We start from the raw sequence: 57,671 nt of genomic DNA on the forward strand, positions 1-57,671 counted from the left end.
TTTCATTCGCTCCGATTGTTATTTTTCTCATTATAAACAAAAAAGACCCAATAAGATGACCTTTTTCAAGTGTCTATCTTACTGGGTACATTTTAAAGAGAGATGTTGCCTTTTTCCTTTTTAACGATGTGTTACTTATTGTTTGTCGGACGCCTCATCTTTTATTTCTGCTCTGAATCCTTCAATTGCGTTAAGACGTTTTGAATTCTTTTTTTCAATTTGAGCTATTTCTTCGCCTGGAATTTCATCCGCAAATTCGCTTAAATAATCTTGACCTTCACGGAAGTTCTGAATCGTATTCTGAATGCTGTCCTGAAGTTTCTCTACATTGTCTGACCGATCGTCGGGTTTAGCCACGGAAATACCTCCTGAATATGTTGTTTTGATGTACCGTTGAACGCTTGGCTATTTTTCCTCTTGTCCAACTGTTTTATTCGTTGAATAGAACGGTTTAGAATTTCCGATGAAACTTGCTAATATGACGAAATAGATATGGATTTTCAATAGATGTTGTAATTGAGGGATGGGATCGTCTCTAATGTAAGTTCATTAACGTTGAGTTAGCTTGAGGTCGCCCATATCTGAAGTTAGAGTAACCATGGGTCCATCTTCGTTACCTGGACTTTGAGGAATATTAGCCTCTTGACTGCCCATTTCTGTTTTCAACTGGTATTGTAGGTCGTTGGGTACTTCTGTTGTGGTTACCGTAATGTTACCGGTATCTGTCTTGGCCGATATGTCCGAAGTAATATGCTGCAATTGCAGAAGAATATTGCCTGTATCTGAATCCAATTCAAACGTCCCGTCTTCAACATTTGCGTGTATATCTCCCGTATCAGTCTGTAGACGATATTCTTTCGATGAGACTTGATTGACGATAGTGTTACCAGTATCCGTTTCGATGTCGACTTGATCCAGTACAGTGTTGGGAACTTGAATGATCAGCTTGAGGCTATTGAAGCTATTGAAGCTTAAGGAAAATATTTGATTGGATATTTTTTTTAGGAAAATGTTCAACTCTCCGTTGTTATGATCAACCTGAAGTTCATAATTATTCAACCAACTTTCCGTTGCCGTTCCCATAAGTTCTACTTGAATGTCTTGCCCTGAATAAGTTACGAATTCAACATCTTCGGTATCCGACTTCACTTGTATATTCCGGACGCCCTCTGCAGCGACCGTTTTCTTCACACTTACTGGCTCCGTATTACTAAACGACGTCCCGTCTTTCACGTATAAGAGGATACCCCCTGCAACTATAATAATAATGAGAACGAGCACTGATATAAAAGACTTCTTAGCCATCATCACTTCTCTCCTTCCTAAACTTGAATAAGTTAGATGTGGTAGTTATCACCATGTTTATGTTGAAACAATCCTATTAAATACTACCACACATTTCGAATAAAGAGGAAAAATGTTCCATACAATGATCCTCTCAAATGAAAAGGTTACGTGTAATAGCTCCAACTTCATGTATAGCTGGGCTTCTTAAAAGTTCAAGTTCTTCAATCATGACATGATAAGGTTCAGGGTATGGTATACTAATGAGATGAATTTACTCTTCTCTTTTTCAAAGAGTAATAAAGGATATCGTTTGTAGTGGTTAAGTCATTCTTAGCGCATTGATGAAGTGGGTATCTCAACATACAAAGATTATTGGAGTGATGATATGAGTAAAGCTAAGGGTAAGGGCGGTACAGGTAGAGGAACAGGGAGTAAGGGCTGGACGCGGTGGAATAAAGCAGAAATAGGTAAGAATGGTCCCAAGGTTTACCCTGTGAAGTATGTTAAAGGATCAGACAAAGATAAAGCTAAAGGTGATGCCATTAGTAAAGACGGAACTGTTTTGAACAAAGAAATTGTGATCAAGAGCACAAAGAGGCATTAATGGAAAGTCTCCTTGAAGAATTAACTTCTTCAAGGAGCTTTTTCGTATAGAAAAATAGAGATATATCAAAAAATCACGCTAATCATTTGATCAGCGTGATTTTTGATTATTATGCAAAACCTATCTTTCTACAATAGGAATGCTCTTGACCGCCTGATCACGTTGGACCGCCTTTAAATTATTTCTAACAGGTCCAACGATGAACTTGCCGAAAGGTAACTTATTCAAATATTTGGTTGTTAACCAAGCAACGATAAGGCAAGAAATATAGATTAGCGGAACTGTAACGAAGGGGTTCAAGCTTGTGGAAATCGGCAAGTATAGAATAACGAAGATTCTCATGAATACACTGTGCGTTAGATAAATTCCAAAAGAGTGATCCGAGATGGAAACAACGAAGTTAGGTACTTGTGTAATCTTACTTGATATATAAAAAATAAGGAAAATCATTGAGGGAGCAAAGAGCAAGTATCCAATCCCTTTTGAGCTAATAACAGGTGAAATATCAAGGTATTTCAAAGCTAACACGGGAATAACCGTTACAATGGGCAATAGGAAGACAAGCCTTTTTTTACGATGTAAGACTTTAATAAATTGATCATAGTGCTTACCGCAATAATAGCCTAAAGCGAAATAAAAAGCCCATCCGATAAAGGGTAACCAACTTGTATAATACCAAATGTATTCTGAAACCGCTTGACTTCCAAAACCAAATGGTGGAACGAAATTAAAGAACCCAAGATAGATGACATTAATGATGAAAGAAACAGGCAGAACAACTTTGGCGGACCAGATCTTTAATTTATTATGTAATAGGTAATGAATAAGAATGAATTGAATAATTATTAAAATAAAGTAACCGTTATAATCTGCCATAAAGATGTTTCTGAAAATAGCGACGAGTACATTTTGCGCCGTATACGGTTCAATATTTTCGTGAACTTTATAGATTGATCCTATAATCGCCATAGCTATATATGGCGGGATTAGTGTTTTTAGTCGTTTAGAGATGAAATCCGCGGGTAAGTTATTCTTATAATTTTTGGCAATGAGGAATTCTGTGATAAAAATGAATATGGGCGTACCAACATTAAAGACAAGCCTTGCCGCATTCAGTAAAGCATTTTGTTCATATATTCTACCTGTAAATATTAAGGCATGAACCATAACCACAAATAGACAACCTACACAACGTAATAACAGGATCTCAACCGATATTTTCCTCGGCATTTAAAAACCACCTTCCAGTCTTTGTTATTCAATTTGAATAACATTATATAATAAAATATTCGAAATGACGATTATTAATAGAAAATAAATAGGATCGCACTTTATGGGAAATTATAGATTGGTCCTATTTATGAAAATAAAAGCTTGGTTAATCATTTTACTATATGACGTTTGTCATACTCCGTACTTGACGTTTATGACTGTAACGAGAGGTTTCATGCTAATATAATAAGAATATAAAACTACGTGTGACGAACAGGGCATTTTTGGCGCGTCATATCGAGGAGGAAAAACATAATTATGGCTCAACAACCCAACTTAAAAAGTATGAAAAACAGTGTGGCTCCTTTTGAACATGTCGATACGAAGTCAAGTATCAGACAACTAATTAACACCTTAGCGCCTTTAGTATTGCTCTGGTATGCCGCGTATTTGAGTCTATCTGTATCGTATTGGCTTACACTTCCTATTACAATTATTGCTTCCGGGTTTGTGATCCGGACCTTTATTATATTTCATGATTGTTGTCACCAGTCGTTCTTCAAGAGTCGTCTTGCAAATGAAATACTGGGTACGATTACCGGTGTCGTTGCCCTTGTTCCGTATCAACAGTGGAAAAATACGCATTCCATTCATCATGCAACGAGCAGTAACCTCGATAAAAGGGGAACTGGTGATATGTGGGTTTTAACCGTGGAAGAGTATGCTGAGTCTTCCAAATGGCGTCGACTTGCGTATCGAATCTATCGCAATCCCTTGGTCATGTTCGGATTAGGGCCGATCTTTATTTTCTTGTTTTCATATCGCTTCAATCGTAAAGCTGCGAAACGTAAGGAGAGAATCGGTACTTACATTACGAATACTTCCCTTGTAGTTCTCTATGCAGCATTATGCTTGGCCGTGGGTTGGCAGTCATTTTTATTAATCCAGATACCGATCTTTTTAGTTTCAGGTAGTCTGGGAATTTGGTTGTTCTATGTACAACATCAGTTTGAGGAATCTTACTTTGAAAACGATGAAGAATGGAGTTACGTGAATGCTGCGGTTGAGGGGAGTTCTTATTACAAGTTACCGAAGCTTTTCCAATGGTTAACTGGAAATATCGGATTCCATCACGTTCATCACTTGAGTCCCAAAGTGCCTAACTATAACTTGGAGAAAGCGCATAATGCTATACCTCCTCTACAAAAAGCGACGACGATCACCATCAGTACTAGTCTGCAGTCTTTGAACTTCCGTCTGTGGGATGAGAAGAGTAAGACATTTGTTTCTTTTAGAAAAGTGAAGCATCTACTCAAGAAGACTGGTTCAGCTGTAGAGACGGTAAAGATTCCGCGACCTAGCGTTGAAGGTGAATAAAGACTTCATGATGATATCCATATATAATGAATAGTAATACGAGTGGAACAGAGGGGAGAGCGACCATGCAGAAATGGTATCAGATTTTGCATAAGAATACAGGGCTTAGCCCGTATATATGGGTCGTGTTTTATATCCTCCCTTTTTATTTCATATTTCACTCATCTGCTATTTACCAGGTGGTTATCGGCAGTGGGATGATTGTAGTATTCTTTATTTGTTATGTACTGTCTTTTGTATCTAAAGGTTGGCAGGTATACTTTTGGACAAGTGTACAAATGGCAATATCGATTGCAATGAGTATGCTATTCGGTTATGTATACTTCTCACTCTTTTTAGCATTTTTTATAGGTAATATTCAGAACCGGGCTGGGTTTCTTACATTGTATATTATTCATCTCGTAACGACGATCGTGACCATAAATTATGGATTTATTACTCGGAATCCTGTAGTGATTACACAGCTTCCATTTGTTCTTGTCAGTTTAATGGGTGTTATTCTTCTTCCAGTCACTAATTATAATCGGAATAAGAGTGATAAGTTGCAGGAACAACTAGAGGATGCCAATAAGAGAATTTCTGAATTAGTTAAGCTGGAGGAACGGCAAAGAATTGCCCGTGATCTACATGATACTCTCGGTCAGAAACTATCACTCATTGGGTTAAAGAGTGACTTGGCAGGCAAACTAATCATTAAGAATCCGAGCCAAGCACAGATCGAGATCAATGATGTTCGTCAGACTGCGAGGACGGCACTTCAGGAAGTCCGGGAAATGGTGACTCAGATGCGTGGGACAAGACTCCCAGATGAGTTGTTTCGAATAAAGCAGATTCTAAAGGCTGCAGAAATTGACTTGACCTTCGAAGGGGACACGAATTTGACCAACACCTCTTTGTTGAATGAGAACGTGATTAGTATGTGTCTAAAGGAAGCTGTGACCAATATTGTGAAACATAGTAGTGCATCGACTTGTTCCATCGTCATTGAACCTACACGAAGTGAATTAGTTGTGAGATTGCAAGATGATGGTGTAGGCTTAGCTGATGAATCCATGTATTCTAGAGGAAACGGAATGCGTGGCATGAGAGAGCGGCTTGAATTCGTGAATGGAAGTATGGAAATTACTTCAGTTAAGGGAACTATGATTATATTTCGAGTACCTAATGTTCTTAAACCAGTGGAAATGGAGGCTGGGATATGATTAGAATTGTGATTGCAGAGGATCAACGGATGCTTCTTGGCGCACTTGCTTCCCTGCTTGATTTGGAAGAGGATATGATGGTTGTGGGAAGAGCAAGCAATGGCGAGGAAGCCGTTAAGCTGGTTCATTTGCATAAGCCAGATATATGTATTATGGACATTGAGATGCCCATGAAGAGTGGGTTGGATGCGGCTGAGGAATTAAAGGGATTTGGCTGCAGAGTGATGATACTTACGACATTTGCAAGGACAGGTTATTTTGAACGAGCGCTTAAGGCTGGGGCTAACGGCTATTTATTAAAGGATAGCCCAAGTGAGGAACTAGCTACCTCGATTCGTAGTATTATGGCCGGTAGACGCATCTTCGCCTCGGAATTGGTGGATGAGGCGTATGGGGAAGAGAATCCTCTGACAGAACGAGAGACAGAAGTACTTGCACTGGTCGCTGACGGTATGAATACAAAGGAAATTGCTAGTAAATTGTATATAACAACAGGGACGGTTCGCAATTATATTTCCGTTATTCTCGATAAGCTAGGTGTAAGTAATCGGATTGAAGCCATTACTCGTTTTAAAGAGAAGGGCTGGTTCAGGTAAATTAAGCCGAATGGGGTAACACAGCCCGTTTTTCAGCTTCCATATAAAGACTACTGAAGGATCTACGATCTCAGTAGTCTTTTCTTTTGCAATTATTGTAAAAAAATTTGGAGCTGTTGAACGACTACGGATAATAAGTTTCATCAATTGAACTTGCAAAAAATATTAAGAAAGGTGTGAGAAGAAAAACATGAAAAAAAGAAAATTGCTTTATATTACCACCGGAGGGACACTCGCCTTATTAATTTCGCTTTTCGTAACTATTTGGTGCCCTTGGATCAATGAAGACGTTGCCCAGGCGAAAGCAATTTCTCACTTTCATAAAAGCTGGGAAAATTCTGCTGATGGTTGTTATATGGACTGTGAGGATTGCGGAGTGATTTCTGTTAGAAAGATATCCTTTGGTCAGTTAGTCACCTTACAATATCAATGCGGTTGGGAAGGAGATGTTATCAGCTTAAAAACAAATGATGTTTTTATTAATTTTCTTGGAAAGTCTAAATTTGAAGATGAATCGGAACCCGGTTTGTAACATTCAAATCTATACTGGGTTAAGTAACGGGTATGCTCTTGGCGCTACAATAGCTACTGCATTTTGGAGAAGTTATAGCGATAATGCAAGAGGAACAAGCAACGCCGTTCGGTTAAACACAACAGGTTTAGCTATCTGTGCGAATGCTGGCTGTTCTAACTCTACAGGAAAAGTCCGTTCAACTTTTAGTGGAATTACTTTAGATGGAGTATCTAAGACCCCAGTTTTAGGGGCAAGCGATAGCGCCACTATTACGATAAGTGGAAATAGCGCCACTATTATCGTTGATTCTACTCTTCCAGAATGATTCAGAATAAATGAATAGATTCTAATCTCTTCTCCACTATGAGCAGAGATTTTTTTGAATAAGTGCAACTTTTTACTTTTTTTAGTCGTTTTAATCATGAACTAGAAAATTGAGGAGGAAGAATGATGTTACGAAAGAGGTATATTGTTTGCGTTTTATCATTTATTGTGTTGATCTTTGGATTTGCTACAAATGCAGAAGCAAAAGATGCTTTAGTTTCAGTCAAAGCTACTGTTGAATTAGGAGCAGATAAACAGTTGTCTGAACTGACTGATCCGGTCATTATTAGTAACGGAAGAGTACTGTTACCTATTCGAGAGATTGGTGATTATTTAAGTTTGAAGGTTTTTTGGGATCAGAAAACAAAGACGGCATCACTTTATGGGGTAAATAAGAAAATTAGTTTAACCATAGGCAGTAAAGCGGCTTATGTGAATAAGAAAAAGGTATCTTTAGATGTGGCTGCTAAGGTAGTCAATGGGAAGACCTATATTCCATTAAAATTTGTGGCCTCTACAATGGGCGAATCAGTAACGTGGAACAGCTCACAAAAAATGCTGTCTATTCCGAGCAGCTATGCAATGGGAACGGATGATGATCTGACTTATTGGATTCATCTTAAAAGCGGAGGTCTTTTTCAAGCTGTAGGAAAGAATACAGGTTCTAGAATTGGGGGTTTACAAATTGATCTCTCCATATTGAAAAATTTCAAAGTCGTGAAATTAACGGAAAAATCTTCTTATATTAGGATTAATCAGATTTCAGGTCCCTCTGGAACAGTAAACATATCCGGTCAGGCTCTTATCATTAATGGGGAAGTTTATGATCAAGCAAATTTCTCTTTTATGGGGTTTTACCCTGATAGTAATATCGATAAAGCACAAGGTAATGTGTTGCTAACAGATGGGAAAAAAGTGAAGTTTCTTAACAACGAAGGTGTTGTTAAAGCTTCGTATGACTTAACTGAACTCATGCAAAAAGATGAAATCTACATGATTGAACACTACAGTAATGATTTTATGATTTTAAGGGAGTATAATTCTCAGCATCTTATCGTTTATGACTTTAAAGCAAAAAAGAAAATTTATGTTCATCAAGTTATATCCCTTCCGGAATATGAAAAAGAGTATCTTGTCCAAGCGGGACTGGATCGCTCAAATGAAATGGAGTACGATCACATCATCACATTTGATAAAGCAGATCAAGGTACTTTGAAATTTAAGTATAAAAGCAAAAAAATGGGCAAAGTGGACACTTATACTTTAAAGCTCCAGTAGTGAACAAAAAACAATCACCCCATAAAAAACACGAGTTGCATTTAAGCTCCCGTGACAGTACATCCAATAGAAAGCCGTTTCTATGAACGGCTTCTTTGGTACGATCTAGTAACTTACAACAAACTCAGGGGGTTAGCCCTGCGTTTGTTGTTGTTTAAGCAAGTCTCGTATTTCGGTAAGCAATTGCTCTTCTTTGGAAGAGGTTGGCAGCTCAATCAATATAACCTCTTCTTTACGCTTAAATTTGCTCACTACTTTGATGAATAGGAAGATTGAGAAGGCAACGATGAAGAAATCAATGACCGTCTGTAGGAAGGCCCCGTATTTGAGAATGGCATTACCGAATTCAAATTCTCTTCCAGACAAGTTCTTACCCCCTAGTAATATGCCAATCAGCGGCATTAGGAGATCGTTAACTAGAGAGGTTACGATTTTGCCGAAGGCTGCTCCAATGATGACTGCGACTGCAAGATCCATAACATTACCTTTGAGCGCAAATGATTTAAATTCTTTCCACACGTTAGGACAACTCCCTTAGCAAATAATTATACTCCATGCATTATATCTAAATTAAGCTTGGTGGACAAGGAAATATTAGTGGAAATGGAAGGTCGGGGAAAAAATAATTTTGCCGATTATAGACGATATTTGATTTGGCTTAGGTTATAATGGCGACATGAGTTTATTTATGTAAGCGCTATCTAATTATTGTGTTGTATTCTTTAAAAAGTCGATTACAACTTCTTCACGTAGTGTGTTGAAAGTGAATATGAGTGGATGACCCCTTTGTATTCAGGGTTTCTAATGGAGATTTACTTATGCTATGGGCTAGGGGCAAGTTATGTTCTCACATGCAGAACACGAATTGTACCTACTGTATGTAGGAGTAAGGGGATTAAGATAGCGCTAGGTTTTTGGCTATGTTACACTTCAATGTGGATTGTACTCCGTAAAAACAGGTAGCCATCGGCTACCTGTTTTTACGTTATTCTAAGCTATCTAATGCTTTTTTAATTTTTTCTCCATATTTCGTTTCAGTCAGCTTTGGAGTTTGAGTTGTTGAATTCGTATTACTGAAATAAAGAATTAATAAATGGCTTGGCTGATAAACGATTGGTGCATGGGAACTAAGAAACTGTTGTTGTTCTTGGAAATGTATATATCCAAGCTCTCGTTTTTCTTGCGAGCCAAAGTCATAAACCCTTATGATTTCATTGTTATCTAGTTTATAGATAAGGGGTTTGATCTCATTAAGTTCAGCTTCTTTTGGTGAATCAATTTGAATGATATTAATTTCTTCGGAATTCATGGCTTCGATTACGGAAGTATACTTTTGTTGAGATGAACATGAACTCAACAAGAACAAGCTTACAACCGCAGCGAATAAAAATGTTCTCATTACATTACCCCCTTTCTCATAAATTGCACATGAAAGCCCGTCAGTTTAGAAGAAACGGATGTTCGTCGAAGTTTGTTATTTGTCTCGTTTACAGTAAACAGGCAAGAGGCGACCACCATATTTTTCTTATTCGACACCGTAATCTTATATTACTTGCTATCTGTATAACGGTACCAAGCTAAATAATGTTGCGAATATCTGGTTACTACACCATTAAAAAGATAATCTATCATCAATCGCACGATTTGAAGTCGCTAAGTTTTTCGTTAATTTGTAAGAGGAGGAGTGAAACTAGCTCCTCCTTTTGGTGTTTAATATTAGGCAGATAACTTCTTACTCTTCGCTGAAGTTCTCAATAAATTTGGTTGCCAGAGAGGACATATATTTATCCTTGATCCAGATGGCGGAAACTTTGGTTCGTAGTGCCTCGTTATTTATTTCTTTATAGATTAGATTCTCGTTGTTGGCGAGGCCCAAGGCAGATTTAGGAACGATACCAATACCCAATCCTTCATTAGCCCATAGTATCGTAGTCCGCGCGTCGTCATTTTTACAGAAAAAATCAGGTTCAAATCCATTCCTCAAACACGTCTCGTGGATGAGTTGCTCAAATCTACGGTAAATAATTAAGGGTTTATCCTTTAATTCACGGATGTCTATAGTATCTTCAGGTGTTTTCCAGTCATACTCTGGCGTCATGATGGCGATCATAGGCTCTGATTCAGCATATTTATATCCCAAGTTTGCGGTGTTAAATGGGGTCCTAACAATACCAATCTCTACAATTCCCTTGGACAGCAGGTCAATAATGGTAAAAGTATTACCCTCATAGATTTCAAACTTTACCCCAGAATAAATCTTATGGAAATCGGAAAGCCTTTCCTTCATAAGTGTCGCACCAGAAGAAGAGACTGTGCCAATGGATAAGGTCCCTTTTAAACCTTTTACGAAGTCAGTAAGCTCTCTAGCTGTTGAATTCGTTAGTTCTATAATTTGTTGTGCTCTGTTTCTTAATATAATTCCAGCATCGGTTAGTTGGACACTGCGGGCTCCACGCTCTACCAGCTTAACCCCTAGTTCTTCCTCTAGAAGCTTAAGCTGTTGGCTTAAGGGAGGCTGGGCCATCTGTAACTTTTTTGCAGCTGATGTAATCTGACCTTCCTCTGCAATAGCAAGAAAATATTTGAGCTGTCTGATATCCATAGAATCTCACCCTTCGGAACTGACATATGATTAGCATATGGGAATGATACGAAACTAATATTTTTAATATGGAAGATGTTATGTCATAATCATAACCGGAACTACTAAATAGTCAATCAATTTACATAGGACTTAAATATTATTTATGTTGGGGCTGATGAGTGTTGTTCAAAATGGCTGTATTTCTCAAACCTTATAAAAAAGAAGTGGTTATCGGTCCTTTCTTTAAGCTACTTGAAGCCATATTTGAGTTACTATTACCTACGATTGTTGCTCTGATCATCAATAAAGGGATAGGGATGCGGGATACTTCGTATGTATTCAAAATGGGTGGGCTTATGTTGTTCTTATCCATTCTAGGATTTGGTTGCTCCATGATCTGTCAGTACTATGCTGCACGTGCCTCACAAGGCTTCGGTACGACGTTAAGGAATAAGATATTCAGTCATGTCTCCTCACTGTCGTATGCAGAGATGGATAAGTTCGGGACACCTTCGCTTATTAATCGGATTACGAATGACGTTAACCAGCTTCAAGTCGCTGTCGCTATGTTGATTCGTCTAGTTATTCGTGCACCCTTTATCTGTATTGGTGCGATTATTATGTCTATGATATTGGATTTTCAATTGTCACTTATTCTACTGGCGGCAACGCCGATCTTTGGAATCATTCTATATTTCATTATCACACGGACATCTCCATTGTATCGAAGTTATCAGAAGAAACTCGATAGATTAGCACTGGTCTTGAGTGAGAACCTTTCAGGTGTAAGGGTTATTCGTGCCTTCGCAAAGCATAGACAGGAGAAGCAACGTTTCAATGAGTCCTCTGAAGATTTAACGGGGATGGCCATCCATGTAGGCCGAATCTCGGCATTATTGAACCCCATCACCACATTGGTAGTGAATGCGGCTATCATTGCAATCCTCTGGGTTGGGGGGATCCATATTAATGACGGTAGGCTTTCCCAGGGTGAGATCATCGCTTTTATTAACTATATTACTCAAATTCTATTAGCTCTGATTGTTGTCTCTAATCTGGTTATTATTTTTACCAAAGCCTCGTCCTCAGCAGCTCGAATTAACGAAGTGCTAGCGACAACAACGTCTATTCCCGATACGGGGACTGTACTTCCACTTCCAAGCATAGAGAATATGGACACTGTTCCTGTCATTACATTTAAGCATGTTTCATTTGGGTATAGCGTGACTGGAGAGGCAGCACTTACGGATATTTCGGTTGAGATTAAACGTGGTGAAACGATTGGCGTTATCGGTAGTACTGGCTCGGGTAAATCAACCTTCGTGAATCTAATGCCAAGATTCTATGATGCACTCGAAGGTGACATATTGATCGATGGTGTGAATGTCAGAGATTACTCGCTAAAGAAGCTGCGTAAGAAGATTGGGATCGTTCCGCAGAAGGCTTTATTATTTACCGGTACGATTGCAGATAATATCCGCTGGGGTAATGAACAGGCTACAGATGAAGATGTTCTACGGGCAGCTACAATTGCACAAGCTGATGAATTTATTTCACGGCTTCCCGAGGGGATTCACACAGAAGTATCTAGAGGAGGAAGTAACTTATCAGGTGGGCAGAAGCAACGATTGACCATTGCTCGGGCTATCGCAGCTAAGCCAGAAATTCTTATTCTAGATGATTCCTCAAGTGCCTTGGATTTCGCGACGGATGCAGCGTTAAGGCGTGCTCTGAAAGAGAACAGTCGTGAGATGACGGTGATTATGGTATCCCAGCGGGTCAGTACGGTACAACAAGCGGACCAGATCATTGTATTTGAGGAAGGTAGGATTGCGGGTATTGGTACACATGACGAGCTGATAAACAGCTCTGAGGTATATAAGGAAGTTTACCTATCCCAGCTTTCAAGTGAGGAGTCGGGCAAATGAACAACAAAGACACATGGAAGAGGCTATTGAAGTATAGCGGTCAACATGTAAAAATAACCTTTTGGGCAGTTATCTGCGCCATTCTTAGTGTGATTGCAAGCTTAATCGGCCCCCTCCTGATTGGTAGGGCGGTCGATCATATGATTGGCATAGGAGCCGTGAATTTCAGCGCGATTGGCCAACTTATGATAGGGCTTGCGATTGTATATACGTTAGGTAGTTTTTTTGGATGGTTACTGATTTATTTAACGAATCGTATCGCCTATCAGACGGTATATGATATGCGCCGTCAATTGTTTGATCAAATGAACATTTTACCGTTGAAGTATCACGATTCTCATCCCCAAGGTGACAGTATCAGTCGTTTTGTGAATGACATGGATGCTGTCTCAGATGGCATACTTCAAGGGTTCTCTACACTCATTACGGGTGTGGTTACCATCGTTGGAGCGATCGTATTCATGTTATATATCAGTCCAATGATGACTTTGGTTACGCTCATCTCAGCGCCAATATCGTTCTATGTTGCACGGTATATTACTACACGATCACAGTCATTGTTTCGTGAGCAGGCTAAGATTCTCGGCGCACTAAATGGTTATGTGGAAGAAATTATTGATGGGCAGAAGGTCGTGCAAGCTTTTCAATATGAAGAACGTTCCTTTACACAATTTGCTGAACGAAATGAGACGTTGTATCATGCGGGTGTGAAGTCTCAGTTTCTAGGTTCCTTATCCAATCCAGCAACACGTCTAGTCAATAATATGGCATTCTCCGTTATCGCCATGATTGGTAGTGTAGCAGTCATTCTTGGCACTGTAACTGTAGGTGAACTTTCGAGCTTTCTCATATTCTCTACCTTATTCGCTAAGCCATTTAATGAAATTACAGGTGTGTTAACACAGCTTCAAGCGGCAACAGCATCTGCGCAACGTATTTTCTCTGTTCTAGACTTAACACCTGAGCAACCTGATGATGATCATGCGTTACAGTTGAAACAGAGTAAAGGGACGATCATTTTTGATAAGGTGAAGTTCGCATACGATCCTGAACGTCCGCTTATTACTAATTTTAGCTTGGAAGTGAAGCCTGGAACACGGATTGCTCTCGTAGGTCAGACGGGAGCGGGTAAAACAACACTTGTTAACCTACTGATGCGATTCTATGATCTGAATGGAGGCAGCATCTCCATTGATGGGGTTAATATCAAGGATATGACACGGGATAGTTTACGTCAGAATTTCGGGATGGTGTTACAGGAAACTTGGTTATATGGAGCAAGTATTCGAGATAATATTGCATACGGTAAACCAGATGCAACTGATGAAGAGGTGATTGCAGCAGCCAAAGCAGCGAATGCACATAGCTTCATTAAACGGTTGCCAGAAGGCTATAATACACGGATCACTGGCGTGGGAGGCGGAGGAAGCTTATCCCAGGGTCAGGAACAGCTTCTCACGATTGCACGTGTCATGCTGGTAGATCCACCTATGTTAATTCTTGATGAGGCAACAAGTAGCATAGATACCCGGACAGAAATTCGTATTCAGAAAGCCTTCCAGAAAATGATTGAGGGTAGAACGAGCTTTGTGATTGCCCACAGATTGTCTACAATCCGGGAAGCTGACCTCATTCTATATATGAAGAATGGTGATATTGTCGAGAGCGGCAGTCATGAACAGCTGCTACAGAGCGGCGGGCATTATGCAGGGCTATATAATAGCCAGTTTACTAAGGCTTAAGCTTAGATGTTAGGAGTAAATGAAAGTAAGAGCTGCGATCAAGATAGATGTGAAGCAACAGCCGGGTAGAAATCCCGGCTGTTTGGATTATAATGGATTTAAAGTATCGGGTGAGATCGAGCTGGTTTACTTTTCGTCTCGATGGTGATATGTAATAGTAATGTTTTTCAAACACTGATTTGTTGGTGTTGAGCCAGCCACTCATGAAATTATTAATCAAATATAGAGGAGATATACAATATGTCTTTGGAAATTGAACGAAAGTTTCTGCTACCCGAGGTTCCTCATGATTTAATAAAACAGGGGGTATTGAGTGTACGCTCAGAGCAAAGAATTGAACAGACATACCTTGCGATGGATGATAATCAAGAATTAAGAGTACGAAGAATCGTAGATATTCCCTCGGGCGTTGTGGAGCATACGCACACATTTAAAGTAGGGAATGGACTTAGCCGTGAAGAAATCGAGTATGGTATTTCGGAGAGTATCTATAAACAAATTACGCAAGCCTTTCGGGCGATTCCATTGACCAAAACTAGAATTACAGCAATGTGGGGGGATATCGTCATTGAAATTGATTGTTATGATCAGATCAAGCTGACGGTCGTGGAAGTTGAATTTAATTCACTAGAGGATGCAACGGGGTTCGTTGCACCGGTGTGGTTCGGTAAAGATATTAGCGCGGACAAGCAATATAGTAATAAAAAGGTGTGGAAGGAGCTCCAAAGTAACTAGATGGACTCGAGATATGACATCCTTTTTAATCCATGTATGAATAAGCCCCGAAATACTCAAGATATGGTAGTTAGATTACCACACTTAAGTTTATTGAAGGAGGCTGAATAATGCAGAACCAGAACCAGAACCAAGTGAATACTCAACCTCCAGCGATGTTGAATAGGAATCATGGGGGACATGAAATGTTTGATATGCACGAAGTGTTGTCAGGTATGATCAGTGTTCTTGATCAATTCATGATCTACAGACCCTTAGTACAGGATAAAGAGCTTCTATCTATCTTGGATCGTCAATACAATTTCATTCTTTCCCAGTACAACCTGACAGCAGAATGCTTTACAACAGGTCAAAAACCAAGTCAAGAAACATCAACGTATATGATGCAAGGGACGACGCAAGTCAATTATGGTCTTACTCCAACTCAGCCTAAAAAGCCAAATCAATCGTTAAACGATGTCAAGGATGCTGGAATTAGTGGGTATATGCTGGGCTTGATCAAAACTTGTGCTTCACTTCTGACCATGTCGGCGGTTGAAGTGGTCAACCCTGTTGTACGTCGTGTATTAGCTTCTCAGGTACAGAACTACATTGAAATGGCATATGAAATATTTCTATATCAGAATAAGCATGCTTACTATCAAGTACCCCAGTTGGCGACTTCAGATATCCAGTTGATGTTGAACACCTATATTCCATCCCCTGGAAACCCACAACTTCCTAACAATAGTAGTGGCGGTCTTCAATAAAACCTACATTGGCCACATACAGTCGTGGTGATTATTCTCTTGAATATGATCTTGTATTCGTTACCTAACCCAAGCCTTTGGCTTGGGTTTATTAAATTTATTCCAGCGTCAAGCATTACAAATCATAGTAGTCACTGTTAGATACATCATACAAACAATAAGGATAAATCTATATAATCACTAGGGTTGAACATACGTTAATCTATGAATCTTTAGGAGGTAAATGAATAACGATGATGTATAAATCACTTGAGCTTGAGAAACCGACTACATATGAATTGGAAGGGTTAGAGATTGGCCTTACCTCTAATTGCAATTTTCGTTGTGATTACTGTTGTGCTTATCAGAGAAATGACGGACAAAGTATCGACGCGCAAGAGATTATTCGTGTTATACAGGAAATTCCTACGCTGAAGAGAGTAAGATTATCCGGTGGTGAGGTCACCTTGAAATTTCAAGACTGTGTCGAGGTAGTAGCTTACTGCTCAGCTCGCGGTATTCAAACACAGTTGAATTCTAACGGAAGTCTATTGAATGCGGAGCGTATTCAACAGTTAGTTGAAGCCGGCTTAACGACTATTCATATTTCATTTAACTTTACAACAGCAGAGGATTTCTCACGCTATTACAATATCCATCCCAGTATATATGAGAAAATAAGAGAGAATATTGCCATGTTTGCAGCAACCTCGGTGGATACGGTGCTTGAAACGTTATTGTTCAGCGAAACCGAGCATCATATGAAGGAGATTAGTGATCACGTATATCAATTAGGTGTGCGTACACATGAGATTCAGAATAGTATTATTATGGATCATACAGGTTGGAAATCGATAGCTGCTCGGGAAGCCTTGAAGGAGGCTGTAAATGACCTGATTAAACACAAGAAAGAAGATACCATACTCTACTTTACATGTATGGATCGTTTCGCAGAGAGACTTGGATTTCAAGAGCAGCCGGGTGTGTTCTTTCCCCACTGCATTGAAGGAAAGACTCAGCTACATCTTCATAGCAATGGTGACGTGCTCATCTCCGAATTATGTCATCCTGTCATTATCGGGAACATAAATAAAGGGACAGAAATAAACAATATTTTCAGTAATATGCCTGCACCATTGAGTGAGTTTTTGGATCGACAACCTTGCCCTGCACTTCAGGCACTATTTCCATTATCCGAATAGCTAACTTGATATTGAACATTTCGACTAGACTAAATATATATCTAGACTAAATATACATTGCCTAATCCAAGCGAATGCTTGGGTTTCTTTACGTTCAAGGATGACCTCTTAGAAGGTGTTCTGAGCCAGACCAATACAACTAATATCGTCCCTACAATGGAGGATACGTCCAAGAAAGTATCGTGGGCGGTGCAACCTTACTTATGCATGTTCATAGGAATGGAAGCTTATAGACGTCACCATGTGTATGTATCTCCGGAGGGCTAGCTGATCGAGTTTCTCGGAAAAAAAAGTTAAAGCCATTTTGTACCATGATATAGGGTGGATATAGGAATATAGTGAAGGAGTGAACAAAGGAGCGGGCGGGTGCATATCTGAGTAAAAGGGAATTCGCTTTCGCATTAAGAAAAGGGGTACTATAAATATGCTATTTCTAAATAATGAGGAAATCGTCAAACTACATGTCCGCAATTTACACCAAGAAGCCGAACGGTTCAAATTCGGACAGCAAGTGCTAGCTACTAAAAAAGAATTGTCGAAATTAGACAGTAAAGCTAAGAAGGCAACTAACCATGCGAGTTTGAAAAGTTGAGTATTCAGCACCGCAGCGGAGCTAAGCGCGAAGAAGAGTAGTAGCTAGACAAACCTACATAGCAACGAAGTAAGCGGGTTAAAGTCAGATTTGATGCCGAATAAGCTATTATAGTAGTAGACGGTTGGATAGAATAATTCACTTCTCCAGTGAAATAGTGTAATGTTGTAATATTGAGCACTAAAGAAATAGGGATAAAAGATAAGAGGAGAATATCATCGTGACAGAAGAGATGGCTCTAAATGCAGTTGTTGTAGTAACAGGAATTCCTCGCGATTTATTGGTTGAAACACCAGGTGACGAGGGTAGGTTTGTGTTTGTTTCCAACATATCTAAGAAGACCTACTATGTTGAACAGAGCCACAAGGTTAATACGTTTACACCCGAGGAGCTAGAGGATATGGAGATCTTCGGAGAACATGATGGGTTATGTGTGTATGAAGTGCATCCTTGGTGGGATAACTTAGGTTGAAATACATAGTTCCATATCAGGTGTAGATGGTCTGTATTCAGTGGGTATGATATAATCCATACACTATAAAATCGTACGCCGGAGGTCAGGTTATATGTTATCCTTTGAACAAAAACTTCAAGTTCTAGAGTCTTTCCCGCAATTACAACGTAAAAATGTATCTCTCGGTCGAGTGAACTTCCACTATGAAGAGAGCCAGCAGGATAAAAAGACGATTGCTATGCACCTTCATCCGAATGGAAATGGTTTCGTCTATGCGGGTCTCCTTCAGGGATATGACTCTGATGAGAAAGGTTTTGTAAATATCCGTGAATTCAACGCTGATCAATTGAAGACACTCGTAGAGGCTTCTATTCATTCGCTCTCGTCAAGTGGGGAGGAAATCAAGACCGTAAATGACCACGTTCAGGAGCGAAGTAACTTTCATGAAGTTGAAAAGTGGACCAATGATGAAGAACAATTGCTCTCTCTTATACATGACGATGATCTATGGTATATCTACACGGGTCAGAACGTTGAGATGGTATTCGAAACACTGAAAGAGGCAAAGGAATATTTGCGAGAAGAAGGGTTTATACCTTCTAAGATTTGAGGTCTATCAAGATCGAGGCGTTCTAAGTATTGTTGAAATTAAAATGTATAAGATACTCAAAGAAGGTGTCCTAATTGTCATGAAAATGGCTAGGGACATCTTCTTTGGCTTATAACATAGCAATTAAAGGGTAATGTTGGAAAATGTCGAAATATTTAAATTGTACATTAACTTTGTACATTACTACTCCATCTGCTGAGGAGTTTTATACCCAATAGCAGAATGAATGCGATTTCGATTATAACGACCTTCTATATACTGGAATAAATTTGTTCTTATGGACTCCACTTCTTGGAGTCTTAACAGGAGGTCATGGATACCCTCATGTGTATGATGAAACGAAACGATGCCATTTTCTATGAGCAGATGACAGAAACAGACTGCAATCCACACTCATTGACATCCAATATAAGAAAAAGTTGACAATTAAACTAGGATGAAGCTAATATAAATCAATGAAATAATGTTAAAAATGGAAAAAAATAAATAATGTATCCAGTGATATCTATTTCGGTTAATTATTGATCGTATGATGGGATGGATAACAGTTATTCGAACGTTCTCTTCCCGGAAGTTTTCTGCTATGGGTCGAGAATAGCCTAAAACGAAAGACAGGTAGAACGTATGAACAAAAAAAAGGCTAATATGTATGTGAAATTAACTGCTAAAAACCCAGTTCCTTTTATAGGGATTGTTGCACTGGCAGTGCTCTCCCTGTTGTTTTTAACGATGTCTACTAAGTTAAGCATTATAAACACGTATGACGGGAAAATGGATAAACAGAAAATTGTTATTAGCAACCATGTAATTACCAACATACCGGGCAAAGTATATGTATATACGAATAGAAATGAGAAGGTATATCCCATGCAAACGACAGATAAGGTTAAGTATGATGCTGGGGCTACAATTATATATGTTGAGGGAAGCGAGAATGATCCGGACATAGGCAACGTGAAAATTGATGTTCCTATAGGCGAGACAACCCTTTTTGAAAGGGTTTTCTTAAAAGGTGGTAAAATTAATGATGACTGAAAAGCTGAATTATTATACAACAATCAAATTTTTATTTAAATATATTTCGATGCATAAAAAAAACTACATCTTATTTTACTTCGGCTGGCTTTTTGACGCTTTGCTTAAAATTTTCACTCCCATTATGTTTGCGGTCATGATTGATGAAATTGTTTATTATAACAACATCGATGTCTTTTTTAAGATCAGCCTGTCATTTGTTGTTATGTTGTTATTTTCATGCGTTATTCATTTTTTTTGTCAAGCTCAATATGCTTACCTCGAAGTTATGTTTACGTTTGATATTAAGCAAGATATATTTAAAACGATGCAAGCGGCACAGGCCAATTATATGTCTGATGCAAAAACAGGGGATATTATAAATATCATTCAGTCCTATAGCAACGAGTGTATGGTGTTTGTCATTAGAAATATGATTCATACCGTCAATAATTTATTAGCGTTAGTTATATACATTGCCTATATTTTAGTTATTGGCTGGCAATACGGGTTGTTAATGCTTGTAACGGTTCCGATTTCGATTTATATCTCTTCGAAATTCGGCAGAAAGGTAAGAAAATATTCGGATGAAAAAAGGGAAAAGTACGATGTATACAACGGCTGGCTGTTTGAAATGTTTTCAGGGATACGGGATATTCGTATGCTGGGAGCAGAGAATAAAGTAAACAAGTCGTTCATCAAGCAGCAAAAAGAGTTATATCGTATAGGTATAAAAAACGGTTTGTTAAGCATGACGTCTCAAAATATTATAACTACTGTAAATTTATTCATACATCTTTCTATTTTTAGTCTTTGTGCTTACATGGCTTTTAAAAATAATATGACTATCGGCATCCTAACTGTCATTATAGCCTATCTTATGGGGATAACGGAGCGTGTCAGTTTTTTGAGCGGCATTTACTTAGAGGCGCAAAATAGAATTTCGTCGATACAACGTATTTATGATTTTATGAATGCACCTACTGAAAAAGAGTGGAAGGGTAAAGAAGAGCTACATGTTACAAATGGAAATATAACATTCAACAATATTGAATTTGCCTACAATCAAAGAAATCAAGTTCTGAAGGGGATGTCCCTTAATATACATGGGGGGGAGCGATTAGCACTTTGCGGCAAAAGCGGTTCTGGCAAGACGACGCTTGCCTATATGCTGATCGGATTTTATCTCCCTCAAAATGGAGAGATTGAAATCGATGGACAAAAGCTATCTGATTGTTCATTGAAATCGATTCGCCAGAACATTGGCGTCGTGCAGCAGGATATACTCATTTTTGACGGTAGTATAAAAGAAAATCTGCTTTTAGGCAAAAAAAATGCTACGGATGAAGAAATTATTGCCTCATGTGAGCATGCAGGGCTAGGTGAGCTGTTAAAAACATTTCAAGACGGGATAAACACTATTATTGGAAAAAGCGGCATCGGCTTGTCGGGAGGACAGAAGCAACGTATTGCTATCGCCCGGATTTATTTAAAAGACCCGAAAATCATTATATTTGATGAAGCGACCTCGGCGCTAGATCGTGAAACGGAGGAGCAAATTCATCAAACTTGGAATCGGGTGCTGGCGGGGCGCACATCGATAATAATCGCGCACAATCAAAGCTCTGTCATGCTGTGTGAAAAGGTGGCAATAATCGAAAATGGTCTTCTGGGCGAGATGGGTGTTCCAGGCGAGTTAATTGAGAAGAGTGATATTTTTAGGAGCCTCTTTGCTGTTAAAGAATTAAGGGAGGAGGGGCAAAGCATTGCTTAAAAAAAATAAATACAGACTAATGGTTATGTTGAAGTTAAAACCGATCGCATCGGGCGTAAAGAGATTTATTGTTATTAACTTTATCCTGAGCCTGATTGTAATCGCGCTGAACTTTATTCTTCCTTATTTCTATAAAATATTCATCGAACAAGTTATTTTGCAAGGTAAGATTACCGTATTAGGCACTGTCATTATAGGATATTTATCCATTCACGGCTTGAATATGCTAATTGACTATATCAAGAACTATGGTAACAACAGAATTGTAAACCGGATTAATTATCGCCTGAAGCTAAAAATCTGGAAGGGCCTGTTCAAGCAAGATTTTGCCGAATATGAGAGGAAGTCGGTTGGAGATACTAAAATGCGCTTTGAAGAAGATGTGAACGCCATATCGCCTTTTGCCGGTTATCAAACGATAGAATATATCATTTCGTATATTACTCTAGTCATTTCTTTAATCTTGTTGTTTATGATTGAATGGCGATTGGCAATTTTCTCTCTTCTTGCTATACCGATTACCTTTATTATCGACCACCTTCTCAGTAAAAGAGAAATGGTTTTAAATGATGAACAGAGAGAGAACGACCAAAAAATGTCCACTTGGCTACATACTAGCATTCAGGGCTGGAAAGAGATTAAGGCATTGAATCTGGAAAATAATCAAAAGATTCGATTCGTCAGGTTTATTCGCAAATATGCGCTGTATTATGCCAAATGGATTAATTATTGGACGGTGCGGGCGTTGATTTTACCGAAAATACGAGATGAATTTTTTATGAAGTTCGGTCTATATTTTCTTGGGGGTCTTTTAATTATATACGAAGGTTTTAAAGTCAGTGATTTGCTAATATTCGCCATGTACTACGGAATACTCTCTACTGCAATTAATACAGTATCTACAACAGATGCGGAGCTTCAAACGCAAATGCCCTATATAAACCGGGTTATGGAAGAGCTGGACAAAGTAGAGGCAAAGGCTGAGAAGAACGACCTTGTTTTGGATGGCTCCAACACCATCACGTTTGACAATGTTTGCTTCAGATACCCGAATAGCGAGAGGGATATAATCAATCATTTGAATTTGCAAGTAAACAAAGGCGAGCGGGTAGCCATTACGGGTAAAAGCGGCAGTGGAAAAACAACCATATTAAAGCTGATGACCGGATTGGTGAAGCCGACTGCTGGGAATGTGCTGTTCTCAGGGGTTAATCTCTCGGATGTTAATATTTCCAAGGTACATGATAAAATTGGGTTTGTCATGCAGGAGAATGTGCTGTTTAATACTTCAATCGTTGAAAATTTGCTTTTTGGCAAAAGAAATGCAATCTTCGATGAGCTAGTTTCGGCATGCAAAAAAGCGTACATCTACGATTTTATAAACAGCTTGCCGGAAGGGTTTGACACTATTATTGGTGAACGCGGCGTTAAGCTTTCTGGAGGCCAGCGGCAGAGGCTCATTCTGGCCAGACTGTTTTTGCGGGAAGTGGATATTTTTATATTTGACGAAGCTACAAGCGCTCTCGATCAATATAGCGAGAGTATTGTGCATGATGCGATTAACAGTATACCACAAGATAAGACGATAATCGTTGTTGCACACAGAGCATCCTCGATTAGCTTATGTGATAGAAATATTGTTTTGGAGGAGGTATCTTGATTCGGGCACGTGCTTCGGTACGACCTATATCTACCAAGGTTTTCAACGAATTGTCAAGAATTCCGACCTGCCGGGATATGTAATTTTTTTTGACTATGGATCAGGCAAAGAACAATTCACGAGACAACTTGCCAAAGAGTTTGGTGCGAAACAAATTACGATCAACGCGATTGCGCCAGGACCTGTGAATACGGAGTTATTCAGTGAAGGGAAGTCCGAGCAACAAATTGAAGCCATGAAGAAAATGAATGCTTTTGGACGTTTAGGTGAACCCGAAGATATTGCCAATGTGTTTGAGTTCTTAGTAAGCGAACAGGCACAATGGGTTACGAGTCAGACGATTCGAGCGAATGGTGGATTTATTTAAGGACAAGAACTAATAGCAGTTAAGCAAAAAAAAGTTCTCCTTTTTGTGGCAAGAATCTTTTTTTGCTTAATCAACACTTCTTAGCATTCAAATTATGTTGTTTCAGGTACTCCCGTAACCATTGAAGGTTCAGGTTTATGTTTGAAGATGGGAATGAGGATTAGAGCACCCACCAACATGATAATGCCGGATACACAATAAATATCGACGAGCGGGAACTGTTTCTTGAGGAACCCAGATGTAGACATCATGATGACCATCATTCCCATAAACATGGGACTCAGTACGCCATTTACACGGCCAACGAAGGATTGTTCTGTCCACTGTAGAATTAAAGTGTTGATACCGATTTGAATACATGGCATAGTGAGACCATTTAGAAATTGTAATGTTAACGTAAGAGTGATGCTAGTAGACAATCCCATACCAGCGATACATAAGGCACTAACACTCATACCAAATGCAAGCAGAATTTGTGGAGATACCTTTTTGGCAAGGGTCATGATGATAGCCCCACCCACCAGCATAGCCCCACCATTAACCATTAAGAGAAACTGTAGGAACTCCTTCGGTTGACCTAATCGCTCGGTGACCACGAACAGGCCCAGAGTCTGAATGATCCCAATAGAAAACCCAGCAATAGCAAATGTTGCAGCGAGGACCTTCAATACGGGTCTTTGCCATACATAACGAAAACCATCAGCCAGCTCTTTGCGTAGATTCAGGCTCTTGGGTTCACTAGTTGTTGCTACTTCATCGGGTGGTAGACGGAAGAGCACGACAGCGGACAATAAGAAGGCGACACCCATCACGGCTATGGAGATGTGAATACCAAATTGATGATATGAGAAAATACCGAGTGCAGGTCCCATGATCATAAAGATAGCGACAAGCGATTGAAACAATGCCATGCCTTGTTGTAGCTGGTCGGGATGAACATGTTGCTTGAATAACTTCATGACAGATGGCTGAGAGAACTGTGATAAAATGGCAGAGATGAATGTAGCAAAGTAGATCATTTCCCACGAACCATACAGGAGCGTTATGAGGACGATTAGCACTGAAGCGGATGAGAGAAAGTCACACCAGATCATGGTTCGTTTAGGTCGCCAACGGTCAGCGAACGCGCCTCCGATGAAGGAGAAGACAAAGATCGGCGCGAACTCGACCACCGAAATGAGTGAAATAGCTATAGGATCGTTGTTCGTCTGATCGGTGACAAACATGAGAATGGCAAAGTTTCTCACCCAGATTCCGATTTGCAGGAATAAATTTGAGATGAGTATGGTTTGGTAAAATCGGTTCCTGAACAAATTAACTCTCGTGGGCGACGCGTGTGTCGCAGATACATTGGACATGAAATTGCACTCCTATTTATTACTAATATGGTTATTTTTATTATACAACCATAAAGTATTATGGGCGAATTGGGAAGAGTAAATAATTTTAGAAGAGAAAGACCGATAGTGTTCGGAGTATTGTCCATGTTCGTAGCCATCTTATTTGTAATTACTTTAGTATAATCAAAGAAGCCACTTCCTTTATAAATAAGGAGTTGGCTTCTTTGATGTGTGCATAAATAACTTACTGTATACACATCTTAATAGAATATGGGGTTGGACTGAATTTAGGTCGCCTCTAAATTATTGTTGTTGCACCATTGTAATCATGTTTTTTAGGAGAGAATATAGTGAATATTTGGAGTTTATTATTCTTGCCTTTTGTATGTTGGCACCCATTTCATCATGAGGTAACAGCTATGCCCGTTGAGCAACAGCTACATCAATATACACAGCAAGGGAGCATTATCAAAAGAGTTCAGACAGACCATCGCTGGATCGCCCTCACTTTTGATGATGGACCAGATCCTCAGGAAACCATTGAAATTCTAGATATTCTAAAACAATATCAAGCTAAGGCTACTTTCTTCGTCGTTGGAGAGCAAGTAACGAAATATCCAGACATTATACGCCGGGAAGTTTCGGAAGGGCATGAATTAGCCAACCATACGTATAGTCATACGAATTTCAATCATTTATCCAAAGAGCAAGTAAAGCAGGAAATTGTAAAGTCAGAGAATGAAATCTTGTCAATTACAGGTCGGCAGACCACCTTATTTCGCCCACCAGGAGGATACTATAATGATCTAATCATGATGACAGCAGAACAATTGGGATATAGCGTGATCTTATGGACATGGTATCAGGATTCGAAGGATTGGAGTAAACCGGGAGTGCATCAAATTGTGAAGCGGGTAATATCCAATGCCCATCCGGGTGATATCGTATTATTTCATGATCGGATATCCGGTAAATCTCAAACGGCTAACGCCTTAAAGGTGATCTTACCTGAATTACAAAAGCAGGGGTATAGATTTGTTACCATCTCTCAATTAATGGATTCGAATCAGATCCGATATCAAATAGGAGAAAATTAATGTAGGTGAATACTAAAAATTCGATACAAGGAGTGTTACATTAGTGAAACGATTGTTCCTGTTGTTGATGGTGTTAGGGTTATTTGTTACCGTATTTCCTTCGAATACTGTAGTAGCTACTGATGTTCCGCATCACTACGGTTTCATAAAGAGTAAAAAAGGGGCTCTACCTTCCATTGATAATGAAGCTTTCAAGGGAATATTGAAGGACAATGGGGCTATATTCTTAGGGGATACAACGAAGAAGGAAGTCTATCTCACTTTTGATAATGGATATGAGAATGGCTATACCATCAAAGTTCTCGACATATTGAAGGAAAAGAAAATACCAGCAGCCTTTTTTGTAACGGGACATTATGCGAAAGACCAACCCGAGTTATTAAAGCGAATGGCGAATGAAGGGCATATTGTGGGAAATCATTCTTGGGGACACCCAGATATGAGTCAAATTTCCAATAGCCGCGTGGAAGATGAACTGGCGAAACTGAAGACGCAAGTCTTAGAAACAACAGGGCAACAAGAAATGCGGTATATGCGTCCACCACAGGGTATTTTTAGTAAACGAATGCTTGAAGTGAGTAAGGAACTTGGATATACGAATGTTTTCTGGTCCATCGCCTATAAAGATTGGGACACGAAGGATCAAAAAGGATGGAAATATGCCTATGATCATGTCATGAATCAGCTACATCCAGGCGCCGTCATATTACTACACTCTGTCTCTAAGGATAACGCAGACGCTTTGGCGCAGATTATTGACGATACGCTTAAACAAGGATATGAGTTCAAGAGCTTGGATCAACTGACAACGAAGAACTATTGATGAGATATTGAGAATTGTAGCTCTAAAACATAATCAGTGCTTGCAGAAAATAGAAGTCTGTGCAGATCGTAGCGGAGAGGATGGAATTGTCTTGGAGAAGCGTAGCGTTCGCCTTTGCCCCTAAATTTACACCGCAAAGAGATGCAGATTAAGAAAAATTTAGGGGCAACAGCGATCGGAAGGACAATCCATCAGCGTAGCGTCAACAATCAACTCGATATTTTTGTCAAGCACTGAGATTGGTGTTGAGCCAGAATTGTAGATGAATAATGAGTAGGCATAATAGCCGTGAGGTACGAAATCATCGTACTTCACGGCTATTGTGATGTAATTAAGACTTAAGAAGACAGTCGGATGGTTGAGGGTGAACCTATGTTAGCTAGTCGTGAGTAAATGGATTCAGCGTGGAACAATCGGCTCCTGCGACACTTGGATCACGATTTTGCCCCTTACCTTCTCAGTTTCACTAAGCGCATGGGCTTTAGCAATTTCAGATAGAGGGAATACATTCTCGATATAAGGACTCAACAGACCCTTGTTACTTAAACGACTGAGTATCTCTAGATCAGCGGTATTCCCATTTGCAGATACCATTCTTCCTCTTTTACGAGAAGAGGATTTCGAAATCACATGCATGATCATGACAGACGGAGAAGGCACGGTAGACACATACGAACCTTGGGGACGCAGGTTTTTACGACAACTATAGTATCCATACTTGGCAACAGCATCAAAAATCAGATCATACTGATCACCACTTTGTCTGAAATCGGAATGGTCATAAGGAAGTACTTCATCGCACCCAATCGTAGTCGCAAGTTCAATATTTCTAGAATGACATACCCCGGTCACATGGCATCCAGCAGCTTTGGCGATCTGTACTGCAAAGTGCCCAACACCACCCGTAGCCCCGGTTATGAGCACGCGCATGTTCGGTAATATATTTCCTTCTTTGTGAAGAGCCTGATAAGCGGTTAGCCCAGCTAAAGGTAGGCTTGCTGCCTGATGATGACTTAAATGATCTGGTTTGAGAGCTACTCTAGAAGCTGGGCAACACATGAATGCACCATAGGCGCCACCCTTCGTCGCAGCGGAGGAAAATCCGTAAACTTCATCTCCAGCTTTGAGATGATTTACTTGAGAGCCGCATTGTGTCACGACACCGGAGAAATCACCTCCTAGGATGCGAGGGAATTTCCAGCCGGATAAGAAAAAGATGCTCCCTGACCGAGTTTTGAAGTCTATGGGATTTACGGAAGAATTAATGACTCGTATTTGCACCTCGTCTGATCGAGGTGAGGGTTTCGGTACAGTCTCTATCTGAAAGATATCAGACTTACCGTATTTATGTATCACAGCTGCTTGCATCATGATATGGGCTCCTTTAATTTTTAAGGGAGTGTGTGAAGAGAATAGTCTCATGCGCCCTTATTGGAAATATTTGTTTTAATTATACTACAAAACATGCATACGAAAAATAATTGTTGGGTTACAGCACCTAGAAAAGGTATTATAGATATAATTAAACTAAAGACTTAGAAATCATTTATTCTAAATACGTATTATTGGAGGCAGGGTATGAAATTTATAAGCACAAGAGGTCATGTAGAGTCCCAAGGGTTTATTGATACGGTGCTCATGGGTTTGGCTGATGATGGCGGACTAATGATCCCGGCGGAGATCCCGGTCATTTCACCAGCTACTCTGAAAGAGTGGAGCAAATTAAGCTATAAGGAACTATTTCTGCAAATCTTCTCACATTACACGAATGAAGAGATTCCTTTGGAAGACCTGAAGGAAATGGTGAATAAGAGCTACGCAAATTTCCGTGACTCTGAAGTAACACCTGTGAAGAAAATTAATGATTCGCTATATATTTTAGAATTATTCCATGGACCTACGTTTGCGTTTAAGGATGTAGCGCTACAATTTATGGGTGAATTCTATTCTTACGTATCCACTAAGCAGGGTAAAATTATTCATATTCTTGGAGCTACTTCGGGAGATACAGGAGCGGCGGCGATCCAAGGGATACGCGGTAAGGAAGGCATTCGTATCTGTATCTTGCATCCTCACGAGAAAGTTAGTAAGGTGCAAGAGCTACAAATGACAACCGTCGATGATGAGAACGTATTAAATCTTTCCGTAAAAGGGAATTTCGACGATTGCCAGAAGATCATCAAAGAATTGTTTGCAGATTTAGATTTCAAAAGTAAACATCATCTTCGAGCGATTAATTCGATTAATTTTGTCCGTATCTTGGCTCAGACCGTCTATTATTTCTATGCATACTTTCAAATTGAACAAGGAGAAAAGGCTAAGAAGGTTAACTTTAGCGTCCCATCCGGGAACTTCGGTAATATCTTCTCTGGTTTCTTGGCGAAGAAGATGGGGTTACCCATTAATAAGCTGATTATTGCGACGAATGAGAATAATATTCTTGAGCGTTTCGTTCGGACGGGCGAATATAAGCCAGGTGACTTCAAAAGCACCCATAGCCCTTCGATGGATATCCAAGTGGCAAGTAATTTTGAGAGATATCTATATTATTTCTTGGGACAGGATGCCGAAAAAGTGTCTGAATACATGAAGAAGTTCCAAGAAGAGGGACAGATTGTGATCAGCCCAGAGGATCTAGTTCGCGTCAAATCCGACTTCGAAGCTTATGGTGCTAACAACAAGGAATGTTTAGAATTGATTCGTAAGTACCAAGCCGATTACGATTACTTGTTAGATCCACACACGGCTTGTGGGATTGCGGCTTATGAACAATATAATGGTGAAGATGAGATCTGTATCTCGTTCGCGACAGCACACCCTGCTAAATTTGATGAAGCGATCGCTCAATGTGACATCAAGCAGGAGTTCCCTACAGAGATCGAGAAGTTATTCTCAATGTCGCAACACCAGACCGTTATCGATCATAATAAAGAAGAAATCGTAAGCCAGCTTGAAACATTTTATGAAAAATAGAGATATTTAGATAGATTAACTTAGATAATTAGCACAGATAACGTCGGCGATATGCAACGTCGATGAATACACTGAATAGCCTGCTGACATATGTTCTTGTCAGCAGGCTATTTCTACTATATGAATGTAATTAGGAGACGGAAGAAGTTTTATACGATACCAAGTCGCATCCGATAGCTGAATAGAATGTTGCGGGATTCCCCAGCGAATAGCTGCGACACTAGTTCCCGAAACTGGGCTACTTCGGCATGAAGCTCTTCCGCGCCCAATTTAAGGGCTGTTTGTATTCCGCCTTGGCTGAAGGCAATGTTCGCGTATCGGTCTGCATCGCATAGTTCCCAGTGGTGGAAGACAATTTCTCTGGCAAAGCTGAATAATCCAGATTCACGGATGTGTTGCAAATGCTCGTCCTTGTTCCATTTATGCGCGTGCTGTTCCTGTGGAGCCAATTGGGCTACGCGTGCATCTGCATGGGCGATCAGTTGCTTATACCGCTCTTCAAGTGTCCAGTCGAAGACGGGCGGCCAGTCACAGTCATAAGCTGCGAAGATGCCTCCAGGTCGAAGGACACGGGCAAACTCGCGCAACGTGCTGACAGGATCCATCCAGTGGAAGGATTGGGAACAGGTCACAATGTCTGCACTCCCGGATGGAAGCCCCAACTCATGTGATAATTTATTCTCAAATCGAAGGTTCGAAGGTTTTCCCATCGCATCCCACTTAGCAAGTGCAACATCACGCATATCATCACTGGGCTCAAATCCGATGATATGTTCTGCTTTATTCAGCCATATAAATGAGGATAAGCCTGTACCGCATCCGACATCTACCACCGTTTGCGGATGGCTGCGTAGATAGGTTGTGAGGATATCAACAACCTCCTGTGGTGCGCTAGGACGATTCTGATCATACAGTGCACCAAAACCAGCGAAGCGCTCCACGTTGTTCTTGCGTACCTCTTCAATCATTGGGATATCACTCTCCTAAATAGATATTGGTGTCTTTATAACTTCGATCACGATGTGTTCTAATCCTCTTAATAGGAGGGATTGACATGAAGTTAATGGAAATATAGTCTAAGATTAACTGAAGCCATCTTGTGATGTGAGTAATAGTTATTATGAATGGCTTGTATGTAATGCGTGATGATCGAAAGCATATTTCGTTCAATTAGGAAGGGGAGTATTGCATGGAGGACTTGATGAAGTTAGAACATGTCTCGAAAGATTTCGATCACAAGCAAGTGTTGCGGGATGTGACCTTTTCCATTGGCTACAAGGAGACAATAGCTCTGCTTGGTGCGAATGGATCGGGGAAGAGTACCTTATTGCGTATCATTTGTGGTCTGATGAGACCTTCAAGCGGAAAGGTTCACACCACACATGCCAAAGAGACAAGCATTAGTTATGTTCCGGAGCGATTCCCTAAATTACGTCTTACTCCTCATGAATATCTGTTATCCATGGGGCAAATCCAAGGAATGCGTAAGGATTCAATAAATCAACGAATAAATGAATTAATGGAACAGTTCGGGTTAGCGGAAGCTGTGAATCGACGCATGCACAATTTCTCAAAAGGGATGCTTCAGAAAGTGAACATCATGCAAGCGATTCTAACTCAACCCGATCTATTAGTATTAGATGAACCTCTATCTGGTCTGGACGTAGCATCACAGCAAGATTTGCGGTGCTTGCTACAAGAGTTGAAAGGACTTAATATTTCGATGATTCTGACGTCCCATGAGTCTGTTCTACTGGAGGAGTTAGCGGATCGTGTCATCTCCTTAGAAGAAGGAAGAGTAGTATCGAATACCCTTCAGGTTCAGCAATCTTATGTCATCATTCAATGTAGGTTTCCAGCGGATCGTTCTACCTTTGAACTGGATCAAATACGGGGAGTCGTGAAATGGGAGAAACTTGAAGGAGCCCACCGTTTATATGTTGAAAATGAAGCAACAGATCAGGCCTTGTTAACGATTCTAAATAGCGGAGGTTCGGTTATCTCGGTGAATACAATGGAACGAAAAGAATGGACAGCCAGTGACTTGATATCCGTTAATGGGAGGGAGAAGTCACTTGTATAAGAACTTATTGATTTATTTGCTTCGCAACTACAGCCGATCATATAAATTCATCCCACCGTTGTTCACATATATCATTTTTATAGGGCTGTTCTACACCTATAGACCGAACCCCGTGATGGGAAGCTTCGCGGTTACTGCTGTGCTATCTTTCATTGTAACTGCGTGGATTTGTTATGGCTTTATACAGTCCGAAAGTCCGATCCAAGAAGAGATAACGCTGTTACATTTGAAAAGTCCAGCAAAATATTACATAGGTTTACTATCATCGATACTACTAATGAGTCTGTTTCTCCTTATTATTGCAATAGCTTACCCGATTATTCGCGATATGTTTGACAGGCCCCTTGGAAGTGAAGATATCATTGTTGGGTTGCTATCTCATCTGGGGTTATCGTTTCTCGGAGTAGCGATAGCCGTCTTCTTTAATAGCAAATTTGTTAGTCGGCCCAGTGTCGCCATAGGAGGTATTTTATTTGTTATTGTCCTATCTTTCTGCCAAGGGTCCATATCGAGCCATTTGAGTCCTTCAATGGAATGGATCACTTGGATTCTCCCACCAGCATTTCATTCGATGAATCTGCTAATGAATTACGAAACATATTCTGGTGGGGAAATTGTCTGGTTGCTAGTTGTGCCTTTTATATACGCGATTATCGTCTTTACGATCTTTGTCCAAAGGATGAAACGGAAATTATATTAATCGAACATGCCTTCTAGGCATTCCAACAGCTGAGGTAGGTTCATATAATCAATTCTACGATCACAATAATGGGGAAATATGACTGACGAGAGTATAATATAGAAGTAGTAATACCCTGATTTTTGAAGCGGTATGAAGAAGAAGGAGGAAAAATGATGAGTGAAGCATTTTTGTTCGGCCTATTTGAAAGAGTGCGAGAAAGAATAATTCATCAAGTAGAGAATGTTCCTGAGTCCCACAGGAATCTTGTACCTAATGGCTTTAACAATAGTCTTCATTGGCAACTTGGACACATTATTACGATTTCTGACGGAGTAATACTTGGTTACGGGGGTGTAGAATCTAAGATTCCAACCTCATATGCCCCATTATTCAGGAACGGAACTAAACCCGCAGATTGGCAAAAGGAACCCCCTCATTGGGATGTCCTCATTCTTCAGCTACGGGAGCAATTCCAAGTACTACAAGAAACGCTTCATGGAAAATTAAGTGAACCCGTAGCAGTAAAGGATAACTTTGCAAAGGCAGAAACGATTGGTGATCTAGTACAGTTAAATATGACTCATGAGAATTTACATTTGGGTATGATCACAGCTATGGTGAAAGTGTTAAACTTGAATAACCAGTAAGGTCTGTTGGCAACGCCGATGTCATTGTTATCTCTAGAATGAAAAAGGGATTTTGAGATTAAACTCAAAATCCCTTTTTTTGATTGACTACATAAGCATAAGGATTTCTTAATGACTATCCTCCAAACTCAGAGATGAACAAATTTGTGTTTTGGCCAATTGCCGGTTGAATCTGTATCAAAGATCTCTATCTTCATTCATTAAATTGATACAAGTATCCACCTACATTTACAAATACTTTAAATATAATGTTTAAATATGGCAAAAAAGTGTATATACACAGGGAATCGTATACACTTAGGAGGAGTTAGAATGAAAAAGATATGTGCTTTGTTACTATCAATATGTTTAATGTTGGGAATGTCAACGGTCTTATCAGCCAAAGAAGCTCCATTGGAGAAAAGGGCAGCTCAGGCTTATAACTCATCTCTAAAAAAGACCGAGTTGAATGTTTCAGCAAATAATAAACTCACTACTACAGATTATAATTCGATCTACATCCCGATTAAAGATATATTTAAGAACCATGTCGATGCTGTGAAGTGGGATAATAAGAAAAAAATTGCAATAGTGAAAAATCAGGGTTCTGAGTTGATCCTCAATTTCTCAGGGAAAGAGTTGAAAGCAACAGAGAATCAGGTAATCCTACCAAAATCGTGGACTAAACTAAGCAACGGATCCGCTGGTATCAATGTTTTTGTATTAGCTTATCTATTTGAGATCTATGCTGATGATTCAGATAAAGAGAGATTGAAATGGGCAGAAAAGCTAAGTTTCTTAGATATCAAGCAAACAGAAGGAATTGGCGGAGCTAAAGATGGTGTTATGCATATCTTTGTTGTTTATAACGATTGAGGTATCTTGAAGAAGCAGATCTCAACGGTTCGAAATTGATTTAAGTCTTCATCGAGGGCGATGAAGAAGCGGCGTTATTCATTCAATAGAGTGTATTCTAATTTAAAAGGCGCTTTTCCGTTCAGCTCGAACGGAAAAGCGCCTTTCACTGTGCACCTTTTCACTTCGGTCCTGATTCTTTTAAATAGTCCAATTAATCCATCAAATAGTAGAGTATGAAAATAGTTCTACCTAACTTTTCCCGAGATCATCTCTAAATCCAGAAATGAAAAAGTTCGTGTTTTAGCCAATCTATCTTTATTCATTAAATAGATATAATTACACCTTTTTTTACAAAAATTTCAAATATATTGTTTATATATGGAAAACTTAGTGTATATATACTAGGTATAATAAAATTTGGAAGGTTATTAGATGAAAAAATATTGTCGATTATTGGATTAAGTTGTGTACTACTCTTAAATCCTTTAACAAATCTAAAAGTACATGCAGAAGTAGGATTAGAACCACTCTTAACAAAGGAAGAGATAGTAAAAGAAATGGAGGTCGAACGTGAAAAACAAGTAGAATACCATATAAATGAGTATAAATCGCTAGCTAGTGAAAATCGTCAAACATACTTAATGAATTATGGTTTGGATGATAAAGTAAGTTTAAATCGAAGTGCTGATAACAGTGTTGATCTGAACTCAATTGAAAACTATTTCGAAGATAAACTTGATAAAGCGTACATTTATACGATGGATGATAATGGTTATGTCTATAACGAGGAAGGAGATATCCTAGAGAAACTTGATCTACAGGAGGAAACCTTCTTAGCAGAAGATAATTCTAATGTTTCAAGTATAACTCCACAAAGTGTAACCTTAGATAGTACAATTAATGGTTATAATTCTGGTGCATTTGTTAGACAAACAACATTTACAGGTTATAAAGGTATAAAAACCACGTTTCTACTTCCTACGGATAGTTATTTTGAAACACCGAATATTAATGTTACCGGTTATCTTTATAATGGGCTTGATGTACTTTCCTCAACATATCCTACTGGTTACAAATTAGAAGCGGGATTGCAATACAGCGAAACAAGCGATAATTATTCTGCTTCTATACGCCCACACGGAAGCACTCAAATTTTCAAACCTGAGGGTTATACTGTGAACGCTCCTAGATATAAGGCTGGCACTTCCATAACCAGCAATCTTCTTTACGATACTACTTCATCAAAAATTAAATACTTTGTAGATGGTACCAATATTAATGGTGTCAATCAGTATATTTACTTCTATTACGGGAAATCTTTTAGTTCTTCAGAAATTGCTTCACTTTGTGTTAAGAGAGTAACAGCACTGGCTAAGGAAGGTTATACAGGTACTAACATAGGTAATGTGCAAGTAACCTATACGAGTACAGTGGTAACCTCTAACAGTGGTAGCACCTCAAATCTAACTTCAAGTATGCTTAATACTCATAAGTATAATGGCAAAACCTACGGTACTTCAGATAATCCTTCTACTGGAATTACCAAGTCCGGTAATCTGAATACTCAAAAAATCATAATCAACACAACTGGATTTTAATGAAACATTGTACCCCTATTAAACGTCTAATTATATAAATCGTATACACTTAGGAGGAGTTAGAATGAAAAAGACATGTGCTTTGTTACTATCAATATGTTTAATGTTGGGAATGTCAACGGTCTTATCAGCCAAGGCAGCTCCATTGGAGAAAAGGGCAGCTCAGGCTTATAACTCATCTCTAAAAAAGACCGAGTTGAATGTTTCAGCAAATAATAAACTCACTACTACAGATTATAATTCGATCTATATCCCGATTAAAGATATATTTAAGAACCATGTCGATGCTGTGAAATGGGATAATAAGAAAAAAATTGCAATAGTGAAAAATCAGGGTTCTGAGTTGATCCTCAATTTCTCAGGGAAAGAGTTGAAAGCAACAGAGAATCAGGTAATCCTACCAAAATCGTGGACTAAACTAAGCAACGGATCCGCTGGTATCAATGTTTTTGTATTAGCTTATCTATTTGAGATCTATGCTGATGATTCAGATAAAGAGAGATTGAAATGGGCAGAAAAGCTAAGTTTCTTAGATATCAAGCAAACAGAAGGAATTGGCGGAGCTAAAGATGGTGTTATGCATATCTTTGTTGTTTATAACGATTGAGGTATCTTGAAGAAGCAGATCTCAACGGTTCGAAATTGATTTAAGTCTTCATCGAGGGCGATGAAGAGATTTCGTTATTCATTCAATAGAGTGTATTCTAATTTAAAAGGCGCTTTTCCGTTCAGCTCGAACGGAAAAGCGCCTCTCGCTGTGCACTTACTAACTTACATCCCTAACCCAACAGCCTGCCCTTGACTCAAACTTTGTTTCACATCAAGCACACGTTGATTCTCAGAACCTCGCCATTGTAGCTTGAGATTCCTCTGTTCTAGTATGAATTTCCCATCAATAAGGACGTCGCAATATGTGAGTAATTCTAAGCGAGATTCATCTGCGATGATTTCCTCGAAGGTATATCCTGACCAGACCCAAATGTCCTTATCCTTACATTCATTTTTGATTCTTTTCACTAATCCCAATAACCCATCCACATTCTGAAAGGGCTCACCCCCGAGAATGGAGAGACCGGATATGACAACATAATCAATATTTAAATCACGAATCACTTGATCCTCAAACTCTTGTGTATAGGGTGTCCCATAATCGAAATTCCAGGTGGCTGCATTGAAGCAGCCTTTACAGTGATGCTCGCAACCTGATGTGAAAAGGGCATGGCGTAATCCCTTTCCATTGATGACATCAAACTTCTTGTAATCTGCTATGTTCATAACTGATTCACATGTGCTTTACGCGAGATAAGACTTCTTTTTGTTTACCGGCATTGAATGGTCTTTGGCTCGGTTCAGATAAATATCCACAGCAACGTCTTATGACAGATGATGTCTTCGGATTACGATTCCCACAGTTGGGACATTCGAAGCCTGTGTTGGTAGCCTCGAATTCACCTTCAAATCCACATACTAGACATTTATCGGTTGGGGTATTTGTCCCAAAGTAAGGCACATGCTCGTAAGCGTAATCCCATACGGCTTCCAGCGCCTCTGGATTCTTGACTAGAGAATCGAATTCGCAGTAGGTAATAAACCCACCGTTGGCATATTGAGGATACTCCTTCTCGAACATAATTTTCTCGAAAGGTGTTACCTTCTCGTTAACATCTAGATGAAAAGAATTGGTGTAGTAGCCTTTGTCCGTAACTCCATCGATTACCCCGAATTGTTCCTCATCTAATTTACAGAAGCGATAGCATAGAGATTCCGCTGGGGTCGAATATAGGCTGAATCCGTATCCTGTTTCATTCTTCCATTGTTCCGTCTTGGCACTCATATATTTCACAATGTCTAAGCCTTTTTGGCGAAGCAGTTGATCATCGAACATATGTCTACCATATAGTGCAAGAATAGTTTCATGAATACCTATGTAGCCAAGAGAGATACTTGCTCTACCGTTTTCTAATAAATGGTCAATGCTATCTTCGGGTTGAAGTCGGCTTCCCGCGGCACCCTCCATATATAGAATAGGGGCTACCTTAGCTTTGACACCTTTCAAGCGTTGAATGCGGTACATTAAGCCTTCTTTGCAGGTATCTAATAATTCATCTAATAGCAGGTAGAATTGTTGCTCCGATCCTTCAGCCCGAATAGCGATACGAGGAAGGTTGGCGGTTACGACACCCATATTAAATCTACCATCGTGAAGTACTTGTCCATTCTCTTCATATACACCAAGGAAAGATCTGCATCCCATAGGGAATTTGAATGATCCCGTAATTTCTTTCACTTTGGGTACAGAGATGATGTCTGGATACATGCGTAGCGTGCTACACATTAAAGCTAGTTTTTTAATATCATAGTTAGGGTCAGCTGGTTTTAAATTCACGCCTTCTTCGATCCCGAAGATCAGCTTAGGGAATACTGGGGTCTTACCGTCTTTGCCTAGACCTCTAATTCTATTCTTGAGAATGGCAATTTGAATTTGTCGTTCTTCCCATGATAGACCTCGGCCAAATCCGAAGGTACTGAAGGGGGTCTGGCCGTTGGCGCTTACGAGTGTATTGATTTCATATTCTAAGGATTGAAAGGCATCATAAGTCTCCTTTTCAGTGAGTTTTACAGCATAGTCGAAACATCTTGGATATTCACTGTTCAGCTTATCATTGGTAAATGAAATATCTAATCTATCGATTACTGTAGGATCAACACTATATAGCCATTCTAAGCCATTCTTGAAATGCTTCTTGAAGGAATGTGCCACATAAGGGGCTAATATGATATCGATCTCGTTAATGGTATTCCCACCATAGATATGGCTGGCAACTTGTGCAATAATCTGGGCAGTAATGGCTGTCGCTGTTGTAATCGATTTGGGTGTTTCAATCTGAGCATTACCAAGCTTGAAGCCATTCTCTAACATTCCCTTAAGATCAATCAACATACAATTGTAGATAGGGAAATAAGGGCTGTAATCCTGATCGTGGAAATGAAGATTTCCATGATTATGTGCTTCGACAACTCTTTTGGGAATCATGTAAGTCTGTGCAAAGTCTTTGGCCATAATTCCTGCTAGTAAATCTCTCTGCGTCGGAATCGTTGCACCATCTTTATTCGAATTTTCTTTCAATACTTCTTCGTTGGTCAGATCAAGCAGACCCTGTACTTTTTTGTCCAGACTGCCTCGTTCACGTCTCTTCAGCGTTCTTACCTCGCGGTATCCAATATACTCCTCAGCCGCATCTTTTCTTGAGCTATTCATAAGGGCGGACTGGACCTCATCTTGAATATGCTCAATATCAATTTTTTCATATTTAGAAATTTTAGCTGTTACTTTATCTGCCACGCGTTGTGCCACATCAATATCAATATGCTTGTCTGTTCGATCCATAGCTTTACATATGGCATCAATAATTTTCTGTTGATTAAAGGCAACCTCAGAGCCATCTCGTTTGATAACTAACGTAATAATCACCCTTTCTCCCGTACCTATTCCGTGAGTATATCATATCAAATTGACTTTGTTATTTATGTCACATAGTTTTCATTAGTTTTTAAAAATTGAAATTCAAGAAGAATTCGCTTGACTTAAATGAATGGTAGAATTACAGGGATTATCACCGTGACTAGCATGATATCGATATTAATCTTCAATTATGCAAGGGGTGTAGACACACGAGTATATTTTTTTGAATATCCAATAAATAATGGAATATGAAGTGACTTTTATGTAATTTCTGTATGGAGTATTGGAAATTTTTGTTGTATGATAATCCGGTTAAGTAAGACTGTTTAATACATATCTTTAGGAGGTTCATATGAAAAAGAGGTTCATGACTAGCGGGAAAATAATACTGACTTTTCTTATCTTTGGTGTGTTGTTATCGATGGGGACGATGTTGGCATCTATGTTGGGTGACGAGAGTCAATCGACATACCTTCTGATCTCCACGGTAGCTATGATGCTTGCGCCAATACTAACGTATACGTGGTTTGAGAGAAAGAATAAATGGAGTATGGGCATACAACAATCCTCAGCAGTGAAAAGTACAGGCCAGGGATTTGCAGTAGGTATTGTATTAATAAGCTTCAGCTTTCTAGTTATTTGGCTGTTTAATGGGTTACATATTAATTCCATTCAGTATGATTCCAATACTCTTATGGGGGTTGGCATTGGCTTCGGGTTATTTATTTTAGTAGCTTTAAGTGAAGAACTTTTATTCCGTGGTTATATTCAGGGGTTATTGAGAACTCAGTATGGGAGAAATGTAGGTATTATTTATTCTTCTATTCTCTTCGCATTAGCACATATGATGAATCCTGGCATTCTATCTACACCCTTTCCCCTTATCAATATATTCTTGATCGGTGTATTCTTTGCGGTTACTCGTGAACTCACAGGTGGGATCTGGTTACCCATTGGATTTCACTTATCGTGGAACTTCTTCCAAGGTAATTTTTATGGATTTGCTGTTTCAGGTACAGAAACCAAAACGATTATTTCAATAAGTCCGCAAGGTCATAGCTTCATCTCAGGTGGGGAATTTGGAGCAGAGGGAAGTATTCTGGCAACATTGATTATCTTGATTGCATGCATACTAGCCATAAGAAAGTTTAAATCGAAGACTAAGTCTACTCATGTGACATTCTGAAACAAGAGAAGTCCCACCCTATGTTAGGGCTGGGACTTCTCTTGTTATATTTTGCCGATACTAATTTCTATTGTTCAACTGTATTCATTCACCTGGTGTAGATTGCCGGACGACACGATCCTTTGCTGTAGTAGTCTTAGGTGCAGGTTGATTGGATTGAGCGGTGGGCATATCAAAATCGATGCCATACTCATCTTCAAGCTGACGCTTTAGATTATAATCTTCTTTTCGAGAGAGCAGGGCACGGGCTTCTAAACGTAATAGAAATTCCTTTCTAACGATGATTGAATGAAAAAAACAAACAATCCAACTAATGATGAGGAGAGCCATTCCAGAGTTAGTTTGCCAGCTAGGATGAGTGAAGGAGGCAACCATACTAATACCAACGAAGCATGAAACGGTATAAATAACACTCCAAATTGCCCAACGTTTACTCTTCACTCTTATCGCGATATAGACGAAGGATGACCAGTTCATAAAAATAACAAAGTTTAATAAAATCCACCATGATTGTACGATATTCCACACTACTTTTTTATTTTTCGGTTCCACGTTCAGTAATCCCTCCAGATATCGATCTATGTATGTGTTAGTATGTATTCCTATTTGTGATGGTATCTAAGTAGACAAGCTATGACTTGTTTCACTATACGTTATTATCTGACTAGAGGATGCTACATGATTCTATGCACAGGTAAATCTGACGGTGGTTGAAATTCCTCTATAGTTTATCATATACAACGTATAAATCGTAGTCGTTATGTTAGATTCTGGGGATAAAGAAATAGCGATTGGCTTCACCAATCGCTACACGTATGATTTGCTATTCATTAACCTATTCTATCTTCGTCCCTGTGTAAATATGAATAGCATCACGAAGGAATGCGGCATGCCCTTGTTGTTTCTCATCATAGTATGAAGTGAACCTTTCATCGTCTACATACATTTGAGCGACACCTGCATGAGCCTCTTTGCTGTAAGTGCTCCAGTAGTAACTCAACCATTGTCGATGTAAGTCTGCTACATGTTGAGCTAATTCGCCTGAAGGATCACCTGTGGCAAAGGCTTGAGCAAGAACTTCATGGATCGTGACGTCCAACTGCTTAATTTCAGCGAACTGGGACTCCGTCAAGGCTTTTATTTTTTGATTAGATGCATCGATCCGTTCGTCTGAATACTTAGCTCTAATCTCCTGTCCATATTTCGATTCATTCTCATCAATCATCGTTTGTTTGAAACCTTCGAATTTCTCTTTATTGGTCATTGGAATACTCCCTTTCGTTAAGGCCAATGTTCTATCTACATTAGCGATTAATTGGTTTAATTGTTCTCTTTTCTCAAGAAGTTTCTGTCGATGTTCTCGCAATGCATGTTCGCTGTCAAAGGTAGGTGAGGTTATGATCTGCTTAATCCGATCTAAGTTAACGCCCAGTTCTCTGTAGAATAAGATCTGCTGTAATCGATCAATCTCAGATTGACCATAAATACGATACCCTGTAGAATTTGTTCTTGCTGGTTTAAGGAGTTCGATCTGATCATAATAACGTAAGGTTCTTGTACTTATGCCTGCGATATGTGCTAACTTCTGTATGGTATATTCCATGTTCGATTGGACTCCTTCCTCCTTACAAGATAAGCGTACAGCTTTACGTAGCGTTAATGTCAATAGATAAGATTTGTAGGTCGTTGTCCTTGAACGAGATATCGCTGCTTCATTTCCTTCACCATGCCAATGACAGAAAAGGCCTTTGTCTGATAACTGACGTTCCTCCTTATAAATGTGAACGCTCCGCTTGTTCACATTCCTCCAAGACTCCTCTGAGTCCTTCTCTCTGTCAACCACTAATTTTTAGATTGAGATAATAATTTTGCGTGATTTTTCCTGCTTGTGTTACTGTATAACTGACAAAAGGAGGGATAACATGGAAACAATCTTTATTATAGAGGACGATGCCAAGCTTGCAGGTCTGCTGAGTGCTTACCTCTCCAAATATGAATACAACGCCATTATCGTTGATGACTTCAACAACGTGCTGGAGGCATTTAAGAAAAGTTCGGCAGATCTCGTACTATTGGATGTCAACCTGCCTAAATATGACGGCTTTTATTGGTGCCGCCAGATCCGCCAATCTTCACTTTGTCCGATTCTGTTCATCTCGGCTAGAGACAGCGGGATGGATCAGGTGATGGCGTTGGAGAACGGCGGTGATGATTATATTACGAAACCTTTTCACTATGAGGTCGTCTTGGCCAAAATTCGCAGTCATTTGCGCAGGGCATATGGTTCATACGCACAAACTCAGGGGGAGCGTATGCTGCATTCGGGTGCTCTAACCCTATTTCCTGAACGTTATACGATCCAATATGCCGGAGAATCAATGGAGCTGACACAGAAGGAGGCCATCCTGATGGAAGCGCTACTGCTAAAGGAGGGGCGTGTGGTCACCCGGGAGAAACTGCTGGATCTCATGTGGGTAGACCAGCACTTCATCGATGATAATACACTGAATGTCTATATTACGCGTGTCCGCAAAAAGCTCAAGGATCTTGGGCTTGGAGATGTTGTAGAAACGGTAAGGGGCGCCGGCTATCGTCTGAGTGTCTCCAGTGAAGCGCCATGAGATTGTTCTGGAAGGACCAACTTCCGCTGTTGCTCTTCTATGTACTTCAAATGATCCTTATTCCTATACTGTATTGGATCTCAGGTGAGAACAGGCCCCCCGCGATCATGGGGTACGGTGTACTCTTGAGCGGCGTTATTCTTCTCCTATACCTCGGCTATCGTTATGTTCAGCATCGCAGATTATATGCGCTATTAAGTTTTCCCCATAACATACCTGTGGATCATTTGACACCTCTGGGGGATGTTACGCTTCCCGAGGCGGTTAATGAATTACTCCGGAATATTGACCGCCAGTATCAGGAGAAGCTGAATGTGCATGTCCGGCAGATGGATCAGCATATTGTGTTCATCAACCGCTGGGTGCATCAGATGAAGACACCGATCTCTGTCATACAGCTCACACTGCAAGATCTGGAGGATGAAACTGCTAGCAGTATTCAGGAGGAGCTGGAGAAGCTGCGAAAAGGATTGGAAATGGTCATCTATACATCCCGTCTGGACCGTTTCGAGGATGATTTCCACGTAGAATCATTATTCCTCCGCAAGACAGTCAGCGAAGCAGTATCCGAGAACCGTAGGTTATTTATCCGCCGGGGCGTATCTGTGAATATTCAGGTTGATGCCGGATTACGTATCTACAGCGATGCCAAATGGCTGATGTTCATGTTGACCCAAATCTTGACCAATGCTGTAAATTACACGGCTGGCTCCGGCAAAGCGGTGACGATCTCTGCACAGCGCCTCGGCAACGACACTATTCTGGAGATTTCAGATCAGGGTATCGGTATTTCTCCCGAAGACCTTAAGCGAGTGTTCAACCCCTATTTCACCGGCGAACGTGGACGGCAATATCATGAGTCCACCGGAATGGGACTCTATCTGGTTAAAGAAATTTGCACCAGACTAGGATATGCCGTCGAGTTGGAATCCCAGCCCGAAGCAGGAACTACGATTCGGATTATTGTTAATGGCAATGCCCATAGGCAGTAAACCGAACATAACCTTAAGCGATTTGTAAGATAACCTTAAGGTAAATACATAGCAGTGAACTGCCTCATCCCGTACATTAGAACCAGGACAAAGACATCTTGAAACAAAAGAGGTGACTCATGGGTGACTCATGTTTTCCTTAGGAAAGGAATGTATTTCAATGAACGTATTAGAAGTCAAAGGACTGAATAAGGTTTATCCGGGTAAAGTGCATACCCAAGCGCTCACTGATATTCATTTCAGCGTCGAAAGTGGTGAATTTGTCGGTATTATGGGACCATCGGGCAGCGGTAAAACTACGCTACTCAACATGGTATCCACTATCGACCACCCCTCTTCTGGAGAGGTGAATATCAATGGGAGTAATCCTTATAAGATGAATAAGAAAGAACTCGCTCATTTCCGCCGCAGGCAACTCGGATTCGTCTTTCAGGATTTTAATCTCCTGGAAACATTAACCGTAGCCGAGAATATTGTGCTCCCACTTACCCTGGATAATCGTAAGTTGAGCGAGATGGAATCCCTGCTGCAGAAGGTTGCTGGACAACTTAATATTACGGATATCCTGAATAAACGCACCTATGAGATATCCGGAGGACAACGGCAGCGGACCGCTATTGCGCGGGCGATCATTACTTCACCTGCGATGATCCTGGCTGATGAGCCAACCGGTTCCTTGGACTCTAATTCCTCACGGATCGTCATGGAGTCGCTGGCGAACATTAACCGCATGCAAGGCACCACACTCATGCTCGTTACCCATGATCCACAGGCAGCGAGTTACTGCGACCGGATCATCTTCATCAAGGACGGCAGGTTGGCCGCCGAAATTCACCGTGGCGATAACCGCCAGGCCTTTTTCCAGAAGATTATCGCCACACTTTCGTTTTGGGGAGGGAATAGTCATGAGCTTTCCTCAATTCGCGTTTAATAATGTACGGCGTAACGCACGGGCTTATATTGCGTATTTTCTAAGCAGTGCTTTTATGGTCATGGTGTTTTTCGCTTATTCCGTATTCATTTATCATCCCGAGATTGCAAATAACGATATGGGACCCATGGCGGTCTTGAGTATGCAAGTCGCAGCCTACATCGTGTATGCGTTCGCCTTTTTCTTCGTGCTGTATTCCATCGGATCGTTTTTGAAATCACGCAATCTGGAATTTGGGATTTTATCCATCCTGGGTGCCCGGCCGAACCAGATTAATAAGCTGATCTTCCTTGAAAATATGTTGATTGGTATTGTGGCGATCGCAACAGGAATCGCAGGTGGCATGCTTCTCTCCAAATTGTTCCTGCTCTTCAGCACCAAGACGATCGGAATTGAGGATTTGCCCTTCTACTGGCCAACCAAAGCGATGCTGGTCACTTCCCTTTCATTTATCTCCTTGTTTCTGGTCATTTCCATCTTTACTTTGCTATTTATTCGCAAAAATAAAGTACTGGAGCTACTGCAAGGAAATGTGAAACCGAAAAAACAGCCGAAAGCATCCCTCTTTCTCTCACTGCTTGGTGCAGGACTACTGGCTATCGGATTTTATGCCCTGCGGATGGAATTAAGTCCCTTTGCTATTATTCTGGCAGCCGTTACAGGAATTTCCGGAACCTATTTTTTCTACTCACAGCTGTCCGTCTTTTTCATTCGTCTGCTTCAGCGTAGTCGGAGATCTACATGGCGCGGCACGCGGCTGCTGTGGATATCGGAAATGAGCTATAAACTGCGGGACAACTCGCGGATGTTATTCTTGATTACGGTAGTGACTGCTTTGGCCAGTATGGGGGCAGGTGTTGTGTTGTCCATTGACCAGGCCGGAAAAGAACTGTACACCGAGGAACCTTTTGCCATCACACAAACGTATTATAGGACTTCTTTGGCAGAACCCGACCGGAGCGAAATTCACCGTGAGCTAGAGGCCGCAGGTGTAGAGTACACGGAGATTCGAATCGATGACTTATATGCCTCAGTCCTTAATGAGAAAGGTAGCGACAGCCACAACGACGGAGGCCTTTATCTAATCATACCTTCTCAATATAATGAATTGGCAAAACATGTTGGTCTGCCACTCGTTGACAATCTCGGCCTAAATGAAGCTTTTCTCATCGCTTCATCAAAGGTTCACATCGCTGATTATATCCATAACGGTATGATTACTTTGGAAGATCAGCCCGCCATAGCGCTCTCTGTCAAGGACAGTGTAAGCACAGATTCAATCGAACTCATGTATTCGAAGAGCCCTTTGCTTGTTGTGCCAGAAAAGTGGATGGATAGAGTAAGAGTGGCTCAATCGTCTGAGGCGGGGGAGGTTGTCAGTCCGAATATCAGTTATTACTATAAGGTACCCGCATGGGATACAGGTTCACTGCCTTCCATCAGCAGTCAGGAAACTATAGTGGGCACCAAGTTGAGCAAATGGAATAAAGAAATGGAGGGGAAAAGCGAAGTTGTATTCGACCTTACTTCACGCGCCGCTAGTTATATATCCCTCAAACAAAGTACAGCCATGCTAAGCTTCGTTAGTATATTTGTCGCCTTGATCTTTTCGGTTGCATCGGCTAGTTTTTTGTACTTTAAGCTGCATAGTGAGTTGGCTGCGGACATTCGTATGTACCGTGCATTATCCAAGATAGGGCTAAGCACACGTGAAATGTCAGCATCAGCGACCAAACAAATTGCCATACTCTTCTATATTCCAATTGTTGTAGCCGCTATTCAGAGTCTTGTTGTCATCACCCCCATCCTTTCGGAGATGGGAATCATGCATGTGCTTCAACCAGTACTGATCACATTTGCTGCGTATCTGATTCTGCAAAGCGTCTTTTTCATCATTGTGAAATCACGGTATATACGCAGTCTTAAGAAAATGATGGTTTGAAGAACCATTATTAGAACAACTTTTCCTTTTATCTAAACGTATACATCGTGTTTAGGAAAATTAAACAAAAAATAAGTGGAGGTTTTAATTTTGAAGCGAAATTTATTACAGAAGGTATTCATCTTTAGTTTGAGTTGTATGTTAATCCTTATTTCAGCAGGTTTTAGTACAGACAACAAAAGTTTCGCAGATCCGGACAACGAGGCAGATACGAAACGAACTTTAAAAGTATTGTACTGGGATGAAGAGGCATTCAAAAGGACTTATGGGGATTTGTTTAGTAAGGAGTATCCTAATACAGACATCCAAGTAGTTAAAGTCACTGATGCATTGGATGACATCAAACTTATCGAAAAGCATTCACCGGACCTTGTTATGCTAGATCCGTACAATTACAAACAAATGGCTAAGGAAAATAAGTTGGTAGATTTAGATCCATTAATTAAGCGTGATCATTACGACACGACAACGTTATACCCTAGCTTGCTTGCTGAATTGAAGAGACAAGGCGGTGGCAAACTTTATGGGTTAAGTCCAAAGGTGGGGTCGTACGCCATTATGTATAATGTTGATTTATTTAAAAAGTACAATGTTAAATTACCAAAGGATGGAATGACTTGGGAAGAAATATTTAAGCTTGCCAGTAAGTTCCCTACTAAGGGAGATAAAGATTCACGAATTTGGGGCCTAAGTAGTAATATCGATCCTATGGAAATTTCTAGAACAGAAGGGTTAATAGGCATTGATCCAAATACCTTGAAGGCTACTGCGAATACAACTGCGTGGAAAAAAGCATATCAGCTGTCGATCGAGGCAAATAATTCTGGGGTCATTCCCCAAGGCAATCTATCTACCAAAAATTACTATGAGAGCAGTGCTTTCATTATGGGACGATCAGCTATGGCGGTATCCCCTATTAGTATGTTGAAAGACTTAAAAGCAGCAAACAGTGGTGTGAAAAATTATAAACCTTTTACACTTGGTATGGCTGCTGGTCCTGCGGATCCTAAGGATCGAAAGTCAACAGGAAATATTAATATTTCTAATATATTCGCAATTCCAGCAAGCGCATCTAATGTTGATGCCGCTTGGGATTTCATCAAATATTTCCATGGAGATGACTACGCTAAAGAATACTATAAACCCAGCAACTCTAATAACTCAATCGGTGATCCTCTGTCTCGCATGATTAAGGAGTACTCTGGTTACAGTGTGGATGCTTTCTATAAATTAAGACCAAATTTGGATCTATCTATAACACGTAATGCTCTCTACAAAAAGTCGTACAATGTAGAAGGAAAGTTTATGGAAATTTTATCTAAACAACTTAAACTGGTAGCAGACAAGAAAAAAACATTAAAGCAAGCAGTTACTGCCATTCAATCACAAACTCAAGCTGCTGCTGATAAAGTGAAGAAGGCTCAGAAAGCAAAGAAATAGAATATTAGAGCTGTAACAGAAAAACTTAAAATAAAGAAGGATAGTTCAGTCACAATCTGAACTATCCTTCTTATTTTGAGCTTGTTGAAATTTCCCCATGTTAAGGGTTGCAAAAAGTTAAGGTAAACGAGACTGTTCAGACATAGAATGTTGTTGTAACATAGAGTAACGCACCTTTCTTGTTGGCATGGTTGGTCGTACTTCCATGATATCAAACAAGAAGGGTGTTTTCTGTCAAGATGGGCGAAAGTTGAGTATTTTGGCTTAGAACACCGTTGTTATTGTATAATGTATTTATCAATGGGAGGGAATGACATGCCACTAATTACACAATTAACTCATCAAGATGAGTTTGTTGGATTTTATTTATTGAAGGAACTTGAAGTTAAACAAACCAATGGTACACCGCCTAAAGACTACTTTGACCTTACACTATGCGATTCCAGTGGACAGCTATCTGCGAAATTCTGGGATGTATCGATAACAGATAAAGAGACTTTTTTTCCAATGGATCTAGTTAGAGTACAGGGTATCGCTCATCTATATCGTGAGAGACTACAAATTAAAGTCATCAAAATGCGGAAAGCAAACCCGGACGATGGGGTATCCGTGACTGATTTCATTCGATCAGCCCCAGTTACACCGATTGATCTCGTTCATACGATTAAGCAGGCTCATGAAAGTATTGTTGATGAAGAGATTAAAGCGATCGTATCTTACTGTATTACGAAAGTAGAGGATAAACTTCTTCACTCTCCGGCAGCCAAGATGCATCACCATGCGTATTTTGCAGGATTAGCGTATCACATGGTTAGAATGCTTGAGATCGGCGAGTTTCTATGTAAACAACGACCATTCCTGAATGCAGACTTCATGAAGGCTGGTATTATTCTGCATGATATCGCTAAACCAGAGGAAATGATATCACAGTTAGGTATCGTCTCAGAATATAGTGTCCAAGGGAAGTTGATTGGGCATATCTCGATGGCTGCTAACTGGATTACGGAGGCCGCTATTCGGTTGAATATAGATCTGGGTAGTAATAAAGTTCTTGGTTTACAGCACTTAGTATTGTCTCATCACAATTTAGGTGAATGGGGAAGTCCTGTGCAACCTCAGACACCAGAAGCTGTAGCCTTACATCATATTGATGCCATGGATGCGAAGCTTCAAATGGTAGAGGATGCATTAGATACGACACCCGAAACGGATGAATGGACAACATATATTAGAGGACTCGAGAATAAGGCCATTTATCGGTTGAAAATATAACAGTCATATCCTATATATCGAGGAAGAAGGGAATAGAGATGGGAAGAAGGTTTGACAGCATCCAGGTAGAGCATGACGCTTTTATTCGACGGCAGCATATGTTCTTCGTAGCCTCTGCGCCCTTGTCTCCTGAAGGTCATGTAAACTTATCTCCTAAGGGATATGATACATTTCGCATTCTATCATCCACAGAAGTAGCATATCTAGATCTGACAGGCAGCGGTAACGAAACAAGCGCACATCTTATGGAGAACGGTAGAATAACCGTTATGTTCACTGCTTTCGAGGGTCCGCCCATGATTGTACGCCTCTTCGGAACTGGAAGCGTCGTATTACCGCATATGGAAGAATGGGATTCCCTTATTGGACAATTTAATTCGTTGCCTGGTGTTAGACAAATCATTAAGGTCCAAGTTGATTTGGTCACAAGCTCTTGTGGGTTCAGTATTCCATTCTTTGCTTATCAGGGAGAGCGGGAACAATTAATTAAATGGGCTGACGGACTAGATGAAGAGCAATTAGAGCAATATAGAGCCAAGAAGAATGACGTTAGTATCGATCAGATGCCTACTCCATTGGGTGAACGGAGGATGTCAGGTAGGAATTAGCGCTTAACCATCTCAGTTATCGTGAGACACACCGTTTTTACTTACTACAAATAACATGATGGAATGCCAATAAGCCTGCAGGATATTCGCAGGTTTTTTTTTCTGAACATAGGGAAGATGGGAGGGATATCCAGAATGAACAATAACTATTCATCTAGAATACATACAGTAATTCACTATATTGAGAAGAACATTACCCAACCAATGAGCTTGGATATGCTTGCAGATATCTCTCACTTTTCTAAATATCATTTCAGCAGAATATTCACGTCTATGATGGGTGTGACACCGATCGCTTTTGTACATCAAAAACGTCTGCAACAATCCATTGTGTACTTGCGAGAAACAGATCATACCATTCTAGAAATATCTAGTTTATGTGGCTTCGAATCCATATCTAGTTATAACGCAATTTTTAAGAAACATTATAACCGAACGCCCAGTGTTGTAAGGAAGGATCTAAAGCTGAACAAGTATAGCAATATCCCATTACAATCGAGCAATATGGTGGAAGAAATATCAAACCCTCTCCGTTACTATGAAGGTAATAATAGTAGTTTTCTAAGGAGGGTTTGGAATATGAATGTGGAAATAAAAGAATTACCTGATTATGAAGTAGCTTATGTAAGGCATATTGGTAGTTATTTAGAGACAAGGGGTGCATGGAGCATGCTAGGAAGCTGGGCAGAGTTAAATAGAGTTACCCCGCGCGAGCAATTTTTCATTGGCATCTCTATAGATGATCCAGGTGTAGTTGAGGAGTACGCTTGTCGATACGACGCATGTGTCACTTTACCCGAAGGGTTCAATCATCAGCAGGCAAAACATGCAGAGATATCTTATAAAAGATTATCGGGTGGACTTTATGCTCTATTTCCGTTCTACGATACGATCGATAAACTAGCCATAACCTACCAAAGCCTATTCGGCCAATGGTTGCCTAATAGTGAGTATGATGCAGATGATAGATATTGCCTTGAATTCTGTATGAACAATCCATTGGATGACCCAGAAGGAAAATGTAAGATCGATTTATATATACCTATTAAGAGAGGATCGCTATGAACATAATAAGGGTTTTTGAACAATTCCCCATCTTAGAATCAACAGATCTCGTACTTAAGAAGATTGAAACTAAACATCTTGAAGGTGTATATGAAATTTATAATAATGATCAAGTATTCCAATACTGTGGGATCATCCCTAAACATAATATAGAGACTGTACTTAGTATGATTGGACATTATGAACGAGATTACAACAAGAGAACAAGAATCAAGTGGGGAATATTCTCTACAAATGAAAGTGATAAATTACTTGGAATCATTGAGGCTTTTGACTTTAATCAAAAGGTAGATATGGTGACCCTGGGTTACTATTTGGCAGAGTCAAGTTGGGGTAAGGGAATGGCTTCACAGGCGGTAGGCCTACTGGTTAAATTCTTATTTGAGCAGGTCAATGTTAATAGAATCCAAGCCGAAGTTATGCTCTTAAACGAGGTATCCAAAAGGGTTCTCTTGAAGAATGGTTTTAGTAAGGAAGGAACACTCAGGCAAGCGGCGTTATGGTCAGGTAAAGGCATCATAGATCTAGAAGTGTATGGGATATTGAGAGAGGAATATGTGAAGGGATAGTTTTTCTTAGGAAGATGACGAGCCTATTGCCTTGGACATCTATTTGCAACTAACGCTTTAACGTAAATGCTTGCACTGTCCAAGTTGTCATGTTTATAATAATCTCAAATTCATTGATTTCCTGAACCGCACCCGGGTTGCAGTAGGGAAGTCCGGCACACACCGTTAATCGTGTTAAGTGAGCAAACCAAATCAATTTGGCTGTCTAACAAGGGTGGTACCGCGGATTTTCCGTCCCTTGCGAGGCAGCCTTTTATTATTGTATAGGGAGGTTGAAGAGGGATGAATAAAGATTTAGATCAATTAAGAGCTGAGCTTGATGAAGTGAATAGTAAATTACTGGAGTTGTTGAATGAACGCGCTCGTCTCAGTTATGAGATTGGTGTCATCAAAGAGAAGCAAGGTGTGCCTAAATTTGATCCGATTCGTGAAAGAGCAATGTTGGAGCAGATTACAGCTAGTAATCAGGGACCTTTTGAGAATAGTACAATTAAGCACTTGTTCAAAGAAATATTCAAAGCCTCACTGGGGATACAAGAAGAAGATCATAAGCGCCAGTTACTCGTTAGTCGTAAACAATATGCGAAGGATACTGTCATTCCACTAAAAGACCATACTTGGGTCGGTGAGGGCTCCCCTGTTATGGTAGCTGGGCCTTGCTCCGTTGAATCGATGGAACAATTACGTACTGTGGCTGCGGCTCTTAAAGCGGCAGGGGTTCAGGTTATGCGCGGTGGAGCATTTAAACCCCGTACCTCTCCCTATGATTTCCAAGGGCTTGGAATCGAAGGTTTGAAGATGCTTAAGCAAGTAGGTGACGAATTCGGTCTGGCCATCATCAGTGAAATTGTCCATCCTGCACATATGGAGATTGCTGCTGAAACGATTGATGTCATCCAGATTGGTGCTCGTAACATGCAGAACTATGAACTATTGAAGGCAGCTGGCGAAGCCAAAATTCCTGTGCTGCTCAAACGAGGTATTGCTGCGACACTTGAGGAATTCATTCATGCCGCTGAATATATTCTATACCATGGTAACGCTCAAGTGATGCTGATCGAACGTGGAATTCGTACGTACGAGAAATGGACACGTAACACGTTGGATATTTCGGCAGTGCCCTTATTGAAGCAAGAAACTCATTTGCCTGTACTCGTCGATGTGACTCATTCTACAGGCCGTAAAGATATTCTACTTCCTTGTGCGAAGGCGGCGCTTGCTGCTGGAGCTGATGGGATTATGGTCGAGGTGCATCCAGATCCCCAGACGGCACTGTCTGATGCTAACCAACAGCTGGATATTCCGCAATTTAATGATTTCTGGAGTGGACTACAGGCATCTGGATTGTTTGGTCTTCCGAAGAAATAAGTGGCGTGATATTTACAAGAGGAGTGTCCAAGACCTGAATAGGTACTCGCGGACACTCCTTTTTTAGAGACTACAAAAAAAATTTAGAGGCTATAAAAACAAAAAATACCCGGCGTATCCGCCGAGTATTATATATGATGGTTTGAATTTTTAAATTGGTTGCGGGGGCAGGATTTGAACCTGCGACCTTCGGGTTATGAGCCCGACGAGCTACCGGACTGCTCCACCCCGCGTCATTGAAAGCAATTTAATTCTCAACCAGAACGTAAGTATATACTACATCGTATAGATAATGCAAGTTTTTTGTTTGAAATAATGAAAATACATGGAAGTCTTGAAAAAAATCATTTATAAATCACGAATAGTGTTGTACATGCTCATCCATTATTAGTCCACAAATTATAACAGTCCTTGGCTTTACTAACCAGTGGTATGACCAACTACCTGGTATGATGGCAGGCATAGTCATAGCCGGAGCGAACCCTGTTGAAGCTGTGCGATATCAAATTTTTATTGTTTTCTTATAGTATGATATAAAATAAATTTTCAAAAAAAGTATATGTAGCAAATAGAGTCATTTATTTCAGTGTTGTAACCTGAAAAACCGAAACATATTGCTTTATGAAGACGTAAAGAACAAGCGTAGTGATACGATGCGTTACTATTTATATAGTAGCAACTTTTTTTATTAATTCGCGTTTACCTAATAATAGGATATATATGGAAATTAGTGGGGATATCAAAAAAAGTGAGGTGAAAAAAGAAAGGAAAGGCTAATTTAGAATGTTACGTTATTTCAAATAAACAGATACATTTTTAAATTTTTTGGATAAATAAATTCTGTATAATTTAGGGAAAAGTCTATATATGAAAGCGGGAGATTACAATTAATAAACATGCTTTGCTATTAGGATCATCAGTGTTATTACTTAGTTTGCTCGTTGGCTGTAACAATCAACAAGAGGACGGAGTTATCGTACCTGGTAGCACCGCTAATCAAGAAATCACCAATAATAACAATTCATCTACTCAAGGTGATATAGGTAGTATATTTCCCAAGTCTGATTTCGCAGAATCAATGATCATTGATTCTGTTAATGAAAACGAAGCGATTCGGGCAGAACAACAAACGGATAAAGGAACATTGTTTATGATTTCAAGTGGAAAGGAAGAACGAGGACACTTGAACGTATCAAGTACTTTGGGGCAAGAGGGAGATCAGACCTTCCAGAGTAATTATTCCATCGTCTACAAACAAGGAGATCAGGATAAGGTTTTATTGGAACTGAAAGCTTATTTATTTGTCCAACCATCTGATAAAATAATAACCTTTGAAAAGGTGGTGGGTTTTAAAGATGGTGACGTTTATCTCCTCACCCCACAATACCAAACGGGGCATGGGTTGGAAGGCTATGTTTTCGCGATTGATAAACAAAGTGGAAACGCATTCCCTTTGGAGATTGTTAGAAAGAACAACGTTGTTTTTAATACACTTCTCTATTCTGAAGCTGAAGCACCAAGGATCGAAAATGATGTTTTAGTTGTCCATCCTCCTGTTGGTGCTGGCACCCCTGAAGAAGAAGCCAAAGACGTACTTTACAAACTAGATTTGAACAAAAAGCAGTTAGTTGCTGAATAGAAAGAAACTCTTCCATTTTATAGTGGAAGAGTTTCTTTCTATGGTGAAATTACCCGAATATTTAGTAAAGGTTCGAAAATCCATAAACATTCGGATCAGTATTTTGAACATAGTGCAAGGTATTCAAGCAAGTATTATTAGAGTTTGTAATGGTAGAAGCCATTCCAACATACCCTGCTTCAGCACAAATACGTTTTGTGCTTGAACTGTTAACAGCAAATGAAGAACCGACGCAATAAAACCCTCTTAAGGATAGAGAATCGGATTTTTTCCATTTAATAGAGTGATTTCAACATAGTAATTATTGGTAACCATAAATGCGACATTATTTTAATGGGTCAAAAGAACTAGTCTATGTGAAGACATATTTCTAGTCTAATTTAATGACTGTGATCTCTCTTAAGTCAGTAGTTACAATATTTTAATCAAATAGTTACAAAAAAATTAATAATATATTTTTGGAATTATTACCCTGAAATCATTGAAATAAACGATTTTTCTTCCAAAATAGAGCTCCATAAATTAAGACCTAAGACCGATTATCCTAAGCCAAAGTGGGATTTACAATGGGACAAGCAAGTAGGTACACAGCATCTTAGGAGGTAATAACAACATGAAGATTAAGAATAAAGTGATAACAGCATCACTTACAGCTATACTATTATGCGGAAGTCTATCCGCAACAACACTAGTAAATCAAGTAGATGCGGCAACATCTACATCTACTTCTACGTCACAAGTTACTTGGGGAGTAAATTTACGTAAAGCGCCATCCACTTCAGCAACCATAATACGCAGACTTCCAAAAGGGGAGAAGTTATCCGTACTTCAGACATCCGGAAAGTCATGGTTAAAGGTTCGGGATTCTAGAGGGACACTCGGCTATATCTCTTCCTCATCTAAATATACTAAGACGATTTCAGGGAATACGACGAATAGTGGCACGGTAAGTAATAGTAGTGCAGTTGAGAAAATGATAGCAGCGGGTATGAAGTATCTAGGCACCCCATATGAGTACGGCTCAAGCCGTTCGAATACATCTACGTTTGATTGCTCAGACTTTATTCGTCAAGCCTTCATCGATTCTCTAGGGATCAAACTTCCTGCAGATTCAAGAGGCCAAGGTTCTTATGTGAAGAATAAAGGGAATACGGTTAGCGATTGGACGAAGTTAAAGCGTGGCGATCTTATGTATTTCATGTCTTATAAAGGAACAAGTACTTCCGCGTATTCTAGTGTGAACAAATCGTCAGCTACCATTACGCATACGGGTATTTATTTGGGGAATGGGCAAATTCTTCATACTTATTCTAAGGAATCTGGTGGGGTTACCATTAGTAAGATTGCGGGTACGCATTGGGAGAAACGTTTTCTCTATGGGGGCAGTGCAATATAAGAGTAGTTTGATATGCAAGCATGATGATCGATAATTTCATAATATGACTGAGAAGTCCCTTCGTTCTGTCTAGAACGAAGGGACTTTTAGTATAACGAGCTTCAACTATCCGATCAAAGGGATAACTAGAAATGATAAGCAGTACAAAATTTACCACTGTCGTAATACTTACGCCATGTTCGTTTTCCCTTGAATAAGCGATGATACATACAGATCTTATGAAGATCTCAAGTTGATGAAGTCATGGCTTACCTTGGTTGGGATTTCATTGATCCCGCAGTGCTCGCATATTCTATATGCCTGTATGCTGTAATGCTCATGCTGTCATTAACTCCTTGTAAGGGTTCGATTCCCTACTCGCCTTCGACGCGAGCTCTCAGGTAGAGCACAAAAAGATTAATTCTATTGTCCTTTAACAGGAATTCTCAGGAGAAGCATTCGTGCTGAGCACTCTAGGTTAGAGCTATGCAATCGGTGGATACCGATGAGAGACAAAGGGATGCTTGTACGGTGAACGAAGTGGAACGATCGCTGCTGAAGTTTTAGTGGGGTTCGATCTATGGGTTTCTAAGTACAACAGCTCACGACGACCTTGATTCTTAAGCCTGATTCCGTTCTGACTTATTGGAGAATTCCTGATTAGAGGATCACAAACTTACCGTATTACTCGTGAAATTCAGTACTTTTACATATTTATTGTTATTATTTATTGGGGGTATAGCCATGTTTACTAAAGTGATTATTAAGAACGATGAACGAGGTTTGCTTTTTAAAAAGGGGAGCTATGTGAATCATCTTCAGCCAGGAACCTACCGGAACTGGTCATTCTCTGATGAGACGATTATCGTTCAGAATGTGACAAAGCCGTTTGTAGTGCCGAATAAAGAGTTATATCTATTTGTGCAAGATACGCAACTGCTTACTGAATTAACCATTGTGGATGTAGAGGATTATGAGTATGTACTACATTATGAAGATGGCAAATTTATCTCGATGTTGACTGCTGGCATGTACGCTTTCTGGAACGTACTGAAGAAGCATACTTTTGTGAGGGTAGATGTAAGGAAGCCAGAAATAGGAGCAGAAGTGGATCTAGCGGTGATTGCGAGGTTGCAGGGTTACTATCAGATATTCGAAGTGGCAAGCTATGAGTCAGCATTACTGTTCTATAATCATGTATTGCAGCGAGAGTTAAGTCCAGGGAAGTATTACTTCTGGAAAGGACCAGTATCTATACTTGTAAAAACAACGGATCTACGTCAGCAGCAATTGGACATGACAGGTCAGGAGATAATGACAGAAGATAAGGTAACAC

At 39.9% G+C, this 57,671-nt stretch carries 57 protein-coding genes, 1 tRNA gene and 2 pseudogenes (1 of these 60 running past the window's edge); 44 read left to right on the top strand and 16 right to left on the bottom strand.

Annotated features, from left to right (window positions below; genetic code table 11):
- Positions 1-135 precede the first annotated feature (135 nt).
- Positions 136-357 carry a small acid-soluble spore protein Tlp gene (gene tlp / locus J2T13_RS12815; RefSeq protein ID WP_429371795.1) on the bottom strand — a complete coding sequence of 74 codons (222 nt, stop codon included), beginning with the start codon at positions 355-357 and terminating at the stop codon, positions 136-138.
- A gap of 192 nt (positions 358-549) precedes the next feature.
- Positions 550-1,308, bottom strand: a complete 759-nt coding sequence (locus tag J2T13_RS12820; RefSeq protein ID WP_429371797.1) for a DUF4097 family beta strand repeat-containing protein — start codon at positions 1,306-1,308, stop codon at positions 550-552.
- Between the two features lie 364 nt (positions 1,309-1,672).
- Between J2T13_RS12820 and J2T13_RS12825 the strand changes: the two genes are divergently transcribed.
- Positions 1,673-1,891 carry a DUF3934 family protein gene (locus tag J2T13_RS12825; RefSeq protein WP_429371799.1) on the top strand — a complete coding sequence of 73 codons (219 nt, stop codon included), beginning with the start codon at positions 1,673-1,675 and terminating at the stop codon, positions 1,889-1,891.
- A gap of 120 nt (positions 1,892-2,011) precedes the next feature.
- Here J2T13_RS12825 and J2T13_RS12830 read toward each other — a convergent pair whose 3' ends face one another.
- Positions 2,012-3,121 carry an acyltransferase family protein gene (locus J2T13_RS12830; RefSeq protein WP_429371801.1) on the bottom strand — a complete coding sequence of 370 codons (1,110 nt, stop codon included), beginning with the start codon at positions 3,119-3,121 and terminating at the stop codon, positions 2,012-2,014.
- Positions 3,122-3,421: 300 nt separating this feature from the next.
- Here J2T13_RS12830 and J2T13_RS12835 point away from each other — a divergent pair, with 300 nt between their 5' ends.
- The 6 genes from J2T13_RS12835 (at position 3,422) to J2T13_RS12860 (ending at position 8,394) form a co-directional block, all read left to right on the top strand.
- The gene (locus tag J2T13_RS12835; RefSeq protein WP_429371803.1) at positions 3,422-4,480 is read left to right on the top strand and encodes a fatty acid desaturase; all 1,059 of its coding nucleotides are present in this window, start codon (positions 3,422-3,424) and stop codon (positions 4,478-4,480) included.
- A 65-nt stretch (positions 4,481-4,545) separates the two neighbouring features.
- A complete protein-coding gene (locus J2T13_RS12840) occupies positions 4,546-5,682 on the top strand; it encodes a histidine kinase (RefSeq protein WP_429371805.1) in 1,137 nt (378 codons plus the stop codon).
- On the top strand, positions 5,679-6,278 hold the full coding sequence (locus J2T13_RS12845; protein ID WP_429371807.1) for a response regulator: 600 nt from the start codon (positions 5,679-5,681) through the stop codon (positions 6,276-6,278). Before J2T13_RS12840 ends, J2T13_RS12845 begins: the two co-directional genes overlap by 4 nt.
- Before the next feature lie 190 nt (positions 6,279-6,468).
- Positions 6,469-6,810, top strand: a complete 342-nt coding sequence (locus J2T13_RS12850) for a hypothetical protein (protein ID WP_429371809.1) — start codon at positions 6,469-6,471, stop codon at positions 6,808-6,810.
- Complete coding sequence (locus tag J2T13_RS12855) at positions 6,788-7,117, top strand: YrpD family protein (protein ID WP_429371811.1); 330 nt, start codon at positions 6,788-6,790, stop codon at positions 7,115-7,117. The genes J2T13_RS12850 and J2T13_RS12855 overlap by 23 nt, the downstream gene beginning before the upstream one ends.
- 122 nt (positions 7,118-7,239) lie before the next feature.
- Positions 7,240-8,394 carry a copper amine oxidase N-terminal domain-containing protein gene (locus J2T13_RS12860; RefSeq protein ID WP_429371813.1) on the top strand — a complete coding sequence of 385 codons (1,155 nt, stop codon included), beginning with the start codon at positions 7,240-7,242 and terminating at the stop codon, positions 8,392-8,394.
- 132 nt (positions 8,395-8,526) lie between these two features.
- On the opposite strand, the gene mscL is transcribed toward J2T13_RS12860, so the two are convergent.
- From mscL to J2T13_RS12880, 4 genes and pseudogenes are all read right to left on the bottom strand, one after another.
- Complete coding sequence (mscL, locus tag J2T13_RS12865) at positions 8,527-8,913, bottom strand: large conductance mechanosensitive channel protein MscL (protein WP_429371815.1); 387 nt, start codon at positions 8,911-8,913, stop codon at positions 8,527-8,529.
- A gap of 466 nt (positions 8,914-9,379) precedes the next feature.
- The gene (locus tag J2T13_RS12870; protein WP_429371817.1) at positions 9,380-9,793 is read right to left on the bottom strand and encodes a hypothetical protein; all 414 of its coding nucleotides are present in this window, start codon (positions 9,791-9,793) and stop codon (positions 9,380-9,382) included.
- 88 nt (positions 9,794-9,881) lie between these two features.
- Positions 9,882-10,017, bottom strand: a pseudogene (locus tag J2T13_RS12875) (IS1595 family transposase); the annotation flags it as partial.
- A gap of 109 nt (positions 10,018-10,126) precedes the next feature.
- Positions 10,127-10,996 (bottom strand): LysR family transcriptional regulator, encoded by an 870-nt coding sequence (locus J2T13_RS12880; protein WP_429371819.1) that lies wholly within the window; start codon positions 10,994-10,996, stop codon positions 10,127-10,129.
- Positions 10,997-11,160: 164 nt separating this feature from the next.
- On the opposite strand from J2T13_RS12880, the gene J2T13_RS12885 reads away from it, so the two are divergent.
- The 9 genes from J2T13_RS12885 to J2T13_RS12925 all read left to right on the top strand — a co-directional run bounded on the left by J2T13_RS12885 (position 11,161) and on the right by J2T13_RS12925 (position 18,969).
- Complete coding sequence (locus J2T13_RS12885) at positions 11,161-12,906, top strand: ABC transporter ATP-binding protein (RefSeq protein ID WP_429372020.1); 1,746 nt, start codon at positions 11,161-11,163, stop codon at positions 12,904-12,906.
- Positions 12,903-14,648 (top strand): ABC transporter ATP-binding protein, encoded by a 1,746-nt coding sequence (locus J2T13_RS12890; protein WP_429371821.1) that lies wholly within the window; start codon positions 12,903-12,905, stop codon positions 14,646-14,648. Before J2T13_RS12885 ends, J2T13_RS12890 begins: the two co-directional genes overlap by 4 nt.
- A 19-nt stretch (positions 14,649-14,667) precedes the next feature.
- Positions 14,668-14,796, top strand: a complete 129-nt coding sequence (locus tag J2T13_RS12895; RefSeq protein WP_429371823.1) for a hypothetical protein — start codon at positions 14,668-14,670, stop codon at positions 14,794-14,796.
- 92 nt (positions 14,797-14,888) lie between these two features.
- On the top strand, positions 14,889-15,383 hold the full coding sequence (locus J2T13_RS12900) for a CYTH domain-containing protein (protein WP_429371825.1): 495 nt from the start codon (positions 14,889-14,891) through the stop codon (positions 15,381-15,383).
- Between the two features lie 110 nt (positions 15,384-15,493).
- Entirely contained in the window at positions 15,494-16,132 is a 639-nt protein-coding gene (locus tag J2T13_RS12905) for a spore coat protein (RefSeq protein ID WP_429371827.1), read from the top strand.
- Positions 16,133-16,365: 233 nt separating this feature from the next.
- Entirely contained in the window at positions 16,366-17,313 is a 948-nt protein-coding gene (locus J2T13_RS12910) for a radical SAM protein (protein WP_429371829.1), read from the top strand.
- A gap of 424 nt (positions 17,314-17,737) precedes the next feature.
- Complete coding sequence (locus J2T13_RS12915) at positions 17,738-17,905, top strand: hypothetical protein (RefSeq protein WP_429371831.1); 168 nt, start codon at positions 17,738-17,740, stop codon at positions 17,903-17,905.
- Between the two features lie 220 nt (positions 17,906-18,125).
- Positions 18,126-18,377, top strand: coding sequence for a hypothetical protein (locus J2T13_RS12920; protein ID WP_429371833.1), 252 nt, complete (start codon positions 18,126-18,128; stop codon positions 18,375-18,377).
- Positions 18,378-18,471: 94 nt separating this feature from the next.
- Entirely contained in the window at positions 18,472-18,969 is a 498-nt protein-coding gene (locus J2T13_RS12925) for a hypothetical protein (RefSeq protein WP_429371835.1), read from the top strand.
- Positions 18,970-19,152: 183 nt separating this feature from the next.
- On the opposite strand, the gene J2T13_RS12930 is transcribed toward J2T13_RS12925, so the two are convergent.
- On the bottom strand, positions 19,153-19,362 hold the full coding sequence (locus tag J2T13_RS12930) for an IS3 family transposase (protein ID WP_429371837.1): 210 nt from the start codon (positions 19,360-19,362) through the stop codon (positions 19,153-19,155).
- 231 nt (positions 19,363-19,593) lie between these two features.
- Here J2T13_RS12930 and J2T13_RS12935 point away from each other — a divergent pair, with 231 nt between their 5' ends.
- The 4 genes and pseudogenes from J2T13_RS12935 to J2T13_RS12950 all read left to right on the top strand — a co-directional run.
- Positions 19,594-20,004, top strand: coding sequence for a hypothetical protein (locus J2T13_RS12935; protein ID WP_429371838.1), 411 nt, complete (start codon positions 19,594-19,596; stop codon positions 20,002-20,004).
- Complete coding sequence (locus J2T13_RS12940) at positions 19,994-21,757, top strand: ABC transporter ATP-binding protein (RefSeq protein WP_429371840.1); 1,764 nt, start codon at positions 19,994-19,996, stop codon at positions 21,755-21,757. Before J2T13_RS12935 ends, J2T13_RS12940 begins: the two co-directional genes overlap by 11 nt.
- The gene (locus J2T13_RS12945; protein ID WP_429371842.1) at positions 21,750-23,417 is read left to right on the top strand and encodes an ABC transporter ATP-binding protein; all 1,668 of its coding nucleotides are present in this window, start codon (positions 21,750-21,752) and stop codon (positions 23,415-23,417) included. Before J2T13_RS12940 ends, J2T13_RS12945 begins: the two co-directional genes overlap by 8 nt.
- A 40-nt stretch (positions 23,418-23,457) precedes the next feature.
- Positions 23,458-23,784: pseudogene (locus J2T13_RS12950) on the top strand (SDR family oxidoreductase); the annotation flags it as partial.
- Positions 23,785-23,876: 92 nt separating this feature from the next.
- On the opposite strand, the gene J2T13_RS12955 reads toward J2T13_RS12950, so the two are convergent.
- Complete coding sequence (locus tag J2T13_RS12955) at positions 23,877-25,142, bottom strand: MFS transporter (RefSeq protein ID WP_429371844.1); 1,266 nt, start codon at positions 25,140-25,142, stop codon at positions 23,877-23,879.
- Between the two features lie 332 nt (positions 25,143-25,474).
- Here J2T13_RS12955 and J2T13_RS12960 point away from each other — a divergent pair, with 332 nt between their 5' ends.
- Positions 25,475-26,221, top strand: coding sequence for a polysaccharide deacetylase family protein (locus J2T13_RS12960; protein ID WP_429371846.1), 747 nt, complete (start codon positions 25,475-25,477; stop codon positions 26,219-26,221).
- Between the two features lie 67 nt (positions 26,222-26,288).
- On the top strand, positions 26,289-27,044 hold the full coding sequence (gene pdaA / locus J2T13_RS12965; RefSeq protein WP_429372022.1) for a delta-lactam-biosynthetic de-N-acetylase: 756 nt from the start codon (positions 26,289-26,291) through the stop codon (positions 27,042-27,044).
- 399 nt (positions 27,045-27,443) lie between these two features.
- Here the strand turns inward: pdaA and J2T13_RS12970 are convergent, their stop codons facing one another.
- Positions 27,444-28,415, bottom strand: a complete 972-nt coding sequence (locus tag J2T13_RS12970; protein ID WP_429371848.1) for an NAD(P)-dependent alcohol dehydrogenase — start codon at positions 28,413-28,415, stop codon at positions 27,444-27,446.
- 207 nt (positions 28,416-28,622) lie between these two features.
- On the opposite strand from J2T13_RS12970, the gene thrC reads away from it, so the two are divergent.
- Complete coding sequence (gene thrC / locus J2T13_RS12975) at positions 28,623-30,017, top strand: threonine synthase (RefSeq protein ID WP_429371850.1); 1,395 nt, start codon at positions 28,623-28,625, stop codon at positions 30,015-30,017.
- Positions 30,018-30,166: 149 nt separating this feature from the next.
- Here the strand turns inward: thrC and J2T13_RS12980 are convergent, their stop codons facing one another.
- Complete coding sequence (locus J2T13_RS12980) at positions 30,167-30,985, bottom strand: class I SAM-dependent methyltransferase (protein WP_429371852.1); 819 nt, start codon at positions 30,983-30,985, stop codon at positions 30,167-30,169.
- A gap of 221 nt (positions 30,986-31,206) precedes the next feature.
- On the opposite strand from J2T13_RS12980, the gene J2T13_RS12985 reads away from it, so the two are divergent.
- The 6 genes from J2T13_RS12985 to J2T13_RS13010 all read left to right on the top strand — a co-directional run bounded on the left by J2T13_RS12985 (position 31,207) and on the right by J2T13_RS13010 (position 36,471).
- On the top strand, positions 31,207-32,100 hold the full coding sequence (locus tag J2T13_RS12985; RefSeq protein WP_429371854.1) for an ATP-binding cassette domain-containing protein: 894 nt from the start codon (positions 31,207-31,209) through the stop codon (positions 32,098-32,100).
- Complete coding sequence (locus J2T13_RS12990) at positions 32,093-32,800, top strand: hypothetical protein (RefSeq protein WP_429371856.1); 708 nt, start codon at positions 32,093-32,095, stop codon at positions 32,798-32,800. The genes J2T13_RS12985 and J2T13_RS12990 overlap by 8 nt, the downstream gene beginning before the upstream one ends.
- A gap of 155 nt (positions 32,801-32,955) precedes the next feature.
- A complete protein-coding gene (locus tag J2T13_RS12995; RefSeq protein WP_429371858.1) occupies positions 32,956-33,429 on the top strand; it encodes a DinB family protein in 474 nt (157 codons plus the stop codon).
- Between the two features lie 312 nt (positions 33,430-33,741).
- Positions 33,742-34,284 carry a hypothetical protein gene (locus J2T13_RS13000; RefSeq protein WP_429371860.1) on the top strand — a complete coding sequence of 181 codons (543 nt, stop codon included), beginning with the start codon at positions 33,742-33,744 and terminating at the stop codon, positions 34,282-34,284.
- Between the two features lie 350 nt (positions 34,285-34,634).
- Positions 34,635-35,864, top strand: a complete 1,230-nt coding sequence (locus tag J2T13_RS13005) for a hypothetical protein (protein ID WP_429371862.1) — start codon at positions 34,635-34,637, stop codon at positions 35,862-35,864.
- A gap of 64 nt (positions 35,865-35,928) precedes the next feature.
- On the top strand, positions 35,929-36,471 hold the full coding sequence (locus tag J2T13_RS13010) for a hypothetical protein (RefSeq protein ID WP_429371863.1): 543 nt from the start codon (positions 35,929-35,931) through the stop codon (positions 36,469-36,471).
- 164 nt (positions 36,472-36,635) lie between these two features.
- On the opposite strand, the gene nrdG is transcribed toward J2T13_RS13010, so the two are convergent.
- Positions 36,636-37,139, bottom strand: coding sequence for an anaerobic ribonucleoside-triphosphate reductase activating protein (gene nrdG / locus J2T13_RS13015; protein WP_429371865.1), 504 nt, complete (start codon positions 37,137-37,139; stop codon positions 36,636-36,638).
- 7 nt (positions 37,140-37,146) lie between these two features.
- Complete coding sequence (gene nrdD, locus J2T13_RS13020; RefSeq protein ID WP_429371867.1) at positions 37,147-39,336, bottom strand: anaerobic ribonucleoside-triphosphate reductase; 2,190 nt, start codon at positions 39,334-39,336, stop codon at positions 37,147-37,149.
- A 343-nt stretch (positions 39,337-39,679) separates the two neighbouring features.
- On the opposite strand from nrdD, the gene J2T13_RS13025 reads away from it, so the two are divergent.
- A complete protein-coding gene (locus J2T13_RS13025; protein WP_429371869.1) occupies positions 39,680-40,513 on the top strand; it encodes a CPBP family intramembrane glutamic endopeptidase in 834 nt (277 codons plus the stop codon).
- 84 nt (positions 40,514-40,597) lie between these two features.
- Here J2T13_RS13025 and J2T13_RS13030 read toward each other — a convergent pair whose 3' ends face one another.
- Together J2T13_RS13030 and J2T13_RS13035 are read right to left on the bottom strand one after the other, a co-directional pair.
- Positions 40,598-41,065, bottom strand: coding sequence for a hypothetical protein (locus tag J2T13_RS13030; RefSeq protein ID WP_429371871.1), 468 nt, complete (start codon positions 41,063-41,065; stop codon positions 40,598-40,600).
- A gap of 283 nt (positions 41,066-41,348) precedes the next feature.
- A complete protein-coding gene (locus J2T13_RS13035) occupies positions 41,349-42,116 on the bottom strand; it encodes a MerR family transcriptional regulator (RefSeq protein ID WP_429372024.1) in 768 nt (255 codons plus the stop codon).
- 319 nt (positions 42,117-42,435) lie between these two features.
- Between J2T13_RS13035 and J2T13_RS13040 the strand changes: the two genes are divergently transcribed.
- The 10 genes from J2T13_RS13040 to J2T13_RS13085 all read left to right on the top strand — a co-directional run bounded on the left by J2T13_RS13040 (position 42,436) and on the right by J2T13_RS13085 (position 53,321).
- A complete protein-coding gene (locus J2T13_RS13040) occupies positions 42,436-43,134 on the top strand; it encodes a response regulator transcription factor (protein WP_429371873.1) in 699 nt (232 codons plus the stop codon).
- Positions 43,131-44,126, top strand: coding sequence for a sensor histidine kinase (locus J2T13_RS13045; RefSeq protein WP_429371875.1), 996 nt, complete (start codon positions 43,131-43,133; stop codon positions 44,124-44,126). The genes J2T13_RS13040 and J2T13_RS13045 overlap by 4 nt, the downstream gene beginning before the upstream one ends.
- A 160-nt stretch (positions 44,127-44,286) precedes the next feature.
- The gene (locus J2T13_RS13050; protein WP_429371877.1) at positions 44,287-45,057 is read left to right on the top strand and encodes an ABC transporter ATP-binding protein; all 771 of its coding nucleotides are present in this window, start codon (positions 44,287-44,289) and stop codon (positions 45,055-45,057) included.
- Entirely contained in the window at positions 45,032-46,999 is a 1,968-nt protein-coding gene (locus tag J2T13_RS13055; RefSeq protein ID WP_429371879.1) for an ABC transporter permease, read from the top strand. The genes J2T13_RS13050 and J2T13_RS13055 overlap by 26 nt, the downstream gene beginning before the upstream one ends.
- 90 nt (positions 47,000-47,089) lie before the next feature.
- Positions 47,090-48,439: an ABC transporter substrate-binding protein gene (locus tag J2T13_RS13060; protein ID WP_429371881.1), complete on the top strand. Its 1,350-nt coding sequence runs from the start codon at positions 47,090-47,092 to the stop codon at positions 48,437-48,439.
- A gap of 315 nt (positions 48,440-48,754) precedes the next feature.
- On the top strand, positions 48,755-49,711 hold the full coding sequence (locus J2T13_RS13065) for a 3'-5' exoribonuclease YhaM family protein (RefSeq protein ID WP_429371883.1): 957 nt from the start codon (positions 48,755-48,757) through the stop codon (positions 49,709-49,711).
- 38 nt (positions 49,712-49,749) lie between these two features.
- Positions 49,750-50,319, top strand: coding sequence for a pyridoxamine 5'-phosphate oxidase family protein (locus tag J2T13_RS13070; RefSeq protein WP_429371885.1), 570 nt, complete (start codon positions 49,750-49,752; stop codon positions 50,317-50,319).
- Positions 50,320-50,454: 135 nt separating this feature from the next.
- Positions 50,455-51,384, top strand: a complete 930-nt coding sequence (locus tag J2T13_RS13075) for an AraC family transcriptional regulator (protein ID WP_429371887.1) — start codon at positions 50,455-50,457, stop codon at positions 51,382-51,384.
- Entirely contained in the window at positions 51,381-51,953 is a 573-nt protein-coding gene (locus J2T13_RS13080; RefSeq protein WP_429371889.1) for a GNAT family N-acetyltransferase, read from the top strand. Before J2T13_RS13075 ends, J2T13_RS13080 begins: the two co-directional genes overlap by 4 nt.
- Before the next feature lie 282 nt (positions 51,954-52,235).
- Positions 52,236-53,321, top strand: coding sequence for a bifunctional 3-deoxy-7-phosphoheptulonate synthase/chorismate mutase (locus J2T13_RS13085; protein WP_429371891.1), 1,086 nt, complete (start codon positions 52,236-52,238; stop codon positions 53,319-53,321).
- Positions 53,322-53,477: 156 nt separating this feature from the next.
- Here J2T13_RS13085 and J2T13_RS13090 read toward each other — a convergent pair.
- Positions 53,478-53,554 (bottom strand) — tRNA-Met (locus J2T13_RS13090).
- Between the two features lie 216 nt (positions 53,555-53,770).
- On the opposite strand from J2T13_RS13090, the gene J2T13_RS13095 reads away from it, so the two are divergent.
- The 4 genes from J2T13_RS13095 to J2T13_RS13110 all read left to right on the top strand — a co-directional run.
- A complete protein-coding gene (locus J2T13_RS13095; protein ID WP_429372026.1) occupies positions 53,771-53,848 on the top strand; it encodes an ABC transporter permease in 78 nt (25 codons plus the stop codon).
- A gap of 392 nt (positions 53,849-54,240) precedes the next feature.
- Positions 54,241-54,960: a hypothetical protein gene (locus tag J2T13_RS13100; protein ID WP_429371893.1), complete on the top strand. Its 720-nt coding sequence runs from the start codon at positions 54,241-54,243 to the stop codon at positions 54,958-54,960.
- A 613-nt stretch (positions 54,961-55,573) separates the two neighbouring features.
- The gene (locus J2T13_RS13105) at positions 55,574-56,356 is read left to right on the top strand and encodes a C40 family peptidase (protein ID WP_429371895.1); all 783 of its coding nucleotides are present in this window, start codon (positions 55,574-55,576) and stop codon (positions 56,354-56,356) included.
- A 723-nt stretch (positions 56,357-57,079) separates the two neighbouring features.
- On the top strand, positions 57,080-57,671 hold the 5' portion of the coding sequence (locus J2T13_RS13110; protein ID WP_429371897.1) for a slipin family protein. It continues 521 nt past the right edge of the window; 592 of the gene's 1,113 nt are visible here — the first part of the coding sequence; the start codon lies at positions 57,080-57,082; its stop codon lies beyond the right edge, outside the window.

The organism is Paenibacillus sp. DS2015 (assembly GCF_050433705.1).
GTDB lineage: Bacteria > Bacillota > Bacilli > Paenibacillales > Paenibacillaceae > Paenibacillus_AQ.

Coding starts and splice junctions, on each gene's coding strand:
- J2T13_RS12820 (WP_429371797.1), bottom strand. CDS start 1,308: ATGATGGCTAAGAAGTCTTTTATATCAGTGCTCGTTCTCATTATTATT.
- J2T13_RS12825 (WP_429371799.1), top strand. CDS start 1,673: ATGAGTAAAGCTAAGGGTAAGGGCGGTACAGGTAGAGGAACAGGGAGT.
- J2T13_RS12830 (WP_429371801.1), bottom strand. CDS start 3,121: ATGCCGAGGAAAATATCGGTTGAGATCCTGTTATTACGTTGTGTAGGT.
- J2T13_RS12835 (WP_429371803.1), top strand. CDS start 3,422: ATGGCTCAACAACCCAACTTAAAAAGTATGAAAAACAGTGTGGCTCCT.
- J2T13_RS12840 (WP_429371805.1), top strand. CDS start 4,546: ATGCAGAAATGGTATCAGATTTTGCATAAGAATACAGGGCTTAGCCCG.
- J2T13_RS12845 (WP_429371807.1), top strand. CDS start 5,679: ATGATTAGAATTGTGATTGCAGAGGATCAACGGATGCTTCTTGGCGCA.
- J2T13_RS12850 (WP_429371809.1), top strand. CDS start 6,469: ATGAAAAAAAGAAAATTGCTTTATATTACCACCGGAGGGACACTCGCC.
- J2T13_RS12855 (WP_429371811.1), top strand. CDS start 6,788: ATGAATCGGAACCCGGTTTGTAACATTCAAATCTATACTGGGTTAAGT.
- J2T13_RS12860 (WP_429371813.1), top strand. CDS start 7,240: ATGATGTTACGAAAGAGGTATATTGTTTGCGTTTTATCATTTATTGTG.
- J2T13_RS12870 (WP_429371817.1), bottom strand. CDS start 9,793: ATGAGAACATTTTTATTCGCTGCGGTTGTAAGCTTGTTCTTGTTGAGT.
- J2T13_RS12880 (WP_429371819.1), bottom strand. CDS start 10,996: ATGGATATCAGACAGCTCAAATATTTTCTTGCTATTGCAGAGGAAGGT.
- J2T13_RS12890 (WP_429371821.1), top strand. CDS start 12,903: ATGAACAACAAAGACACATGGAAGAGGCTATTGAAGTATAGCGGTCAA.
- J2T13_RS12895 (WP_429371823.1), top strand. CDS start 14,668: ATGAAAGTAAGAGCTGCGATCAAGATAGATGTGAAGCAACAGCCGGGT.
- J2T13_RS12900 (WP_429371825.1), top strand. CDS start 14,889: ATGTCTTTGGAAATTGAACGAAAGTTTCTGCTACCCGAGGTTCCTCAT.
- J2T13_RS12905 (WP_429371827.1), top strand. CDS start 15,494: ATGCAGAACCAGAACCAGAACCAAGTGAATACTCAACCTCCAGCGATG.
- J2T13_RS12910 (WP_429371829.1), top strand. CDS start 16,366: ATGATGTATAAATCACTTGAGCTTGAGAAACCGACTACATATGAATTG.
- J2T13_RS12915 (WP_429371831.1), top strand. CDS start 17,738: ATGCTATTTCTAAATAATGAGGAAATCGTCAAACTACATGTCCGCAAT.
- J2T13_RS12925 (WP_429371835.1), top strand. CDS start 18,472: ATGTTATCCTTTGAACAAAAACTTCAAGTTCTAGAGTCTTTCCCGCAA.
- J2T13_RS12935 (WP_429371838.1), top strand. CDS start 19,594: ATGAACAAAAAAAAGGCTAATATGTATGTGAAATTAACTGCTAAAAAC.
- J2T13_RS12940 (WP_429371840.1), top strand. CDS start 19,994: ATGATGACTGAAAAGCTGAATTATTATACAACAATCAAATTTTTATTT.
- J2T13_RS12955 (WP_429371844.1), bottom strand. CDS start 25,142: ATGTCCAATGTATCTGCGACACACGCGTCGCCCACGAGAGTTAATTTG.
- pdaA (WP_429372022.1), top strand. CDS start 26,289: ATGGTGTTAGGGTTATTTGTTACCGTATTTCCTTCGAATACTGTAGTA.
- J2T13_RS12970 (WP_429371848.1), bottom strand. CDS start 28,415: ATGATGCAAGCAGCTGTGATACATAAATACGGTAAGTCTGATATCTTT.
- thrC (WP_429371850.1), top strand. CDS start 28,623: ATGAAATTTATAAGCACAAGAGGTCATGTAGAGTCCCAAGGGTTTATT.
- J2T13_RS12980 (WP_429371852.1), bottom strand. CDS start 30,985: ATGATTGAAGAGGTACGCAAGAACAACGTGGAGCGCTTCGCTGGTTTT.
- J2T13_RS12985 (WP_429371854.1), top strand. CDS start 31,207: ATGGAGGACTTGATGAAGTTAGAACATGTCTCGAAAGATTTCGATCAC.
- J2T13_RS12995 (WP_429371858.1), top strand. CDS start 32,956: ATGAGTGAAGCATTTTTGTTCGGCCTATTTGAAAGAGTGCGAGAAAGA.
- J2T13_RS13000 (WP_429371860.1), top strand. CDS start 33,742: ATGAAAAAGATATGTGCTTTGTTACTATCAATATGTTTAATGTTGGGA.
- J2T13_RS13010 (WP_429371863.1), top strand. CDS start 35,929: ATGAAAAAGACATGTGCTTTGTTACTATCAATATGTTTAATGTTGGGA.
- nrdG (WP_429371865.1), bottom strand. CDS start 37,139: ATGAACATAGCAGATTACAAGAAGTTTGATGTCATCAATGGAAAGGGA.
- J2T13_RS13025 (WP_429371869.1), top strand. CDS start 39,680: ATGAAAAAGAGGTTCATGACTAGCGGGAAAATAATACTGACTTTTCTT.
- J2T13_RS13035 (WP_429372024.1), bottom strand. CDS start 42,116: ATGGAATATACCATACAGAAGTTAGCACATATCGCAGGCATAAGTACA.
- J2T13_RS13040 (WP_429371873.1), top strand. CDS start 42,436: ATGGAAACAATCTTTATTATAGAGGACGATGCCAAGCTTGCAGGTCTG.
- J2T13_RS13045 (WP_429371875.1), top strand. CDS start 43,131: ATGAGATTGTTCTGGAAGGACCAACTTCCGCTGTTGCTCTTCTATGTA.
- J2T13_RS13050 (WP_429371877.1), top strand. CDS start 44,287: ATGAACGTATTAGAAGTCAAAGGACTGAATAAGGTTTATCCGGGTAAA.
- J2T13_RS13055 (WP_429371879.1), top strand. CDS start 45,032: ATGAGCTTTCCTCAATTCGCGTTTAATAATGTACGGCGTAACGCACGG.
- J2T13_RS13065 (WP_429371883.1), top strand. CDS start 48,755: ATGCCACTAATTACACAATTAACTCATCAAGATGAGTTTGTTGGATTT.
- J2T13_RS13070 (WP_429371885.1), top strand. CDS start 49,750: ATGGGAAGAAGGTTTGACAGCATCCAGGTAGAGCATGACGCTTTTATT.
- J2T13_RS13075 (WP_429371887.1), top strand. CDS start 50,455: ATGAACAATAACTATTCATCTAGAATACATACAGTAATTCACTATATT.
- J2T13_RS13080 (WP_429371889.1), top strand. CDS start 51,381: ATGAACATAATAAGGGTTTTTGAACAATTCCCCATCTTAGAATCAACA.
- J2T13_RS13085 (WP_429371891.1), top strand. CDS start 52,236: ATGAATAAAGATTTAGATCAATTAAGAGCTGAGCTTGATGAAGTGAAT.
- J2T13_RS13095 (WP_429372026.1), top strand. CDS start 53,771: ATGATGGCAGGCATAGTCATAGCCGGAGCGAACCCTGTTGAAGCTGTG.
- J2T13_RS13105 (WP_429371895.1), top strand. CDS start 55,574: ATGAAGATTAAGAATAAAGTGATAACAGCATCACTTACAGCTATACTA.